Origin of the sequence: Tahibacter soli, from assembly GCF_025717065.2 — a bacterium.
GTDB lineage: Bacteria > Pseudomonadota > Gammaproteobacteria > Xanthomonadales > Rhodanobacteraceae > Tahibacter > Tahibacter soli.
The window spans coordinates 288358-344056 of sequence record NZ_JAOVZO020000014.1 but is presented as its reverse complement, the minus strand read 5'-3'; the positions used below and the strand labels follow the sequence as shown (position 1 = coordinate 344056).

Annotated in this window: 58 protein-coding genes (2 of these 58 running past the window's edge); 14 read left to right on the top strand and 44 right to left on the bottom strand. The window is 69.8% G+C overall.

The genetic code is table 11. The annotated features are described in order from the left end of the window. The 37 genes from flhB to OD750_RS09815 form a co-directional block, all read right to left on the bottom strand. Nucleotides 1-767 carry the 5' portion of a flagellar biosynthesis protein FlhB gene (flhB, locus tag OD750_RS09995; RefSeq protein ID WP_263545292.1) on the bottom strand. The gene continues 385 nt to the left of window position 1, outside the view, so 767 of the gene's 1152 nt are visible here — the first part of the coding sequence; it begins with the start codon at nt 765-767; its stop codon lies off the left edge, out of view. Beyond that, nucleotides 767-1564, bottom strand: coding sequence for a flagellar biosynthetic protein FliR (gene fliR, locus OD750_RS09990; RefSeq protein WP_263545291.1), 798 nt, complete (start codon nt 1562-1564; stop codon nt 767-769). The genes flhB and fliR overlap by 1 nt, the downstream gene beginning before the upstream one ends. After that, the gene (locus tag OD750_RS09985) at nt 1564-1833 is read right to left on the bottom strand and encodes a flagellar biosynthetic protein FliQ (RefSeq protein WP_263545290.1); all 270 of its coding nucleotides are present in this window, start codon (nt 1831-1833) and stop codon (nt 1564-1566) included. Before OD750_RS09985 ends, fliR begins: the two co-directional genes overlap by 1 nt. Then, nucleotides 1830-2522, bottom strand: coding sequence for a flagellar type III secretion system pore protein FliP (gene fliP / locus OD750_RS09980; RefSeq protein WP_263545327.1), 693 nt, complete (start codon nt 2520-2522; stop codon nt 1830-1832). Before fliP ends, OD750_RS09985 begins: the two co-directional genes overlap by 4 nt. Nucleotides 2523-2559: 37 nt before the next feature. Beyond that, nucleotides 2560-2919: a flagellar biosynthetic protein FliO gene (fliO, locus tag OD750_RS09975; protein ID WP_263545289.1), complete on the bottom strand. Its 360-nt coding sequence runs from the start codon at nt 2917-2919 to the stop codon at nt 2560-2562. Then, complete coding sequence (gene fliN, locus OD750_RS09970) at nt 2916-3251, bottom strand: flagellar motor switch protein FliN (protein ID WP_263545288.1); 336 nt, start codon at nt 3249-3251, stop codon at nt 2916-2918. The genes fliO and fliN overlap by 4 nt, the downstream gene beginning before the upstream one ends. After that, a complete protein-coding gene (fliM, locus tag OD750_RS09965; protein WP_263545287.1) occupies nt 3248-4243 on the bottom strand; it encodes a flagellar motor switch protein FliM in 996 nt (331 codons plus the stop codon). The genes fliN and fliM overlap by 4 nt, the downstream gene beginning before the upstream one ends. Then, nucleotides 4240-4767 (bottom strand): flagellar basal body-associated FliL family protein, encoded by a 528-nt coding sequence (locus tag OD750_RS09960; protein WP_263545286.1) that lies wholly within the window; start codon nt 4765-4767, stop codon nt 4240-4242. The genes fliM and OD750_RS09960 overlap by 4 nt, the downstream gene beginning before the upstream one ends. A gap of 75 nt (nt 4768-4842) precedes the next feature. Further along, nucleotides 4843-6183, bottom strand: coding sequence for a flagellar hook-length control protein FliK (locus OD750_RS09955; protein WP_263545285.1), 1341 nt, complete (start codon nt 6181-6183; stop codon nt 4843-4845). Further along, nucleotides 6180-6614 (bottom strand): flagellar export protein FliJ, encoded by a 435-nt coding sequence (fliJ, locus tag OD750_RS09950; RefSeq protein ID WP_263545284.1) that lies wholly within the window; start codon nt 6612-6614, stop codon nt 6180-6182. The genes OD750_RS09955 and fliJ overlap by 4 nt, the downstream gene beginning before the upstream one ends. Continuing rightward, a complete protein-coding gene (locus OD750_RS09945; protein ID WP_263545283.1) occupies nt 6611-7978 on the bottom strand; it encodes a FliI/YscN family ATPase in 1368 nt (455 codons plus the stop codon). Before OD750_RS09945 ends, fliJ begins: the two co-directional genes overlap by 4 nt. Beyond that, nucleotides 7975-8571 (bottom strand): FliH/SctL family protein, encoded by a 597-nt coding sequence (locus tag OD750_RS09940; protein ID WP_263545282.1) that lies wholly within the window; start codon nt 8569-8571, stop codon nt 7975-7977. Before OD750_RS09940 ends, OD750_RS09945 begins: the two co-directional genes overlap by 4 nt. After that, nucleotides 8568-9554, bottom strand: a complete 987-nt coding sequence (gene fliG / locus OD750_RS09935) for a flagellar motor switch protein FliG (RefSeq protein WP_263545326.1) — start codon at nt 9552-9554, stop codon at nt 8568-8570. Before fliG ends, OD750_RS09940 begins: the two co-directional genes overlap by 4 nt. A 10-nt stretch (nt 9555-9564) precedes the next feature. Beyond that, nucleotides 9565-11154: a flagellar basal-body MS-ring/collar protein FliF gene (fliF, locus tag OD750_RS09930; protein WP_263545281.1), complete on the bottom strand. Its 1590-nt coding sequence runs from the start codon at nt 11152-11154 to the stop codon at nt 9565-9567. 42 nt (nt 11155-11196) lie between these two features. Beyond that, complete coding sequence (gene fliE, locus OD750_RS09925; protein WP_263545280.1) at nt 11197-11529, bottom strand: flagellar hook-basal body complex protein FliE; 333 nt, start codon at nt 11527-11529, stop codon at nt 11197-11199. Nucleotides 11530-11586: 57 nt separating this feature from the next. Then, a complete protein-coding gene (locus OD750_RS09920) occupies nt 11587-13011 on the bottom strand; it encodes a sigma-54 dependent transcriptional regulator (RefSeq protein WP_263545279.1) in 1425 nt (474 codons plus the stop codon). Beyond that, the gene (locus OD750_RS09915; RefSeq protein ID WP_263545278.1) at nt 13004-13387 is read right to left on the bottom strand and encodes a response regulator; all 384 of its coding nucleotides are present in this window, start codon (nt 13385-13387) and stop codon (nt 13004-13006) included. The genes OD750_RS09920 and OD750_RS09915 overlap by 8 nt, the downstream gene beginning before the upstream one ends. 14 nt (nt 13388-13401) lie before the next feature. Continuing rightward, complete coding sequence (gene rpoN, locus OD750_RS09910) at nt 13402-14781, bottom strand: RNA polymerase factor sigma-54 (RefSeq protein ID WP_263545277.1); 1380 nt, start codon at nt 14779-14781, stop codon at nt 13402-13404. Between the two features lie 140 nt (nt 14782-14921). Continuing rightward, nucleotides 14922-15551, bottom strand: a complete 630-nt coding sequence (locus OD750_RS09905) for a response regulator (RefSeq protein WP_263545276.1) — start codon at nt 15549-15551, stop codon at nt 14922-14924. Between the two features lie 91 nt (nt 15552-15642). After that, entirely contained in the window at nt 15643-16164 is a 522-nt protein-coding gene (locus OD750_RS09900) for a PilZ domain-containing protein (RefSeq protein ID WP_263545275.1), read from the bottom strand. Further along, nucleotides 16161-16430 carry a hypothetical protein gene (locus tag OD750_RS09895; RefSeq protein WP_263545274.1) on the bottom strand — a complete coding sequence of 90 codons (270 nt, stop codon included), beginning with the start codon at nt 16428-16430 and terminating at the stop codon, nt 16161-16163. The genes OD750_RS09900 and OD750_RS09895 overlap by 4 nt, the downstream gene beginning before the upstream one ends. After that, complete coding sequence (gene fliS, locus OD750_RS09890) at nt 16418-16831, bottom strand: flagellar export chaperone FliS (RefSeq protein ID WP_263545273.1); 414 nt, start codon at nt 16829-16831, stop codon at nt 16418-16420. Before fliS ends, OD750_RS09895 begins: the two co-directional genes overlap by 13 nt. Nucleotides 16832-16844: 13 nt before the next feature. After that, complete coding sequence (gene fliD / locus OD750_RS09885) at nt 16845-18188, bottom strand: flagellar filament capping protein FliD (RefSeq protein WP_263545272.1); 1344 nt, start codon at nt 18186-18188, stop codon at nt 16845-16847. Between the two features lie 157 nt (nt 18189-18345). After that, complete coding sequence (locus OD750_RS09880; RefSeq protein ID WP_263545271.1) at nt 18346-19500, bottom strand: flagellin; 1155 nt, start codon at nt 19498-19500, stop codon at nt 18346-18348. A 144-nt stretch (nt 19501-19644) separates the two neighbouring features. Continuing rightward, nucleotides 19645-20841, bottom strand: coding sequence for a flagellar hook-associated protein FlgL (gene flgL / locus OD750_RS09875; protein WP_263545270.1), 1197 nt, complete (start codon nt 20839-20841; stop codon nt 19645-19647). Then, entirely contained in the window at nt 20838-22724 is a 1887-nt protein-coding gene (gene flgK, locus OD750_RS09870; protein ID WP_263545269.1) for a flagellar hook-associated protein FlgK, read from the bottom strand. Before flgK ends, flgL begins: the two co-directional genes overlap by 4 nt. A 15-nt stretch (nt 22725-22739) precedes the next feature. Next, complete coding sequence (gene flgJ / locus OD750_RS09865; RefSeq protein ID WP_263545268.1) at nt 22740-23795, bottom strand: flagellar assembly peptidoglycan hydrolase FlgJ; 1056 nt, start codon at nt 23793-23795, stop codon at nt 22740-22742. A 12-nt stretch (nt 23796-23807) separates the two neighbouring features. After that, nucleotides 23808-24902 carry a flagellar basal body P-ring protein FlgI gene (locus OD750_RS09860; RefSeq protein WP_263545267.1) on the bottom strand — a complete coding sequence of 365 codons (1095 nt, stop codon included), beginning with the start codon at nt 24900-24902 and terminating at the stop codon, nt 23808-23810. A 10-nt stretch (nt 24903-24912) separates the two neighbouring features. Continuing rightward, nucleotides 24913-25593, bottom strand: a complete 681-nt coding sequence (gene flgH, locus OD750_RS09855) for a flagellar basal body L-ring protein FlgH (protein ID WP_263545266.1) — start codon at nt 25591-25593, stop codon at nt 24913-24915. An 8-nt stretch (nt 25594-25601) separates the two neighbouring features. After that, nucleotides 25602-26387, bottom strand: a complete 786-nt coding sequence (flgG, locus tag OD750_RS09850) for a flagellar basal-body rod protein FlgG (RefSeq protein WP_263545265.1) — start codon at nt 26385-26387, stop codon at nt 25602-25604. Nucleotides 26388-26402: 15 nt separating this feature from the next. After that, nucleotides 26403-27146 carry a flagellar basal body rod protein FlgF gene (locus OD750_RS09845; protein WP_263545264.1) on the bottom strand — a complete coding sequence of 248 codons (744 nt, stop codon included), beginning with the start codon at nt 27144-27146 and terminating at the stop codon, nt 26403-26405. Between the two features lie 34 nt (nt 27147-27180). Beyond that, on the bottom strand, nt 27181-28413 hold the full coding sequence (gene flgE, locus OD750_RS09840; protein ID WP_263545263.1) for a flagellar hook protein FlgE: 1233 nt from the start codon (nt 28411-28413) through the stop codon (nt 27181-27183). A 10-nt stretch (nt 28414-28423) separates the two neighbouring features. Beyond that, nucleotides 28424-29092: a flagellar hook assembly protein FlgD gene (locus OD750_RS09835; RefSeq protein ID WP_263545262.1), complete on the bottom strand. Its 669-nt coding sequence runs from the start codon at nt 29090-29092 to the stop codon at nt 28424-28426. Between the two features lie 23 nt (nt 29093-29115). Beyond that, nucleotides 29116-29523, bottom strand: a complete 408-nt coding sequence (gene flgC, locus OD750_RS09830) for a flagellar basal body rod protein FlgC (RefSeq protein ID WP_263545261.1) — start codon at nt 29521-29523, stop codon at nt 29116-29118. After that, on the bottom strand, nt 29523-29921 hold the full coding sequence (gene flgB / locus OD750_RS09825) for a flagellar basal body rod protein FlgB (RefSeq protein WP_263545260.1): 399 nt from the start codon (nt 29919-29921) through the stop codon (nt 29523-29525). The genes flgC and flgB overlap by 1 nt, the downstream gene beginning before the upstream one ends. Nucleotides 29922-29981: 60 nt before the next feature. Beyond that, nucleotides 29982-30908, bottom strand: coding sequence for a chemotaxis protein (locus OD750_RS09820; RefSeq protein ID WP_263545259.1), 927 nt, complete (start codon nt 30906-30908; stop codon nt 29982-29984). After that, nucleotides 30905-31315: a hypothetical protein gene (locus OD750_RS09815; RefSeq protein WP_263545258.1), complete on the bottom strand. Its 411-nt coding sequence runs from the start codon at nt 31313-31315 to the stop codon at nt 30905-30907. The genes OD750_RS09820 and OD750_RS09815 overlap by 4 nt, the downstream gene beginning before the upstream one ends. Here OD750_RS09815 and flgA point away from each other — a divergent pair. The 5 genes from flgA to OD750_RS09790 all read left to right on the top strand — a co-directional run bounded on the left by flgA (nt 31302) and on the right by OD750_RS09790 (nt 34303). Then, nucleotides 31302-31670, top strand: a complete 369-nt coding sequence (gene flgA / locus OD750_RS09810) for a flagellar basal body P-ring formation chaperone FlgA (RefSeq protein ID WP_263545257.1) — start codon at nt 31302-31304, stop codon at nt 31668-31670. The two genes, OD750_RS09815 and flgA, sit on opposite strands and share 14 nt — an antisense overlap. Before the next feature lie 98 nt (nt 31671-31768). Then, a complete protein-coding gene (flgM, locus tag OD750_RS09805; RefSeq protein WP_263545256.1) occupies nt 31769-32068 on the top strand; it encodes a flagellar biosynthesis anti-sigma factor FlgM in 300 nt (99 codons plus the stop codon). Next, nucleotides 32065-32424, top strand: a complete 360-nt coding sequence (locus OD750_RS09800) for a flagellar protein FlgN (RefSeq protein WP_263545255.1) — start codon at nt 32065-32067, stop codon at nt 32422-32424. The genes flgM and OD750_RS09800 overlap by 4 nt, the downstream gene beginning before the upstream one ends. Before the next feature lie 75 nt (nt 32425-32499). Beyond that, a complete protein-coding gene (locus OD750_RS09795) occupies nt 32500-33753 on the top strand; it encodes an ATP-binding protein (protein WP_263545254.1) in 1254 nt (417 codons plus the stop codon). A 10-nt stretch (nt 33754-33763) separates the two neighbouring features. After that, nucleotides 33764-34303 (top strand): response regulator, encoded by a 540-nt coding sequence (locus OD750_RS09790; protein WP_263545253.1) that lies wholly within the window; start codon nt 33764-33766, stop codon nt 34301-34303. 33 nt (nt 34304-34336) lie between these two features. Here the strand turns inward: OD750_RS09790 and OD750_RS09785 are convergent, their stop codons facing one another. Genes OD750_RS09785 through OD750_RS09775 form a run of 3 tightly spaced genes read right to left on the bottom strand, consistent with a single transcriptional unit; the run spans nt 34337 to nt 41840 of the window. Then, nucleotides 34337-37201 carry an EAL domain-containing protein gene (locus tag OD750_RS09785; RefSeq protein WP_263545252.1) on the bottom strand — a complete coding sequence of 955 codons (2865 nt, stop codon included), beginning with the start codon at nt 37199-37201 and terminating at the stop codon, nt 34337-34339. Nucleotides 37202-37206: 5 nt separating this feature from the next. After that, on the bottom strand, nt 37207-37668 hold the full coding sequence (locus OD750_RS09780; RefSeq protein WP_263545251.1) for a response regulator: 462 nt from the start codon (nt 37666-37668) through the stop codon (nt 37207-37209). Then, nucleotides 37665-41840 carry a PAS domain S-box protein gene (locus OD750_RS09775; RefSeq protein WP_263545250.1) on the bottom strand — a complete coding sequence of 1392 codons (4176 nt, stop codon included), beginning with the start codon at nt 41838-41840 and terminating at the stop codon, nt 37665-37667. The genes OD750_RS09780 and OD750_RS09775 overlap by 4 nt, the downstream gene beginning before the upstream one ends. A gap of 367 nt (nt 41841-42207) precedes the next feature. Between OD750_RS09775 and OD750_RS09770 the strand changes: the two genes are divergently transcribed. The 5 genes from OD750_RS09770 to OD750_RS09750 all read left to right on the top strand — a co-directional run bounded on the left by OD750_RS09770 (nt 42208) and on the right by OD750_RS09750 (nt 48960). Next, entirely contained in the window at nt 42208-43329 is a 1122-nt protein-coding gene (locus OD750_RS09770) for an FIST N-terminal domain-containing protein (protein WP_263545249.1), read from the top strand. Next, nucleotides 43326-44471, top strand: coding sequence for a sensor histidine kinase (locus OD750_RS09765; protein WP_263545248.1), 1146 nt, complete (start codon nt 43326-43328; stop codon nt 44469-44471). Before OD750_RS09770 ends, OD750_RS09765 begins: the two co-directional genes overlap by 4 nt. Continuing rightward, complete coding sequence (locus tag OD750_RS09760) at nt 44462-45538, top strand: response regulator (RefSeq protein WP_263545247.1); 1077 nt, start codon at nt 44462-44464, stop codon at nt 45536-45538. Before OD750_RS09765 ends, OD750_RS09760 begins: the two co-directional genes overlap by 10 nt. Beyond that, the gene (locus OD750_RS09755; RefSeq protein ID WP_263545246.1) at nt 45535-46671 is read left to right on the top strand and encodes a response regulator; all 1137 of its coding nucleotides are present in this window, start codon (nt 45535-45537) and stop codon (nt 46669-46671) included. Before OD750_RS09760 ends, OD750_RS09755 begins: the two co-directional genes overlap by 4 nt. 135 nt (nt 46672-46806) lie before the next feature. Continuing rightward, nucleotides 46807-48960: a methyl-accepting chemotaxis protein gene (locus OD750_RS09750; protein ID WP_272841911.1), complete on the top strand. Its 2154-nt coding sequence runs from the start codon at nt 46807-46809 to the stop codon at nt 48958-48960. Nucleotides 48961-49199: 239 nt separating this feature from the next. On the opposite strand, the gene OD750_RS09745 is transcribed toward OD750_RS09750, so the two are convergent. Continuing rightward, nucleotides 49200-49697 carry a hypothetical protein gene (locus tag OD750_RS09745; protein WP_263545245.1) on the bottom strand — a complete coding sequence of 166 codons (498 nt, stop codon included), beginning with the start codon at nt 49695-49697 and terminating at the stop codon, nt 49200-49202. A gap of 312 nt (nt 49698-50009) precedes the next feature. Here OD750_RS09745 and OD750_RS09740 point away from each other — a divergent pair, with 312 nt between their 5' ends. Both OD750_RS09740 and OD750_RS09735 read left to right on the top strand, forming a co-directional pair. Continuing rightward, nucleotides 50010-51509: a sensor histidine kinase gene (locus OD750_RS09740; RefSeq protein ID WP_263545244.1), complete on the top strand. Its 1500-nt coding sequence runs from the start codon at nt 50010-50012 to the stop codon at nt 51507-51509. After that, nucleotides 51487-51942: a response regulator gene (locus OD750_RS09735; RefSeq protein WP_263545243.1), complete on the top strand. Its 456-nt coding sequence runs from the start codon at nt 51487-51489 to the stop codon at nt 51940-51942. Before OD750_RS09740 ends, OD750_RS09735 begins: the two co-directional genes overlap by 23 nt. 22 nt (nt 51943-51964) lie before the next feature. Here OD750_RS09735 and OD750_RS09730 read toward each other — a convergent pair whose 3' ends face one another. Beyond that, nucleotides 51965-52585: a hypothetical protein gene (locus OD750_RS09730; protein WP_263545242.1), complete on the bottom strand. Its 621-nt coding sequence runs from the start codon at nt 52583-52585 to the stop codon at nt 51965-51967. A 173-nt stretch (nt 52586-52758) separates the two neighbouring features. On the opposite strand from OD750_RS09730, the gene OD750_RS09725 reads away from it, so the two are divergent. After that, complete coding sequence (locus OD750_RS09725; RefSeq protein WP_263545241.1) at nt 52759-53097, top strand: cyclic-phosphate processing receiver domain-containing protein; 339 nt, start codon at nt 52759-52761, stop codon at nt 53095-53097. A 77-nt stretch (nt 53098-53174) separates the two neighbouring features. Here the strand turns inward: OD750_RS09725 and OD750_RS09720 are convergent, their stop codons facing one another. Then, nucleotides 53175-53558, bottom strand: coding sequence for an HU family DNA-binding protein (locus OD750_RS09720; protein WP_263545240.1), 384 nt, complete (start codon nt 53556-53558; stop codon nt 53175-53177). 239 nt (nt 53559-53797) lie between these two features. Between OD750_RS09720 and OD750_RS09715 the strand changes: the two genes are divergently transcribed. Beyond that, nucleotides 53798-54175: a hypothetical protein gene (locus OD750_RS09715; RefSeq protein WP_263545239.1), complete on the top strand. Its 378-nt coding sequence runs from the start codon at nt 53798-53800 to the stop codon at nt 54173-54175. On the opposite strand, the gene OD750_RS09710 is transcribed toward OD750_RS09715, so the two are convergent. Next, nucleotides 54153-55699, bottom strand: partial view of a TonB-dependent receptor gene (locus OD750_RS09710; protein ID WP_263545238.1) — the 3' portion only. The gene runs 517 nt beyond the window's last position; only the last 1547 of its 2064 coding nucleotides appear in the window; its start codon lies beyond the right edge, outside the window; the stop codon is at nt 54153-54155. The genes OD750_RS09715 and OD750_RS09710 overlap by 23 nt on opposite strands.

The following is a 55699-nucleotide window of genomic DNA, read 5'->3' as shown; positions in this document are numbered from 1 at the left end:
AGCATGCGGCGATTCGCCATCTGGTGCTGCAGGCGCCGAATGCGGCCCTTCACCTCGGGGCGTCCCTCGCTCTCCTTCAGCTCGTCGCGGATTTCCTCGCGCGTCATGCGCAGATCGCGCCGGTGCCGCCACAGCTGGTAGGGCACGTCGATCGCGGCGATCCCGACCAGCGCGAGCGTCAGCGCGGCGAGCGCGAACAGCACGAGCGACGCGCCATGAGCGATCGCGAGCGGCACCGGCACGGCCGCGAGCGACAGGAACTCGACGATGCGCGCGCGCAGCGCGAACCACGCCACGGCGCCGACCAGCGCGACGCGCAGCAGCGCCTTGGCGAGTTCGGCGAGCGCGCGCGGCTCGACCAGCCGCCGCAGTCCGGCGACGGGATTCAGGCGCGAGAAATCCGGCGTCATCGCCTTGACGCTGAAGGCGAGGCCGCCCATCGCCAGCGGCGCGACCAGCGCCGCGAACACCGCGGCGGCGACCAGCGGTGCGACGATGAGGAAAAGATCGAGTGCGAGCCGGCCCGCGTGCGCGGCGAGGTCGGGCTCGGCGAGGCCGGCGCGCGTGAACGACAACGCGCCGCGCAGCCAGCTCGCGCAGGCCGCGGCGAGCGAGGGGCCGGTCGATGCCAGCGCCAGCGTGCCGGCACCGAGCGCCGCGGCCGCGCCGAGTTCGCGAGAACGCGCGATCTGGCCGCGCTCGCGCGCCTCGCGCAGGCGCTTGGCGGTCGGTTGTTCGGTGCGGTCTTCGGCGTCGGCGTCGGCCATCACGGCACCGGCGCGGGCAGCATGCCGGCTGCCGCTTCGAACAGCGCGGCGAAGGGCGTCGCCAGCCGCGGCAGCAGGGCGCCCAGAAGGACGAGTCCGGCCAGCAGCGTGGCGGGCAGGCCGATCGCGATCGGGTTGAGCGAGGGTGCGGTGCGGGCGAGCACGCCGAAGCCGAGGTTGACGATGAGCAGGGCGATGACGATGGGCAGCGCAAGGCCCACGCCCGCGACGAGCGCCCGGGCGAGAAACGCCGGCAGCGCGCCGGCGAGCGGCGCGAGTCCCTCGGCGCCCGCGCCGGGCGGCAGCACGCGCCAGCTCTCGGCGACGAGCCGCACCAGCGCGAGATGGCCGTCCAACGCGAAGAACATGAACCCGGCGGCGAGCCAGAACCACTGTCCCATCACGCCGCTGGATGCGCCGCGCAGCGGATCGATCCACTGGGCGAACGACAGCCCCACGCTCTGCGACACGAGTTCGCCGGCGAGCGCCGCCGCCTCGAAGGCGATGCGGTAGAAGAAGCCGAGTGCCACACCGATGGCGAGCTCGCGCCCGATCGCGAGTACGAGACGGCCGTCGATCGCGCCGGACGTTGCCTGCGGCGGTACCGGCAGCACCTGTCCCAGCGAAAGGCACAGCGCGAGGGTCAGCACCAGCCGCACCGTCACCGGCACGGCGCGCGAACCGGTCAGCGGCGCGGCCATGAACATCGCGCCCACGCGCAGGGAAGCGAACCAGGTGCTGCGCAGCTCGCCGAGCCACTGCGTCGCATCGAGCATCGTCGCGGCCGGCGTATCCATCAGCCCACCAGCTGCGGAATGCCCTGGATCAGCGCCGCGGTGAACTGCACGAGGCGCGCGAGCATCCAGGCGCCGGTGCCGGCGAGCACCGCCATCAGCGCGACCAGCTTGGCGACGAAGGCGATGCTCGGCTCGCTCACCTGCGTCGCGGCCTGCAGCAGGCCCACGACCACGCCGACCACGAGCGCGGCGACGAGCATCGGCGCGGCGACGATCAGGGCGACTTGCAGCGCGCCCTGCAATTGGGCCATGGCGGTTTCGGGCGTCATGTCGGGTGGAAGCTTCCGGCCAGCGAGCCCACGACCAGCGTCCAGCCGTCGACCAGCACGAAGAGGAGGATCTTGAACGGCGCCGAGATCAGCATCGGCGACAGCATCATCATGCCCATCGACATGAGCACGCTCGACACCACGAGATCGATGACGACGAACGGCACGAACAGCAGGAAGCCGATCTCGAACGCGGTCTTGAGCTCGCTGGTGACGAAGCTCGCCGACAGCACGGCGAACGGCACGTCGTCGGGCGACGCGTACGGAGCGTTGCCGGCGAGGCCGGCGAAGGTCGCAAGGTCGTTGTCGCGCACCTGCGCCAGCATGAACACGCGCAGCGGCGCGACGGCGGCGCGCAGCGACGGCTCGAACCCGGCCTTGCCGTCGAGATAGGGCGCGATGCCGGCGGTCCAGGCCTGGTCGAACACCGGCGCCATCACGAGCACCGTCAGCGCGAGCGCGAGGCCGATCAGCACCTGGTTGGACGGCGTCTGGCCGGTGCCGAGTGCCTGGCGCAGCAGGCCCAGCACGATGATGATGCGGGTGAAGCCGGTGAGCGCGAGCAGCGCGGCCGGCAGCACCGTCAGCGACGTCATCAGCGCGAGGATCTGCAGCGGCACGCTCACCGTCTGGCCGCCGACGCTGGCCACTGTGACATCCGGTACCGCGGCCGCGAACGCCGGGGGCATCGCCGCCAGCGCCGCGCAGGCCGCGGCGATGCGCAGGCTACGCACGGGACTGCGCTCCGAGCGATCGCAGCAGTTGCTCGGCGAAGGCCGGAGCCGCGGGCTCCGGCGCGACCGGCAGCAGCGGTGCCGCATCGTAGCGGTGTACACAATGCACGCCGTTCGCGCCGATCGCCAGCAGCAGGTGCTCGCCGGCGGCCTCGACCAGCACGAGACGCTCCTTGGCGCCGAGCGGCAGCGTGGCGCGCACGCGCATCGGCGCGTCGCGGCGCACGCCCGCGCGGGCGAGACGGCGCGCGATCCAGGCGAGGCCCACGATCAGCGCGATGACGAAGACGAAGCTGCCGACCGAGCCCGCGAGCGACGGCGCCGCGGCGGCGAGCGGTGCCGCGGCGCTCACCGCAGCCTCCGGATGCGCTCGGCCGGGCTGACCACGTCGGTCAGGCGCACGCCGAAGCGGTCGTTCACCACCACCACCTCGCCGTGCGCGACGAGCATGCCGTTGACGTAGACGTCGAGCGGGTCGCCCGCATCGCGCTCGAGCTCCACCACCGAGCCGGGGTTGAGCTGCAGCAGGTTGCGGATCGGCACGCGCGTGCGGCCGACCTCGAGGGCCACGGTGACGGTGACGTCGAGGATGACGTCGAGATTCATGTCGGCGCCGCCCGACGGTTCGGCCCTGAGCGTGTCGAAGGCGGCCGGGGCGGGTGCGGCGGTATCGGTGATCGTCATGGGGGCATCCGCGGAGAAGAATCGGTGGAGGAAGGCAGCACCTGCGTGATCTTCACGGCGCGCCGGCCGTTCGAGAGGCCGAATTCGCCGCGGAAGACCGGCACGCGCTCGACGCACAGGTCGACGCGCGGCGGCAGGTCGATCGGCAGCACGTCGCCCGCGCGCAGCGACATGAGCCGCCGCAGGTCGATCGTCGCGTGGGCGAGCGTGCTCGAGAGCTCGACGTCGGCATCCTGGATGCGGCCGCGCAGCGCGCCCGCCCAGCGTTCGTCGCGTTCGGCACGATCGCTCTGCACGCCGGCGTCGAGGATCTCGCGCAGCGGTTCGAGCATCGAATAGGGGAACGTCACGTGGATGTCGCCGGCCGCGCCGTCGAAATCGACGTGGAATTTCGAGACGACGACGTACTCGCGCGGCGTCACGATCGTGGCGAAGTGCGGATTCACCTCGGAGCCCACGTACTCGAACTCCACCGGCATGACCGGCGCCCAGGCTTCGACGAGGTCGGCGAACACCTGCGCAAGCAGGAGGCGGATCACGCGCATCTCGGTCGCGGTGAACTCGCGGCCCTCGATCTTCGTGTGAAACCGTCCGTCTCCGCCGAAGAACGTGTCGACCGCCGTGAAGACGAGCATCGGCTCGAACACGATCAGCGCGGTGCCGCGCAGCGACCGGATGCGCACCAGGTTGAGGTTCGTCGGTACCAGCAGCGAATGCGTGTAGGCGCCGAACTTGACCAGCTCGATGCCGCGCACGGAGATCTCCGGCGCGCGGCGCAGCAGGTTGAAGATGCCGATGCGCACGAGCCGCGCGAAACGCTCGTTGATCATCTCGAGCGTCGGCATGCGGCCGCGGACGATGCGATCCTGCGTGGCGAAGTCGTAGTTGCGCGCCTCGCCGCGCGCCGGCGGCGGCGAGGTGTCGACGTCGCCGGAGCCGACGCCGTGCAGCAGCGCGTCGATTTCGTCCTGGGAGAGAAGGTCGTTGCTCATTGCATCACGAAGCTCGTGAAGTACAGCGCCTCGACCATCGGCTTGCCGGTCTCGGTCTCGAGCACCTTGCGCACCTCGGCGAGGGCGTCGGCCTGCAGCTTTTCGCGGCCGCCGCGCTCGCGCAGGCCGGCGCTGGTCTGCTGCGCGAAGAGCAGCAGCAGGTTGTTGCGGATCTGCGGCGCATGCTGCTTCACCGCGTCGGCCGAGCCGCCGCGCAGGAGCAGCTGGATGTCGGTCTGCAGATAGCGTTCGGCGTCGCCGTCGGCGAGGTTCACCACGAACGCGGGTTCGAGCGAGACGTACTCCGCCGAGCCCTTCGCGCGCTTGGGCGCGTCGTGGCCCTCTTCTTCGTGCGCCGGCGCTTCTTCGGCGCCGGCGTGCGCGGCGGCGTTGCGGGAGAGGAAGTACCAGCCTCCGGCACCGCCGCCGGCGCCCAGCAGCAGGCACACGAGGACGAGCAGGAACGGAAATCCGCGGCGCGGCGCGGGCGCGGGCATGCCGGGTTTTTCGACGGGCTTGGCCATGCGACCTCCAGGATGGATGCTTCCCGGCTGCAAGGCGTGTACCGCGCACGGCGGCGGAAAATTGGCGGCGGGCGGTCAGGCCCAGGCGTCAAAAAGTCCGCGTGCCGCGATCGTGCGCACGGCGGCCGCCGCCTGCGGCGCGTCTGCGGCGTCGGTATCGGCAGCGGCGTCGGTGTGCGCCGGCGGCGCGGCGCGCGACTGCTGCGGCGCCTGGCCCAGGCTGCCGCCGACCCCGGCGCCGGAGAGCTCGAGCCCCTGCGTGCCCAGGAGTTCGCGCAGGCGGGGCAGGTGCGTTTCGATCGCCGCCCGCACCTCGGCGTGCGCACTGCCGAATTCGGCATGCACGCGATCGCCCTCGAAGCGCAGGCGGATGTCGATCGGACCAAGGTCGTCGGGCGACACGCGGATCTGCGCCTCGCCGACGCGCTGTTCGGCGAGCCAGGTGACGTGGCCGCCGAACGCGTCGCCGAACTGCGGCGAGTGCACCACCGGTGGCGGCAGCTGCGGCGGTTCGCGGACGGGCGGCGCTGCCGCCGGCGCGCGCGCCTCGGGCAGCGGCGCGGCAGCGGCCGGTGTGAAGTCGACGTGCGGCGGCGCATCCGGGGCAGGCACGACGGCGACTTGCGCCGCCGTATCGGGAGACGGTGCGGGTGCGGCGGTACCGGCGTCCGCGGTCGGTGCCGGCGCGGCCGCGGCAGCCAAGGTGTCGGCGGCCGAAACCTCCGGCACGGGGGCGTGCCGGTGCGTTCCGCGAGTCGGCGGCTGCGGCGAGGCGGTCGCTTCGGGCGCAGGCGACGCCGGCGCGGCTGCGACAAGGCTCTCCGGCAGGGCGCAGTTCCGTGCCGGCAGTGTGGAAAAGTCCGGAAATACAGGTTCGGCCGGGACGATCGCCGGCGACGCCGTTGCGGGCGACGGCGACGGCGACGTTTGCCCGGACGCTTCCGCCGTCGGGCTCCGCCGGGCGGGAACCGGCGCAGCCGCCGGCATCGACGCTGCGAGCGATCGCGACGCATCGAGCAGCGCCATGGTGGTCGCCGCCGCGGAAGGCGGTTCGGACGCCGGCGCGGGCGCCGGTGCCGTTGGCGCAGCGGCGGACGGCGGCGACGCGCAAGGCGGTGCCGACGCGCGTGGCGGCGCCGCGGGTTTCACGTCGGATGCGGCGATCATCGGCGCGGGCGGCGCATACAGCCAGGCAGCCACCGGCAGCGGCGCGGAGCCGCCGTCGCCGGCAGCCGCCTCGTCTCCCCCGTCGCTGCCTTCTTTCTGCAGTGGCGCGCCCGCGTCCGCGGAAATACCGGCAGGCGCCGCGGTGCCCAGCAACAGGGCAAAAGCCGCGTCGAGGCTTCCGGCGGCGGCCCTTGCCGATGGCGCGGCGGCGGGGGACGTTACGACGGCCGGCTTCACGGCGACGCTCATCGGCGCTGGTCGGTCGGGGTGCGCGGGTGCTGACCGTGCTCGTCGAGCTCTCCTTGCGCGCGGCTTTCGGCCTCGGCGCGTTCGCGCGCGGCGAGCGTGTCGGAGAGGCGCTCGTAGACCGCGGCGCCGCGACGGGCTTCCACCAGGCGTCCGCGCTCCGCCTCGCAGGCGAGCGCGGCATTCGCCACCTGGCGGCGCTGCTGTTCGCGCGCCTCGCCGAGCTGCGCCACGAACGCCAGGTGATTGGCGAGCAACGCGGGCGCCAGGGTCCCGAGTCTCGCGCCCTCGTATTCGGCGATGTAGCGCTCGATGTCGTCCAGCCGGCGGGCCTGCGCCTCGGCGACGCGCTGCTCGGCGGCGTAGCGCCGCGCCTGCTCGCGCTCGCGCAGGTCCGCCAGTTGCCGGATCGTCTTGAGTCGTCGGGAATTCATGCGGCACCTTCGTCGTCGATGAGGCGGGCGAGGGCGGCCCGGCTGCCGGCCACGTCCGCGGCTTCCTCGACGTCCTGCTCGAGGAAGGCGGTCAGCGCCGGCCAGCGCCGCAGCGCCTCGTCGACGCGCGGATCGGCGCCGCGCTGATAGGCGCCGATGGCAATCAGGTCGCGATTGGAGGAATAGGCCGACATGAGCCGGCGCACGCGGCGGATGCGGTCGCGCCAGGCGGGGTCGGTGAGTTCGGACGCGAGGCGGCTGATCGACGCCTCGACGTCGATCGCCGGATAGCGGCCGCTCTCGGCGACGGCGCGCGAGAGCACGATGTGGCCGTCGAGGATCGCGCGGGCCGCATCGGAAATGGGCTCGTGCGGGTCGTCGCCTTCGGTCAGCACGGTGTAGAACGCGGTGATCGAGCCTTCGCCCGCGTTGCCGTTGCCGGCGCGCTCGACGAGCTGCGGCAGCCGCGCGAACACCGACGGCGGATAGCCGCGCGTGGTGGGGGGCTCGCCGACCGACAGGCCGATCTCGCGCTGCGCCTGGGCGAAGCGCGTCAGCGAATCCATCAGGAGGAGCACGTTGTTGCCGCGGCTGCGGAACCACTCGGCGATGGCGGTCGCGCGCCAGGCGCCGTGCAGGCGCGCGAGCGGCGGCCGGTCGGCCGGCGTCGCCACGACCACGGCGCGGCTGAGCCCCATCTGGCCCAGCGTGCGCTCGACGAAGTCGCGCACTTCGCGTCCGCGTTCGCCGATCAGTCCCACCACGATGACGTCGGCGGTGGTATGGCGCGTCATCATGCCGAGCAGCGTCGACTTGCCGACGCCGGATCCGGCGAACAGCCCGACGCGTTGTCCGCGGCCGATCGGCAGCAGCGCGTTGATCGCGCGCACACCCACGTCCAGCGGCGCGCTGATCGGCTCGCGCTGGAGCGGATTGATCGACGGTCCCTGCAGCGGTACGGCACCCGTCAGGTGCGGCTCGCCGCGACCGTCGAGCGGCACGCCCTCGCCGTCGATCACCCGACCGAGCAGCGCCTCGCCGACGCCCACGAGCCCGTCGCCGGGCGAAGGCACGACGCGCGCGTTCGGGATCAGCCCGTGCAGCTCGCCGCTCGGCATGAGGAAGGTGCGGTCGCCGGAGAAACCGACCACCTCGGCTTCGATCCACGATCCGTCGGCGGTCTCGACGCGGCATTGCGCACCCAGCGGCACCTCGCAGCCGGCCGCTTCCACGGTCAGGCCGACCACGCGCTTGAGGACGCCCTCGCGCACGAATTCGCGCGCCGGCGGCCGCGTTGAAATCAAAGACAGCCGTTCGACGATGCGGGCGTCGCGCCGGTCCTGCCATTCGGTGCGCAGGTTCATGGCGCGCTCCGTGCGAGACCGGCGACGACGGCGTCCAGCCGCGTGGCCAGGCGGGCGTCGAGACGCAGGTTGTCGGCATGCACGCGCACGTCGCCGCGGGCGAGGGTGGCGTCGGCGGCGAGCCTGGCGAGCGGATCGGCGGCGACGAGCGGCAGCACGGCGGCGAGATCGTCCGGGTGCAGGCGTACCTCGACCTTGCGGTCGCGGTCGCCGACGGCCGCCAGGGCTTCGGCGACCAGCGCCGCGAGCAGCGCGGGTTCGGCCACGTACTCGCGGCGCAGCAGCGCGCCGGCGATCTGCGCCGCGGCGGCGCCGAGCACGTTCTGCACGTCGTGCCCGAGTTCGCCGAGCGGACGGGCGAACGCGTCGATCACGCCGGCGAGTTGCGCGGCGAGGCGGCGCTGTTCGCCGAGCGACTGCGCGAGACCTTCCTCGTGGCCGCGTGCGTAGCCCTCGGCCCGTGCCGCGGCCGCGATGCCTTCCAGTTCGGCCACGCTCGGCGGCGCCGGCGCGGGCGGCGGCGGGTCGAGCGACGGCGCACGCCACGGACGGGCGGCGACGCCGGCATCGGTGCTGCCGTCGGCGAGGCTCATACGAACGACTCGCCCTTGCCGCCGAGCTGGATCGTGCCGGCGTCGGCCAGCCTGCGCACGGTGGCGAGGATTTCGCGTTGCGCCGCCTCGACGTCCGACAGCCGCACCGGACCGCGCGCTTCCATGTCCTCGGCGAGGATGGTGGCGGCGCGCTCGGACATGTTGCGCAGGACCTTGTCCTTCACGCGCGGATCGGCGCCGCGCAGCGCGACGCCGAGCTTGTCGCCGGGTACGTCGCGCAGCAGCGTCTGGATCGTGGGATCGTCGAGCTCGGCCAGGTTGTCGAAGACGAACATCAGCTCCTGGATGCGGTTGCCGAGCTCGCCGTCGAGATCGCGGATCGATCCCAGGATCTGCTGCTCGTTCGTCGAATCCATGAAGTTCAAGATGTTCGCCGCCACCTTGACGCCGCCGACATTCGCCGCGCCGCGGTTCTGAGCGCCGGTGAACTGGCGCTCCATGATCTCGTTGAGTTCGTTGAGCGCCGACGGCGGGATGCCGTCGAGCGTGGCGATGCGCAGCAGCACGTCGGTGCGCACGCGCACCGGCAGCTGCTTGATCACCTCGGCCGCCTGGTCGCTGTCGAGATAGGCGAGCACGATGGCCATGATCTGCGGGTGCTCGTTGCGGATCAGATCCGCGACCGCGCGCGGCTCCATCCACTTGAGGGTTTCGAGGCCCTTGGTGTTGCGGCCCACGAGGATGCGGTCGATCAGGCCGCCCGCCTTGTCCTCGCCCAGCGCCTGGACGAGCACCTTGCGCACGTAGTCGTCCGCGCCCATGCCGAGCGAGGTCTCGCTGTCGAAGGCGTCGGAGAACGACGACATGACGTCGTCGAGCTGCTCGCGCGAGACGCTCTTGATGGTCGCCATCGCGCTGCCGAGCTTCTGCACTTCCTTCGCGCCGAGCTGGCGCAGCACTTCGGCCGCCTCCTGCTCGCCCAGCGCCATCAGGAACACGGCCGCGCGCTGCGTGCCGCTCAGGGTTTCGATCTCAGGCATCGTTGGCCACCCAATTCTTGACGACCTGCGCCACCTTCTTCGGATCCTGGCCGACCGCGGCCTTCGCCAGGCGCAGGCGGTCCTCCCATCCGTTCGCCGTCGCCGGCGGCAGCGCCGGGGAGGAATCGATCACGTCGGCGTCGACGATCACGGGCTCGTCCGCGGCGGGGGAGCGAGCCGGTCCCACCAGGGCGCGCAGGGTCGGGCGCAGCACGGTGAAGACGAGGAGCAGCACGATCGCCGCACCCACGCCCAGCCGCGCGACGTCGCGCAGCACCGGCTGGCGCCACCAGGGAGTGGCTTCGTCGGCGCCGACGTCCGCGACGCGCGCGAACGAGGCGTTGACCACCGAAACGCCGTCGCCGCGCTTCTCGTCGAAACCCACGGCCTGGCGCACCAGCGCCTCGACCTGCTTGAGCTGGTCCGCGGTCAACGCCTGCTCGACGGTCTTGCCCGGCTTGCCGTCGGCGCCGGCTTCAACGGTAGGAACCGTGTCGACGATCACCGCGACGTTGACGCGGCGAACCCGGCCCGGCGGCTGCCGCGTATGGCTCACCGAGCGGTCGAGCTCGAAGTTGCGGGTCGCGCTCTTGGTCGAGTTCGGCGCGACCGCACCGGCGGCGATCGACGACGCGGGCGTCGCGCCCGTGCCGGGCGGCGTGTTGCTGGTCGCGCCCGGCACGCCCTGCGGCGGCGCGTTGGCGGCGCCGGTGGCTTCGGCGACCTGCTCGCTGCGCACCTTGGCGGGGTCGGGCGTGAACGATTCCTTCGCTTCCTCGACGACGGTGAAGTCCATGTCCACCGCCACCTGCGCGCTGACGCGGCCGCGGCCGACGAGCGGCTCGAGCAGTTCCTGCACGCGCTGCACGTAGGCGGCCTCGAGCCGGCGCTGCTGCGCGAACTGCGCGGCGGCGACGGCGTTGTCGCTGTCCGGATCCGCGTCGGTCAGCAGCCGGCCGGTCTGGTCGACGACCGAGACGCGTTCCGGCGCGAGATCGGGAATGCTCGACGCGACGAGATGCACGACGGCGGCGACCTGCTCGCTCTCGAGCGGACGGCCGGGCTGCAGCTCGACCAGCACCGAGGCGCTGGCGGCGTCGCGGCCGCGCGCGAACGCGCTGGGCTTGGGCACCGCCAGGTGCACGCGCGCGTCGCGTACCGGCTTGAGCTGCGCGATGGTGCGCGCGAGCTCGTTTTCGAGCGCGTGCTGGTAGCGGGCGTTCTCGACGAACTGGCTGACGCCGAAGCCCTGGTCCTTCTCGATGAATTCCAGGCCCAGGCGAGACTGTTCCGGCAGGCCCTGCGCCGCGAGCTTCATGCGCGCCTCGTGCAGCGCAGGCTCGACCACCGAGATGGCGCCGCTCGCCGCGTCGATGCGGAAGTCGACCCCCGCGGCGCGCAGCGCGTCGACGACGTTGGCGGCGTCCTTGTCGGCCAGGCCGCTGTAGAGCGGCAGGTACTCCGGTTTCTGCGCCCAGAAGTACGCGCCGACGCCCACGGCGACGGCGGCGGCGAGCGCGACGAGCATCGCGAGCTGGCGCAGGCCGGGAATGTCCTGCAGGCGTTCGAGCGCAGAGGCCATGGGGCTTTGTCCGGAAGTTCGGTAGTGGTTTAGGGAAATTCTTTACAGCGGCATGTTCATGACGTCCTGGTACGCCCGCACCAGCCGGTTGCGCACCTCGATCGCCGCCTTGAAGCCCACCTGCGCCTCCTGCTGCGCGATCATCACGCGCGCCAGGCTCACGTTGCGGTCGCCGAGTTCGAACGACCGGGCAAGATCGGACGCCTGGTGCTGCGCATCGCTCACGCGGGTCGCGGCGCGGGCGAGCGTATCGGCGAAGCTCGTGCCTCCGGCGGGCGCCGCGCCGGTTTGCGCGGCGGTGCCGACGCCGCCTGCCGCATCGCCCTTGAGCGCGCGGATCTGCGCCAGTATCGCGTTGATGCCGATATCGCTCATGGTTGCCCCCGTGTCGTCCGTTTGACGGCCTTCTGCAAGGCGCGTACCGCGGCAGCGTCAGGTTTCCGCCAGCGCCGCATCGAGCTCCCTCGCCATACCGTACTTGCGCAGCTTCTCCACCAGCGTGGTGCGGCGAAGGCCGAGCAGCTGGGCGGCGTGCGCGACGACGCCGTCCGCGCGGTCCAGCGCGGCGCGGATCAGCGACGTCTCGACCGCGGCGAGGTGTTCCTTGAGGTCGATGCCTTCCTCCGGCAGCAGCGCCGGCGACGCGTCACGACCGGCGGCGACGGCGGCCGGCTTCGACGGGCAGGGCAGGTCGGCGATGTCGACGCCCGCGCGGTACCGGGCCGGCAGGTCGGCCGTACGCACCGTGCCGCGCGGATGCAGCACGCACAGCCGCTCGATCAGGTTGGACAGCTCCCGCACGTTGCCGGGCCACTCGTAGCAGGCCAGCGTCGCGAGCGCGTCGTCCGAGACGCAGACGCTGCCGCGGCCCGCCTGTTCGAGCTGCCGCGTGATCGCGGCGACGAGCTCGGGCAGGTCCTCGCGGCGCTCGCGCAGCGCGGGCATGTCGATCGGAAACACGTTGAGGCGGTAGTACAGGTCGGCGCGGAACGTGCCCGCGGCGATGGCGTTTTCGAGATTGCGGTGCGTCGCGGCGATCACCCGCACGTTGCACTTGATCGTCGTGTCGCCGCCGACGCGCTCGAAGCTGCGCTCCTGCAGCACGCGCAGCAGCTTGACCTGCATCGGCAGGCTCATGTCGCCGATCTCGTCGAGAAACAGGGTGCCGCCCTCGGCCAGCTCGAAGCGGCCCTTGCGGGCGGTGATCGCGCCGGTGAAGGCGCCCTTTTCGTGCCCGAACAGTTCGCTCTCGAGCAGTTCGGACGGTATGGCGCCGCAATTGACCGCGACGAACGGACCGCTGCGCCGCGACGAACGCTCGTAGATGGCGCGCGCGACCACTTCCTTGCCGGTGCCGGACTCGCCGAGGATCAGCACGGTGGTGTCGAAGCCCGCGACCTGGTCGATCATCTGGCGCAGCTCGCGCACGGCGGTGCTCGAGCCGGTCGGGCCGCCCGGCGGCCGGTCGGCGCGCGCCGCGTCGTCCAGCCGCTTGATGCTCGCACGGCGAAGCAGTTCTGCCACCTGCGGCATGCGCACGGCCTCGTCGAGCAGCCAGCAGCTGGCCGGACCGAGGCCGAACTTCGCCGGCGCGTCGAGGTGGTGCTCGGGCAGCGCGAACAGCGGCGGGTGCAGCGGGTCGCGCTTGAGCCAGGCCAGGAAGGACGACCAGGCCGCCTCGTCGTCGATCCGGCCGACCACGACGGCGATCCAGTCTTGCGGCTGCCGCCGGGCGGTGGCGACGTCGCCGGCGCACAGCGCGAGCGTCGGCGTCAGGTCCATGAATTCGAACAGCGCGCAAAGGCGGCGCGCGCGCGCCTCGTCGGCATCGATGACCAGGATGCGCGATTCAGACATGGCGGGGCTCCGCGGCGACGCGTTCGAGGATCGGCATGACTTCCTGGACGTAGTTGAGCTTGCTGACGAATGCGTCGGCGCCCGCGCGGGCTGCATGTTCGCGGTGTTCCGCGTCGTCGAAGTGGCTGGCGATGACGACGTAGGGCGGCGCCGTCTGGGCCTTGATCAGGCGCGTCGCCTGCAAGCCGCCCATTTCCGGCATCGCGAGGTCCATCAGCACGACGGCGGGCCGCAGCGACTCGGTGCGCTCGATGGCCTGCAGGCCGTCGTAGGCGCGGCCGACGATGTCGAGCCACGACACCTGGCGGAAGTGGCGCATCGCGGCGTTGAGGAAACCCTCGTGATCGTCCACCAGCAGTACGGACAGCCTGTTCATGGAAGCAGCCCTCTTCAGCAAGCGACCATGCGCGCCGGCGGCGCGAAGCCCCCGTGGCGCAGCTTGGCCGGCGCGATGTTCATGAGATCGCGATACTTCGCGACGGTGCGTCGCGCCACCGAAACGCCCTGGCGCGCCAGGAGCGACACGATCGCGTCGTCGTGCAGGGGCGCGACCGGGCTTTCGCCGTCGATGAGCCGGCGGACCATGGCGCGAACGGCCGCACCCGACACCGCGGCGCCGTCGAGGCGCACGGCGAAGAACGCCTTCAGCTCGAACGTGCCCCGCGGCGTGGCGATGTACTTGCCGGTGGTGATGCGCGAGACGGTCGACTCGTGCATGCCGATCGCGTCGGCGACTTCGCGCAGGGTCAGCGGCACGAGGCCCTCCTCGCCGCGTTCGAGAAACGCGACCTGGCGCTCGACCAGCGCCTGGGCGGTGCGCAGCAGCGTGTCGCACCGCATCGCGACCGCGCGCGCCATCCAGCGGGCTTCGCCGGCGAGGTTGCGCAGGCGCTGCGTGCCGGGCGTGTCGCCGGCGCCGGCGAGCAGGTTCTCGTAGCCGGCGTTGACGCGCAGGCGCGGCGCGGTGTGCGGGTTCAGCGCCACCTGCCAGCCGCCGTTGCCGCGCACCGCGACCACCTCGGGAATCATCGCGACCGACCTGTCGCCGCCCGGCAGCTCGCCCGGCTTCGGATCCAGCGAACGGATCAGGCGGGCCGCATGGCCGAACTCGGCCTCGTTCGCGCCGAGCCGGTACGCGAGGCTGGCGTCGTCGCCCTGCGCGAAATCTGCCAGGCAGGATCCGACGATGCGGCGCGCCAGGGCGAGACCCCGGGCGTCCGGAGCGACGTCGTCGAGCTGCGCGGCCAGGCACTCGGCGAGGTCGCGCGCCGCGTAGCCGGCGATCTCGCCGCACACGATGCGACGGCGCAGCGACTCGACATGGCGGGTCGTCGTCTCGAACGCCCGCGCGCCGGCGGCGAGCAGTTCGTCGTGCGGCACCTCGAGGTAGCCGGCGTCGCCGACGTGATCGAGGATCCACGCGGCGATGGCGAGGTCGGCTTCGTCCAGGTTCGGCGACAGCGCATCGAGCACTTGCACTCGGCGGTCGGTGGAGGCGGGCTGCGCCACGGCGGCCAGCGGATCGGTGTCGCCGTGGCCGGCGCCGCGGAAGTCGTACATCTGGGCGGCGCCGTAGGCGCTGCCGGCGAGGCTGGCGTCGATCGTCGGCGTCGTTTCGTCGACGCGTTCGAGCATCGGGTTCTCGTCGAGCGCCCGTGCGATCTCGGCATCCAGCGTCGCCGCATCCACCTGCAGCAGTCGTATCGATTGCAGCAGCTGCGGCGTCAGCCCGATCTGCTGCGACATGTGTGCGCGTAGCGTCGTTTTCATGGCGTGCCCCCTGTCTGTCCGTGGCAGCCATTGTGGATAGCACGCGTCAACGCAGGAATCGGGGCTTTGCCGGCCGGTGTGGGGAAAATCCAGAATGCGCTGTAGGGAATTTCCCGACAATGCCGGTTTTTCGACGGGCGTCAGCCGCCCAGCGACGATTGCACGGCGAGGCGCAGCAGCTCGGCGCTGCGGCGCACGCCGAGGATCTCCATCATGCGGGCCCGATGGGTTTCCACCGTCTTCGCGCTGATGCCGAGGTCGGCGGCGATCTCCTTGGTGGCGCGGCCGCGGGCCATGAGCGCGAGGATCTCGCGCTGCCGCGGCGAGAGCGCGTCGAGCCCGCTCGCGCGGCCGCGGCGCACGTAGGTGTCGAGCATCCGCGACGACACCTTCGGGCTGAGGAACGTCTGGCCGGCGCACGCGGCGCGCAGGGCGAGCTCGAGCTCGGCGGGTGCCGCCTCCTTGACGACGAAGCCGGCGGCGCCGTTGTCGAGCGCGGTGCGCACGTAGCTGACGTCGGCGTGCATCGACATGATGACGACCACGGTCTCGGGAAAGCGCCGGCGCAGCTCGGCCGCCACTTCCAGGCCGTTCTTGCCGGGCATGGACAGGTCGATCAGCGCGACGTCGGGATGCTTCAGCGCGACGAGGTCCGACACCGCGTTGCCGTTGTCGGCTTCCGCGACCACCTCGATGTCTTCGACCGATTCGAGCAGCCGGCGGATGCCCGCGCGTACCAGCGTGTGGTCGTCAGCCAAGAGGACGCGCATGCGGTCTCCTCCAGACGTATGCGTACACCGAAGCTAACCGATGTCAGGAATGGAAGAAAGGACAAATTCGCCCGCTGCGCGCACGGAGGGCTCAGCGCTGCCGGCGGGCCTGCGCGACCGCGCGGCGGTGGGCGCGGAACACGCGCCGCGCCAGCGCGGATTCGAACGCCTCGTCGGCGTGCGCGTAGCGGATGCCGGCGCGGCCGGCGTCGCAGCGCACGACGTTGCCCGGCAGTTCGAGCGCCAGCGGCAGGCCGGGCATGAGCGCGATGCGCACGACGCCCGCGGTGCCGGGCGCCACGGGCCCATCGAGCGGCAGCTCTACGCCCTGCGACGACCAGCGCAGCAGGACGTCGGGCAGCGCCTCGCGGGCGGCAAGGGTACCGAGCATCTCGAGCGCGAGGCCCAGCTTGGCTTCGATCCGGGCCAGGCGCGGGTCTTCGTCCTCGTCGACCGGTTCCTCCTCGAGCAGCGCGTCGACGGCGAGCAGCCGCACGGCGCGCTGAACCAGGCGCTCGCCCGCCGCGGCGTCGAGCGCGCGCGGCACGAAGGCGGCCGGCAGGTATTCCTCGCCGACGAGCCCTTCGCCGAAGACGGGGTCCGGCGCGGTCACGCGCGTGCGCCGTCGAGGTAGCGGCGGGCGACGGCGATGCCGCGGCTTTCGCCGGCGCGGCCTTCCGCCAGCGAGTCGCGCCGCGCCACCAGGCGTTCGAGGCAGGCGGAGTAGGCCGCGGCCAGGTCGCGCAGGGCGGCGATCTCGGCGGGAACCTCGTCGCGTACGCGGCGTTCGACGTCGCTGAAGCCGGCGACGGCCTCTTCCACGCGGCCCGCATCGAGCAGCGCCGAGGCATCGGCGAGATCGTCGATCAGCCGGCGCATGCGGACGCCCTCGCGGTCGCGGCCGGACGGATGGCCTGCCAGCCCGATTCCACGCTTTCGATCAGCGCGTCGACCTCGGCCAGCTTGGCGTCGTCGTTGCCGGAGTTCGCCTCGACGAGCCGCCGCACGGCGTAGTCGTACAGCGCGTCCAGCTGCGCGGCGATCGCACCGCCGGCGGCATGATCGAGGCTCATGCGCAGTCCGTCGACGATGGAGCAGGCGGATTCCACGGCGGCCAGCTTGCGCGGCACGTCGCCGCGCTGCAGGGCGGCGCGCGCGGTGCGGATGCGTTCGCGCGCGCCGCGATAGAGCAGGGCGATGAGCGCGTGCGGGTCGGCGTCGGCGACGGCACCGGCGACGCCGGCGGAGCGGTACATGTCGAGATAGCGTTGGGCGTGCACGGGAAGGCGTCCTTCAGCCGGCGCCGGGGAGCGCGGCAAGTTGTTGCGTCAGGAAGCTCGACGTGGTGCGCATCTGGCCGATGAGCGCGTCGAGAGCGGCGAATTGCGTGCGGTAGCGCGATTCCATGGCGTTCATGCGCGCGTCGAGCGCGGTGCGCTGGCGGTCGACGTCCGTCAGCCGGCGGCTGATCGCGTCGGTGCGGTCGGCGAGGATGCCGCCGTCGTCCGCGTAGCGCCCCACCGCCGCGGCGACCGCGGCCGCCGGTCCGCCCGGCGCGAACAGCCGCGCCACGCCGTCGCCGTTCGACGCGGCGGCCGCGTCGAACCGGGCGCCGTCGAGGGCGAGCGTGCCGTCGGCCTGCGTCGTCACGCCCGCCTCGGCGAGCGACGGCGCGCCGTGGCCCGCGGCGGTGCCGAGGGCCGAGCGCAGCGCCGCCGACAGCCCGCCGACCAGCGCATCGCCGGTCAGCACCGACGCCTTGCGGGTGGAAGCGTCGTAGCGAGTCGCCGCGTTGATCACGTTGACGAGCGCGTTGTACGACTGCACGAATTTTTCAACGGCCCGTCGCGGCGCCGTGGCGTCGCGCGAGACGGCGAGGTCGAAGCTCGAATCCGGCTGCGCGGCAACGAGGTTGAGCGAAACGCCGTCGATCGCGTCGGCGACGACGTTCGACGCGCTCGTACGCGTGCGGCCGTCGATGCGCAGCACGGCGTCCTGCGGCGGTACCACGTCGCTCATGGCGCCGAGCGCGGCGAGGCCGCCGTCGCCCCCGGTCGCGGTGACGGAGATCGCCTGGGCCGCGCCGGTACGGCGCGAGGTGAGGGTGAGGCGTGCGCCGTCGTCGGTGCGCACGATGGCGGCATCGACGTCGGCATTGCCCGCGGCGGCGTTGATCGCCGAGCGAATGCCCGCCAACGTGGCGTCGCCGCTGCCGATCGCCACGTCGAAGGCGTGGTCGCCGACCGCGACGTGCAGCGTGCCGGTGCCGACCCGCGTATCGGCGGAAGCGAAGGCGCCGGTCGACACCTTGTGCGCGGTGGCGAGCTGGCGCACCTCGATCGCGTAGCGGCCGACGGCCGCGCCGGGCGACGCGGTGGCGCCGAACACCTCGGGCTTGGCCGACGCGGCCACGCGCGTTTCGAAGGCGGAATCGTCGCCGGTCAGCGCGGCGAGCGCCGTGGAAACGCCGCCGAGCGCCGCCTTGAGCGAACCGAACGCGCTCAGCTGGGCCTTCGCTGCCGTCGAGACGGCGTTGAGGCGGTTGTCCGAGGGCGTGCGTTCCGCGGTGACCAGCTGCGAGACCAGGCTGCCGATGTCCAGTCCCGAGCCGAGCCCTGTGCTGGTGGTGATCGTCATGGCGGTCGTGGTGTCGCGTCAGGATCCGTTGCGGGAGTGCCGCCCGTGCCGGCAGTTCGCGACACCCCCGGGGAGTGGGCGCCGCGCCCTGCCTTGCCGGCACGGGCGGGGGAGGAGACGCGCGGCGCCTTGTTCGCCGCACGCCCCCGCGGACGCGTCAGCCGCGCAGGAGGGAGAGCACGCCCTGCGGGGCCTGGTTGGCCTGGGCCAGCATCGCGGTGCCGGCCTGCTGCAGGATCTGCGTGCGGGTCAGCTCGGCGGTCTCCTTGGCGAAGTCCGTATCCTGGATGCGGCTGCGCGAGGCGGACAGGTTTTCGGAGCTCGTGTTGAGGTTGGCGACGACCGAGCTGAAGCGGTTCTGGATCGCGCCGAGCGACGCGCGTGCCGAGTTCACCTGCGACAGGGCGCTGTCGACCTGCTGGATCGCGAGCGTCGCGCCCGCGAACGAGGCGACGCTGAGCGAGGTCAGGCCGGTCGTCGAGGTCGCGGTGGCCGAGCCGTCGCCGCCGCCCACGTCGAAACCGGTGGCCGTGCCGTCGTCGGTGCCCGTGACGGCGATGTTGGCGCCGGACGAGAGCACGATGCGGCCCGTGGTCGAGTCGAACGCGGCGTTCACGCCGGTCGTGGTCGAGTAGTTGTTGATCGCGTCGACCACCTGCGAGACGCGCTGCTGGCTCGAACCGGCCGCGCCGATCGAGGCGCCGACGTCGGTGCCGTTGATCACGAGCGCGCCCGCGCCGACCGCACCCAGGCTCGAGATGCCCGTGACGGAGCTCGACTGGCCGCTGGCCGAAGTGACGTTGCCGAGCGCCGCGATGTTGGCGTCGACGAAGGACGGCACGGTGATCGTTTCGTTGGCATTCGCGCCGACCTGGAAGACGGCCGAGGTGAAGCTGCCGTCGATCAGCTTGACGCCGTTGAACTGCGTCTGGTTCGCCACGCGGTCGATTTCGGCGAGCAGCTGGCTCGCCTCGGTCTGCAGCGCCGCGCGGTCGGTGGACGAATTGGTCGCGTTGGCCGACTGCACCGCCAGTTCGCGGATGCGCTGCAGGTTGTTGCCGATCTCGCCGATCGCGCCTTCGGCCGTCTGCGCCAGCGAGATGCCGTCGTTGGCGTTGCGGCTGGCCTGGTCCATGCCGCGGATCTGCGAGGTGAAGCGTTCGGAAATGGCGAGGCCCGCGGCGTCGTCCTTCGCGCTGTTGATGCGCAGGCCGGACGACAGGCGCTGGAGCGACGTGGAAAGGGCCGACTGCGACGACGACAGGTTGCGCTGCGCGTTGAGCGAGGCCACGTTGGTGTTGATGACTTGCATGACGATCTCCTCGGAAGGACGGTAACCGGGTACGGCGACGCGCCGCTCCGGGAATCCGCAGGGCCGTTCGGGCGTCCGAGACGTTTGCCGCTGCTGTTGAAGTTATCGGTCGCGTCGCGAAAACCTTTAGCCCGGCCGTTCGGCTCAGCGCAGGAAGTCGAACAACGAGGCGTTCTGTACTTTGACGAACGTCTGCTGCGCCGCCTGTAGCCCCACCAGTTGCTGCGAGAGCCGCGACGCGGCCTCGGCGTAATCGGTTTCGCGCAGTTGCGAGAGCGTCCCGGACAGTGCCAGCGCGTTCGCGCTTCGCTCGTCGGCGGCGGCATCGAGCGCGGCGAGGCGGCCGCCGATCGAGGCTCGCGCCGAGGTGACGTGCTGCTGCGCCTGCTCGAGATCTTCGAGCCCGGCGAACACCGCGTTGCGCCCGGCGGCGCTCAGAACGGCGCCGCCGCTCGCATCTATGGCGTCGGCCAGGCTCTTCACGGTGGCGAACGCGTCCTGCGGCGGAGCCGCGCGCACGCTGAACTCGTCGCCCGTGCCGGGCTGCCCGTTGATCGTTACTTGCACGCCTTTGAACGCCATCGCGGCGCCGGGCGTGTAGCTGCCCGAGGCGACCGTCGCGCCGGCGCCGTCGAGTACGGCGTAGCCGCCGGCGCCGTCGAAGCGCAGCCGGTAGCTGCCGCCGTCCCAGCTGCCGGTGGACGAGGTGCCGGTGGACGCCAGCGTCGCGCTGCCGGTGTTGCCCGCGGCGGCGCGCACGGCGAAGGTGCCGTTGCCCGTAGGGATGCGCTGGAACACGTCGCTGCCCGGCGGCACGTCCGCCAGCGCGGTGTCCGGCCCGACGTCGACGCTGCGGCGAAGATCGTCGCCGGCATAGGTCACGGCCACGCCGCGCACGAACGGCGGATCCGCGTCCTGGCCTCCCCCGAACAGATAGCGCCCGGTGCCGTCGCCGCTGTTGGCCAGCGCGACGAGCGCGTCGTACTGGTCGCGCAGCTGGCCGGCGATGACCTGCCGGTCGGCGGGCGAGAGCGTGTCGTTCGACGCGCGCAGCGCGAGTTCGCGAACCTGGGTGAGACGCGAGGTGAAGCCGGACAGCGCGTTCTCGGCCATGCCGAGGCGCTGCTCGAGCGCCTGCGCGTTCTCGCCGAACTGCGCGAGCCGTGCCTGCGCGCGATCGAGGGAGACGGCGAGGCCGGCGGCGAGCGGGTCGTCGCCGGCGCGACCGATGCGCGAGCCGCCGGTGAGTTCGGACTGCGTGCGCGCGATCTCGGCCTGCCGCCGCAGCATGGCGGCGACGCCCTGGTCGTACAGCGTGGAAGTCGCGATCCTGAGGTTCATCGATGCACCGCTCCGAGCAGCGTCTGGAAATTCTCGTTGGCGATCGAGATCACCTGCGCCGCGGCCTGGTAGGCTTGCTGGTAGCGCACGAGGTTGGCCGCTTCCTCGTCGAGATTGACGCCGGACACGGCGGCGCGCTCGTCGGCGATCTGCGTGTCGATCGCCTGCTGCGCGTCGAGCGCGAGGTCGGCCTGGCGCGCGGCGCTGCCGATCGTCGAGGTAAGTTGCGCGGTCGCCTGCGTCAGCGATTGCATGCCTTGCCCGAACAGGCCGGCCTCGCCCAGTCCCGCGAGGGCGCGCGCATTACCGTTGTCGCCGGAGCGCGGATCGTTCGGCCCGACCGCGAAGCTGTCGCCGGCGGCCGGCGTGCCCGAGAGATCGAACCGCCAGCCGTTCGCCGCGATCGGCGACCCCGGGGTATACGTGTAGCTGCCGCTGCCGTTGATCGAATACGTGTTCGGGCCGGTGAACGCGACGGTGACCGGATCGCGCAGGCGCGGATCCGACGGGTCGGCGATCGTTACGCTGCCCGCGACACCGCTGCCGGTGTTGCCGGTTGCCGCCGACGCGCGCAGGGCGGAGGCCGCCGCGATGCGGGCCGGGTCGGTCGTCGCGACGCCGATCTGCGAAGCGGCGCTCGCGGTCGGCCGTACCAGGAACGTGTCGCCGGCGACCGCGCCGCCGGACGTCGTGAGCGCCAGGCCGCCGACGCGAAACGGATCGGCCGCGGTGCCGCTGCCGGTCATCGCCAGCGTGGCACCGGTGCCCGCGTCGCGCGCGCGCCAGGCCGAGCCGTCGAAGGCCATCACGATGTCTGCGCCGTCCAGCGCGGCGGGATCGGCGATGGACGCCGCGACCGCGCCGCTGCCGGCGTTGGTCGACGCGGCGAGTACGGACGGTGCGACGCCGGTGAAGAAATCCGAGCCCGGCTGTCCGTACTGGTCGACGCCGAGGCGATGCTGCGCGTTGAACGTTTGCGCGAGTCCCGCCGCGAGCCGGCCGAGCTGCTGCCGGGCAGGATCGATCACATCGCGGCGGAAGGCCATCAGGCCGCCGAGCTCGCCGCCGAGCATCGCATCGGGCAGCGGGGCGGAGTCGCCCGCCAGCATCACGTGGCTGCGGGTCGGCTGGTACGCATCGGCGACGAGCGAGAGGCGTTGCGACTGCCTGCCCGCGACGAGCGCCTGGCCGCCCTGCGTGGTGACGTTGAGCGAGCCGTCGTCCTGCATCGCCGTGGTCACGCCGATCTTGCCGGCCAGCGTGCGCACGAGTTCGTCGCGGCGGTCCAACAGGTCGTTCGGCGGATTGCCGTTTGCCGCGCCGGTCTGTCGCGCGATCGCATCGTTCATTTGTGCAATCTGCGCGGAGAGCCGGTTGACGTCTTCCACGCCGGCGGCGAGGCGCTGCTCGTTCTCGCGGTCGAGCGACTGGGCCTGCGTATCGAGCGAACGGAAGCGCGTGGCGAGCGCCTGCGCGTTGGCGATGAGGCCCTGGCGTGCGGCCGGCGACGAGGGGTTGGCCGACACCGACTGCGCGGCGTCGAAGAAATTCGACAGCGGCGCGGCGATGCCGGTGGCGCTGGAAGTGAAGGCGGCATCGAGCCGCTGCGCCGAGGCGGCGAGCTGCGACAGACGCCCGAGCTCGCCCGCGCTCGCGAGCGTGCGCGAGGCGGCGAGGTCGTCGATCACCCGGCGCACCGACTGCGCCTGCACGCCGCCGCCCACGAAGCCGAAGCCGTAGTGCTGGCCCGGCCGTGCGGCCAGCTCCACGCGCTGGCGCGTATAGCCGGGCGTGTTGGCGTTCGCGACGTTGTGGCTGATCGTCGACAGCGCGCGCTGGAAGGCGAGCAGTGCCGACGAGCCGGTGGAGAGAATGTCCGGCATGAGCGTCTCCTTCGGCTATCTCGCAGCCACTAGCGGCTCGTCGTCGGCATTCTTGAGCGCGCGTTCGAGCGCCGGGCCGTTGGCGATGCCGACGAGCTTGGCCGCGTAGGCCGGGTCGGTGGCGTAGCCCGCGCGCTGCAGGGCGTGGGCGAAGTTCGCCTCGTCCGTGCCCGCGGCGAGCGCGCCGGCGTAGCGCCGGCTCGATTTGAGCAGGCGCGCGTAGTCGTCGAAGCTCGCGCCGACGTCGCCGTAGGCGCGGAACTGCGCCGTCGTGCGCTTCATCGCGCCGTCGGCGTATTCCTGCGTCGTGGTGGTGGTGCGTTCGCCGTTCCAGCTCGCGCCGGCCTTGATGCCGAACAGGTTGTGGCTGCCGCTGCCGTCGTCGGCGCGGGGCACGTGCCGGCCCCAGCCGGTTTCGAGCGCGGCCTGTGCCACCAGGATGCGCGGGCTGACGCCGAGTTCGGCGGCGGTGCGCACCGCATGCGGCCAGACGGCCGCGACGAATTCGTCCGGCGAGTCGTAACGGGCAGTGCCCGCGGAAGGAGAAAGCCGGCCCGGCGAGGCGTCGTCCGCGAACGGGGTATTCGCGCTGGACGACGCGCTGGACGCCGGACCGGTGGGGGAAATCGGTGGTTCGGTCGTATCGGGTTTATCGGCCGGTCGCGGCATTTCCTGAGCCGGCATCGCGCGCTGCGGCGGCAGCGTGCGGGCGTACGCGGCGAGCGAGTAGGCGCGCCCCGCGGCGGTGCGCGCCGGGACGCCGTCCGCGGCCGGTGCCGCCGAGCCGCCGAGGCTGCGCTCGACCACGCCGGCAAGTCCGAGGCCGCGGCCCTGCGCCAGCTTTTGCGCAATCTGGCGATCGTACATTTCCTGGTACAGCGGATTCTGAGCCGGAAACAGGCTGTTGCCGCCGCTGGCGCTGCGCATGCTCTTGACCAGGTGCTCGGCGAACACGCTTTCGAGCTGGCGTGCCGTCGCGGCCGCGGCGCGCGGATCGCGCGAGGCTGCGGCCGCCTTGAGCGACGACAGGCTCGTCTGCATCGCATCGACGGGAACGAGGCGCGTATCCATCGTCGTGCGCGGTCAGATGACGTCGAGCTCGGCGCGCAACGCGCCGGCTTCCTTGAGCGCTTCGAGTATCGCGACGAGATCGCCCGGCGCGGCACCCACCTGGTTCACCGCGCGCACGATCTCGTCCAGCGAAACGCCGCCGGCGAACAGGAACATGCGGCTGCCTTCCTGCGACACCTCGACGGTGGAACGCGGTACGGCGACGGTTTCGCCCTGCGAAAGCGGCGCCGGCTGCGACACCGCCGCGCGCTCGGCGATCGACACCACGAGCGAGCCGTGCGAGACGGCCGCGGGTGTGACCCGCACGCGCGCGCCGATCACGACGGTGCCGGTGCGCGAGTTGACGATGACCCTGGCCGGCGCATCGGCACCGACGAGTTCGAGGTTTTCCAGCCGCGCGATGAAGCCGATGCGTTCGGACGGGTCGGCCGGGGCGCGTACGGCGGCGGTGACCGCGTCGACGGCGTGCGCCGCGCCGGGGCCGGCGTCGCGGTTGATGGCGTCCACCATGCGCTGCATGGTCGTGAAGTCGGGGGAGTTGAGGTTGAGCGTGACGTCGCCGCCGGCGTCGAGCGCGCCCGGCACCGCGCGCTCCACCGTCGCGCCGTTCGGAATGCGGCCGGCGCTGGGAACGTTCACGGCAACGCGCGAACCGTCCTTGCCGGAGACGCCGAAGCCGCCGACCACGAGGTTGCCCTGCGCGATGGCGTAGGTCTCGCCGTCGGCGCCGCGCAGCGGCGTCATCAGCAGCAGGCCGCCGCGCAGGCTGCCGGCGTTGCCGATCGACGCCACCGTGACGTCGATCGGCTGGCCGGGCTTGGCGAATGCCGGCAGGGTGGCGTGCACCGCCACCGCCGCGACGTTCTTCAGCTGCGGATTGACGTTCGGCGGCATCGTCACGCCCAGTTGCGTGAGCATGTTCTTGAGGCTCTGAACGGTGAAGGGCGCCTGGCTGGTCTGGTCGCCGGTGCCGTCGAGCCCGACCACGAGGCCGTAGCCGACCAGCGGGTTGCCGCGCACGCCGCCGACCTGCGCGAGGTCCTTGATGCGTTCGGCCGGCGCGGCCGCAGCGTAGGCGATCAACAGCAACAGAACGAGCGCGCGCATGCCGGATGCCTCAATAGGGAGAAACGGAAGATTGGAAAAAGCGCGTCAGCCAGCCCATCGCGTTGGATTTCGCGATCGGCCCGCGGCCGCCGTAGACGATCTGCGCGTCGGCCACGCGGTTCGACGGGACGGTGTTGTCCGGCGCGATGTCGGCGCCGCGCACGATGCCCTGCACCTGCACGTATTCGTCGCCCTGGTTCAGCCGCAGGCGCTTCTGGCCGCGCACCACCAGGTTGCCGTTGGCCAGGCGCTGCGCGACCGTCACGGTCACGCTGCCGTCGAGACGGTTGCCCTGGGTCGAGTCGCCGGAACCCTCGAAGCTGTTGGCGCCGGAGAGCGAGTTGTCGAGCAGCGCGCGGCCGCCGAGCGTGACGGCGCCGCCGAACAGCGAGGACACGGCCGTGTCGGTCTTGGTGTTCTTCGAGGTCTTCGTCTTCGCGCTCGTCGTCGCATTGGTACGCTCGACCAGCAGTATCGTGATGAGGTCGCCCGGGTTGCGCGCCTTCTGGTCCTGGAACAATGCGATGTCGCCGCCGGCCCGGTAGATCGCGCCCGGCGTCGCCGGCGGCGGAGCCAGGGCCACGGGCTGCGTCGGCGTCATGTCGGCGAGCGGCAGCGGCTGCGGTCCGGCGGCGCACCCGGCGAGGGCGGCGAGGGCGGCGAACGTGGCGAAGCGGAGAAGGCGGTTCATGGTCGCGCTCACAGGTTGTTGGTCAGGTGGCCGAGCATCTGGTCGGTGGTCGAGATCGCTTTGGCGTTCATCTCGTACGCTCGCTGCGTCTCGATCATGTTGACCAGTTCTTCGACCACGTTGACGTTCGAGCTTTCGAGCGAGCCTTGCTGCAACGTACCGAGGCCCTGCACGCCGGGCGCCGCCGATTGCGCGGGCCCGCTCGCGGCGGTCTCGACGTAGAAGTTTTCGCCCTTCGCCTGCAGGCCGGCCGGATTGATGAAATCGGCCAGCGTGAGCGCGCCCACCTGCACCGGCTGCGCCTGTCCCGCCACCTGCACGCTGACCGTGCCGTCGGCGCCGACGGTGACGCTTTGCGCGCCTTCGGGAATCTGGATGCCGGGCTCCACCGCGTAGCCCGACGAGGTGACCAGCGCGCCCTGCGAATTGACCTGGAAGCTGCCGTCGCGCGTATAGCCCGAACTGCCGTCGGGCATGCGCACCTCGAAGAAGCCGCGGCCCTGCACGGCGAGGTCGAGGGCGTTGCCGGTCTGCAGCAGGTTGCCCTGCGCGAACGACTTTTCCGTCGAGACCACCCGCACGCCGGTGCCGAGGCTCACGCCCGAGGGCAGCTGCGTATCCTGCGAGGTCGCGCCGCCGGGCTGGCGCACGTTCTGATAGAGCAGGTCCTCGAAGCTCGCGCGACCGCGCTTGAAGCCGGTCGTGTTCACGTTGGCGAGATTGTTCGACACGACGCTCATGCGCGTCTGCTGCGCGTCGAGTCCGGTCTTGGCGACCCATAGTGCCTGGTTCACGATTCGTATCCTCCGTCAGCTCGGACGCAGCAGCGAATTGGCCGACCGCGCGTTCTCGTCGGATGTCTGCAAGACCCGGACCTGCATTTCGAACTGGCGCGACAGCGCGATCATGGTGACGAGCGACTGCGCGGCGCCGACGTTCGAGCCCTCGATGGCGCCCGAGGTCAGCACTTTGCCGGCGGCCGGCTCGAGCGTGGTGCCGGCGGGGGCGCGCATCAGTCCGTCCTCGCCGCGCTCGAGCGCTACGGCACTCGCGTCGACCACGCGCAGGCGGCCGATCACCGCCTGTGCATCGGGCGCCTCGCCCTGCGGCACGATCGAGACGGTGCCGTCGGCGCCGACGCTGACCGACGCATGCGGCGGCAGCGTGAGCGGGCCCGACGCGCCGAGCACGGGCCGGCCGGACGCGGTCGTCAGGATTCCGTTGGGCGTCAGCGTCAAATCGCCGGCGCGCGTGTACGCCTCGTTGCCGGCGGAATCCTGCACCGCGAGCCAGCGGTCGGGCGCGAGCGCGACGTCGAGCGCGCCGCCGGTCTGAATCAGCGGACCGGAAGACGTGTCGACGCCGCCGATCGCCGATGTCGCGTCGACGCGGCTGGCGGCGCCCGGCGTCGGGTCGACATAGTACGGATCGGTGCGCACGAGCATCGCCTTGAAGCCGGCGGTGTCGATGTTGGCGAGGTTGTGCGAGACCGCCGTCTGCGCCTTGAGCGTGGCGGCGGCACCGGTCATCGCGACATAAATGCCTTTGTCCACGATGGGATTCCTTTACGCTGCGGCGTCGCCGGGGTCAGCGGATGTTGATGATGGTCTGGGTGACCTGGTCGGCCGTCGAGATCATCTGCGCGTTCGCCTGGAAGTCGCGCTGCGCGGTGATCATGTTGACCAGTTGCTCGGTCAGGTCGACGTTGGACGCCTCCAGCGCGCCGGACTGCACCTTTCCGAACGCCGACGTGCCGGCGGCGCCGAGCAAGGGCTGGCCGGAGTCGTAGGTTTCGGCCCAGATGGTGTCGCCGAGCTGCTGCAGGCCTTGCGGGTTGGCGAAGCCGGTGAGCGCCACCTGGCCCAGCGGGACGGCCTGGCCGTTCGTGTAGCGCGCCGTGACGACGCCCTCGTCGCTCACGTCCACGCCGGAAAGCTGGCCGGCGGCGTAGCCGTCCTGCGTCAGCTTGTTGACGGCGAACGACGAGCCGAATTGCGTCGAGGTCGACAGGTCGAGCGTGACGTTCATCGGCGCGGCGCCGTTGGTCGGCGCGTACGCCGGCAGCGCGAGCGTGCCGCCCGCCGGCGCGATGAGCGCGCCGCTGGTGTCGTATTGCAGCGTGTTGGCGCCGCCGACCGCCGTGCCGTCGACCGTCGAATACATCTGCCACTCGTTCGGATTGGCGGTCTTGACGTAGTAGAACGTCGCGGTGTGCTCGACGCCGAGCGAATCGTAAAACGACATCGACGTCGACTGATTGTAGCTTTGTGCATTCGTCGCGCTGAACGGCGTCACCGTCGGCGCCGTCGCGTTGGCCGGCAGATTGGTGCCGACGGTGGCGTTCTGCGTCGCCGAGGGCGGCGCATCGGCGACCGACAGGTGCAGGTCGCCGAGCGCGCCGGTGTTGAATGTCGGCGCCGCGCCCGGCAGTCCCGGCACCGCGGGAAAGGCCTGCAGGCGATCGCCGGTGTTGTTGACCACGTAGCCGTTGCGGTCGACGCTGAAGTTGCCGGCCCGCGAATAGACGTGCGCGCCGTTGCGGGACAGCGTGAAAAAGCCTTCGCCGGAAATCGCCATGTCGAGGCTGTTGTCGGTGAAGTCGATGTTGCCCTGCGCGAACTGCTGCGAGATCCGCGACACCTTCACGCCCGCACCGATCTCGTTCTTGGCGAGGCCGTAGGGCGACACCGCGAAGAGGTCGGAGAACTCCGCGCGCGAGCGCTTGAAGCCCGGCGTGTTGACGTTCGCGATGTTGTTGGCGGTGACGTTGAGGTCGGCGGTCGCGGCGTTGAGGCCGCTCAGTGCGATGCGAAAAGTCATACGGTTTTCCTCACGCGATGCGGGTGATGCGATCGAAGGTCACGGCGCCCTGGCCGTGGACGTTGAGAACCATGCCTTGCGGGGTGAACGAGACGCTGTCGATGCGGGCGGCGAACTGCAGCGCCGCATCCGTGCCTCCCGATGTGGCGGAGAACTTGTATTCGCCGGCCGGCAGCGCCGTGCCGTCGTCGCCCTTGCCGTCCCAGGAGAAGTCGACGTCGCCGGCGCCTGTCGCCTCCACGGTCAGCGTGCGTACCACCTGGCCGGCCGCGTTCTTGATGGTCACCACGACCGGCCCGGCCGCGCCGGCCGTCGCGACGCCGCGGATCTCGCGCGGCGCGTTCGCGACGGGCGCATCGAGCGTGACGTGATCGGTGGAGAGATAGGCGTCGCGTCCCACCATCGAGGCGGCCTGCAGCGCCTGGCTTTCGCCGAGCATCGCGCCGACGCCCAGCAGCGAGTCGTTGACGCCCTGGATGCCCTTGACGGTCGAGAACTGGGCGAGCTGGGCCAGGAAGCCGGTGCTGTCGAGCGGCTTGGTCGGATCCTGATTTCTCATCTGCTCGGCCATGAGGCGCAGGAAATCGTCCTGGCCGAGCTCGGTCCTGCGCGGCGTCGTGACGATGCCCTGCTGCGCGATGCCGAGCTGCGCGTAGGGATTGGTCGAGGTTACGGTCATGTCGTTGTCCGTGGAGGCGGCCGTCAGCGGCCGAGATTGAGGGTCGACAGCGCGAGTTCCTTCGCGGTGTTCACCATCTCGACGTCGGCCTGGTAGGCGCGCGATGCCGAGATCATGTTGACCAGCTGCGCCACCGGGTCGATGTCCGGCGCGTACACGTAGCCTTGCGCATCGGCCGCGGGGTTGCCCGGCTCGTAGCGCTTGAGCGGCGGCGATCGGCTTTCGTCGACGCGCGTGACCTGCACGCCGGCGAGCGAAGGGTCGTCGCCGACCTGAAAGGCGGCGAACACCGGCTCGCGCGCGCGGTAGACCTTGGCCGGGTCGCCGCTCGTGCTGTCGACGTTGGCGAGATTGCTCGCGACGGTGTTGAGCCGCACCGACTGCGCGGCGAGCGCCGAGCCGGCGACGTCGAAGATCGGCAGGCCGGACATCATTCGCCTCCGATCGCGGCGAGCAGCGTGCGCACGCGGCCCTCTACGAACGACAGGCTCGCGCGGTACTCCAGCGCGGCCCGCGCGAAGGCGGCGTTCTCGAAATCGGTGTCGACGGTGTTGCCGTCGAGGCTCGCCTGCATCGGCACGCGGTAGACCTGGGCGGCGCCGGGATTTCCGGCGGAGTCCGCGACCTTGTAGTGCGCGGCGCTCGTGGCATCGAGCCCGCCGGCCTCTCCCCCGGCGCGGCGCAGGGCGGCGTCGAAGTCGAGGTCGCGCGCCCGGTAGTTCGGGGTGTCGGCGTTCGCGATGTTCGATGCGATCAGCGACAGGCGCTCCTCGCGCAGGGCGAGCGCGGCCCCGTGGATGCCGAACATGCTGTCGATGCTGCCTGCCATGAGCGACTCTCCGTCGTTTGACGGAACGATCAGGCAAGCCGCGTGCCGCGGCGGTGGAGGTCAGGCGATACCGAGGGAGGCGAAGCGGGACAGCACGCACTCGGCCAGCTCGTCGGGGCTGTACTTGGGAACGAACGCGTTGGCGCCAACTCGCTCGACCATCGCATTGTTGAAAACGCCGGAAAGCGACGTGTGCAGAAGTACCCAGCAGCCGGCGAGCGCGGGATCGCGTCGGATTTCCGTCGTCAGCGTGTAGCCGTCCATCTCCGGCATCTCGATGTCCGACACGACGAGCGCGTAGTACTCGGACGGAACGATGCCCCGTTGCGCGAGTTCCTTGAGGTGCGCCAGCGCCTGGCGGCCGTCGGGCAGCAGCACGCATTCGGCGCCCAGCTGCTGGAGCATCGTGCGGATCTGCGCGCGGGCGACGCGCGAGTCGTCGACCACCAGCACCCGGGCCGCGCCTGGCCGCACGGCCCGCTCGACCAGAACGGACGATATCTCGATCGAAACGCCGGCCACGTCGGCCAGCACCTTCTCGACGTCGATCAGCTGGACCAGCTCGCCGCCGACGCGGGTGACGGCGGTGAGCAGCGGCGGACCGCCGTAGTCCGGCGGCGAGCGCAATTCCTCCACCGGCACGTTGACGATGCGATCCACGGCGGCCACGAGGAAGCCCTGCACCGAACGGTTGAACTCCGCGACGACGAGAAATTCGCAAGCGGCGGCGTCGGCTTCCGGATGCGCGATGGCGCTGCCGAGGTCGAGCACGGGAATCGACCGGCCGCGCACGTCGGCGACGCCGAGCAGCGGACCGGCCGAGCCCGGCAGCGGGTACACCGGGGGACGGCGCAGCACTTCCTGCACCTTGAACACGTTCACGCCAAAAAGTTGGCGACCGCCGAGGCGAAACAGGAGCAGGGCGAGCCGGTTGTGGCCCGCGAGCCGGGTGCGCTGGTCGATGCGGTCGATGAGTTGCGAGGTCATGACGAAACGCATCGGCGCCGGGGGCGAAAACTTGAGCGGCGCCGCGGCACGAGGCTTGCCTCGGTGCATCGTGCCCGTAACGGAGTTTCGCCATGCGCCGCATCGCCGCCACGCTGACCGCTTTTATCGCGACCGCCACGTTCGCGCAGGATGCCTGGCAGCCGGCCGACGGCATTCGCGCCGCCGCCATTTCGGTAGTCGCGCCGGATGCCGGCGAAGATCCCAACCTGCGGGCCGTCGCGACACTCGACGGCGCGCTGCGCCTGCCGCGCTGCGAGGCGGAACTCTCTGCACGCGTAGTCGTCGCGCGGCGTCGCACTGGTCGAATGCACGGCGCCGTCGCCGTGGCGGGTATACGTGCCGGTGAGGACGACGCGCCTGGCACAGGTACTGGTGACGACGCGCACCGTCGCCGCGGGCGAAACCGTTTCCGCCGATGCGATCGTCGTCGAAACCCGCAACATCGCCGGCGCCGCGGGCGCGACGCTGGCCGATCCGGCTGCCGCGGTCGGGCGCGCGGCAGCCCGCACGCTGGTCGCGGGCAGCCTGGTCGCGCCGCCCGATCTCGTCGCGCCGCGCGCGATCCGTCGCGGCGACCTGATCGTCCTCGTCGCGCGCGCCGGATCCCTCGAGGTGCGCGCATCCGGCCGGGCCCTGTCGGACGCCGGCGTGGACGAGCGCGTCAGCGTCGAGAACACGACGACCCGGCGCGTGCTGCAAGGCGTCGTGGCCGCATCCGGCGAAGTGCTCGTCGCCCTTTGACGCCATCGGCACGCCGCCCTGAAGGTCGCGAACCGCACGACTAAAGTTTCCGTCGCGGCGGTCGATAGTCTCGTCAGAACATTGACGGATCTGTGGCCATGACCTCGAAGATCGACAGCCTTACCGCCGCCGGCATGCGCCAGCCGGACCCCACGCCCACGCGCGTCGCCTCCGCCCGTACTGCCGACACGCCGGCCGTCGCCTCCCCCGACCGCGTGGCACTCACCGTGGACGCGCAGAACCTCGCCGTCACGCGGTACAGCGCGGCCGCCCAGCCGGCGCCGTTCGACCACGCGAAGGTCGCCAGCCTGCGTTCGGCGATCGAGAGCGGCACCTACAAGGTCGACCCCCAGGCGATCGCCTCCCGCCTCATCGACATCGACAAGGCACTGCCGTGAATCCCCGCGCGACGGCGGCGCTGGCCGAACTCGAGGCGGCGCTCCTGGACGAACGCAACGCGCTCGTGTCGCGCGACACCGAGGCCCTCGGCGCCGCGGGCACGGCCAAGCTGGCGGCCTTGCGCGCCGCGGTCGGCACCTGCAGCGGCGACGACGACCCCGCGATGCGCGAGCGCATTCGCGCACTCGACGAGCTCAACCGGGCGAACGGCGCCTTGCTGGCCCGGCGCCGCAGCGAAGTCGCCTGGACCTTGCGCGCGCTCGGCCTCGAGAACGCCGCGGGCGGTTACGACGCGCGCGGCGCCCTCGACGGCGCCAGCGCCCTTCGTCACGGACGTGTGAAGGCGGAGGCCTGACATGCCATGATCGCGTACGGTACTGAACATGTGGACCTGTCCGAACGGACGCAGGTCCAAAAGCCCAGAGGCGCGATGCGATTCGTCAACGGCTCCCGAAGCGAAGGCGCGGATTTGCTCGATTCTCTCGCCGACGCTCTTCACGATCCGATGCTGGTCTTCGACGCCGGCCTGCGCGTGCTGTACGCGAACGATGCGGCGTTCCAGCTCGTGGCTCGCCTGCACGGCGCGACGCCTGCGCCGCTCGACGTGGTCGGCGCGTGGCACCCCGACCTCGTATCGCCGGCGGCGCTCGCGGTGGCGGCGACCGAAGGCGAATGGGTGGGGGAGGTCTCGCTGCCCGCCATGAGCGAGGCGCATCCGATCGCGCTGCGCGTGCAACTGGTGGCGCTGCGGTCGGCCGGCGAAGCGCGCTACGGGTTCGTCGCGCGCGACGTCTCGGCCGATCATGCCCGTCGCGACGAGCTCAGCAACCGCAACGCCGAACTCAAAGAGGCTTATCGCAAGCTCAAGGGCGCGCAGGAGCAGCTGATCCAGTCGGAAAAGCTCGCCTCCATCGGCCAGCTCGCCGCGGGCGTGGCGCACGAGATCAACAATCCGATCGGCTACGTGCATTCGAATCTCGGCACGCTGGCCGACTATTCGCGCCACCTCCTGACCCTGATCGGCACCTACGAGGAGGCGCTGCGTTCGCCCGGACCCGCCGCGACCGCCGAGATCGCCGAGCTGCGCCGCCGCTTCGACATCGACTTCGTCGTGGACGACCTGCCGGCGCTCCTGTCCGAATCGCGCGAAGGCATCGAGCGCGTACGCAAGATCGTGCAGGACCTCAAGGACTTTTCCCGCAGCGACCGCGGCGACGGCTGGGTGGTCGCCGACATCCACCGCGGCCTCGATTCGACGCTCAACATCGTCTGGAACGAGATCAAGTACAAGGGCCAGATCGTCAAGTCGTTCGGCGACCTTCCCGCCATCGAATGCCTGCCGTCGGAACTCAACCAGGTGTTCATGAACATCCTCATGAACGCCGCCCAGGCCATCAGCGATCAGGGCATCATCACCATCAGCACGGGCAGCGACGGCGGCCACGTCTGGGTCGCGATCGGCGACGACGGCGAGGGCATCCCCGAGACGAACCTGTTGCGCATCTTCGATCCGTTCTTCACCACCAAGCCGGTCGGCAAGGGCACCGGACTCGGACTTGCGATCTCCTACGGCATCGTCGCCAAGCACAACGGGCGCATCGACGTGACCAGCACGCCGGGCCAGGGCTCGATGTTCCGCATCGTCCTGCCGGTCAAACAACCGGCCGCACCCGCGGCCGAGTAAGGGGAGTGCCATGTTCCGGATACTTCTCGTCGACGACGAACCCAACGTGATCAACGCATTGAAGCGTTCGCTCGCGCGCATTCCGCTCGAAGACCTGGACGGCGAACCGCTCGACATCGTCGGCTACAGCTCGCCGCTCGATGCGCTGGCCACCGCGACGTGCCGCCGCTACGACCTCGTCATCTGCGACTACCGCATGCCGTTCCTCACGGGCATCGAGTTTCTCAGCCGCTTCATCGAGAAGCAGCCGGACGTCGCCCGCATGATCCTGTCGGGCTGCGCCGATCGCACTATCGTGGTGGAGGCGCTCAACGGCACGCAGATCTCGCGCTTCATCGACAAGCCGTGGGGCGAACACAACCTGCGCCAGAGCGTCGTGGCGCTGCTGCACCAGCAGGCCCGTCGCAACGGAACGAGCGCCGGCGACGACAGCGCCGCGCCGGGCTCGGATCGGCTGGAGCTCGACGAACTCGAGTTCGACTGTCCCGGAATCACCCACGTCGAGCGCGACGAACACGGCGCCATCCTGCTGTCGTTCGACGAGGAATGAACCGAACGATTCGCGGCGCGCGCGCGCCGGGGTCTAGGCGTACCCGGCGCGCGTCGTCGTCCGCGTCTCGTAGGTGCGGAACGCCTCGCCGATCTGCTTGCGCAGATCGTCGTCGTCCCAGGGCTTGGTGAGAAACTTGTAGATCGCGCCGCGATTGATCGCGTCGGTCACCGTCGCCACGTCGGTATGGCCCGACAGCACCATGCGCACCGTGTCCGGGTACATCTCCTTCACCTTGCTCAGGAAGTCGGTGCCGTTCATGCCGGGCATGCGCTGGTCCGACAGGATCACCTGTATCGAATTGCGCGCCAGGATGTCGAAACCCTGCTCGGCACTCGACGCCGGATAGATGCGGTAGCCGTCGCGGCGCAGCGTGCGCCCGAGCGCGCGCAGCACGTTCTCTTCGTCGTCGACGAGCAGCAGTCCGCGCTCGACGACGTGATGGCTGGCGAGATCCGGGCCGAGGAACCGGCGCTTGAGCAGCGTCACCGCGCGCGCCGCAGGGACCGGTTCGCCGAACACGTAGCCCTGGAACTCGTCGCAGTGGTTGCGCTTGAGATAGCCGATCTGCGCCGCGGTCTCGACGCCCTCGGCCATCACCTTGAGCTGCAGCTCGTGGCCCATCGCGGTGATCGCGCGCACGATCGCCGCTTCGCCGCTCTCCTGCGCGACGTCGCGCACGAAGCTCTGGTCGATCTTGAGCTTGTCGATGGGAAAGCGGCGCAGGTGCGCCAGGCTCGAATAGCCGATGCCGAAGTCGTCGAGGGCGAGGTGCACGCCGAGCTCGCGCAAGGCGTTCATGATCTCGGTCGCGCGCTCGACGTTCTCCATGATCGCGCTCTCGGTGATCTCGAGTTCGAGCAGGTCGGCGGGCAGGCCGGACGATTCCAGCGCGTCGCAGACCTCGTCGATGAACGAGAGCCGCTGCAGCTGCAGCGCGGAGACGTTCACCGCCACGCGCACGTCGTTGCAGCCGAAGTCGTGCCAGGTGCGCGCCTCGCGGCATGCCGCGCGCAGCACCCATCGGCCGAGTTCGACGATGATGCCGAGTTCCTCGGCGACGCCGATGAAGCGCCGCGGCGGCAGGAGGCCCATGTCCTTGGTATCCCAGCGCACCAGTGCTTCCATGCCGATGATGCGGCTGTCGTAGCTCGACACCTGCGGCTGGTAGTACAGCACGAGTTCGTCGTTGCGCACCGCGTCGCGCAGCCGGCTGCCGATCGAGAGCCGCTCGCGCAGTTCTTCCGCCTGTTCGTTGCCGAAGTGGTGGACCGAATTGCGGCCGTTGCGCTTGGCCCGCATCATCGCCGCCTCGGCGTAGTTGAAGAGATCTTCGGGCAGCGACGTGTTGTGGGGGTAGCTCGCGATGCCGATGGTCGCGCTGACGAAGATCTGGTACGTCGACAGTACGAACGGCAGCTCCAGCGCTTCGCGCAGGCTGTCGGCGAACGTCCGCGGGTCGAGCTGCCCGGGCAGGTAGCGCACCGCCGCGACGAACTCGTCGCCGGACACGCGCCAGAGCAGCCCGTGCTCGGCGATCGCCATCTGCAGCCGCTGGGCGAGCAGATGCAGCATCTCGTCGCCGGCGCGATAGCCCATGGTTTCGTTGATCGAATGGAACCGGTCGACGTCGAGGTAGAACACGCTGACGTGCTCGCCGCGCGTGCGCGCGTCGCGCAGTAGCGGTTCGAACGAATCGGCCGCGTCGACGAAGCGGGGCAGGGCGGTCACCACGTCGTGCCGCGCGAGATAGGCGAGCTCCGCCTCGTAGCGCCGCCGCTCGGTGAGATCGGTGCTGACACCGATGTAGTGCGTGGCCCGCCCGTCGGCATCGTGCACGGGCGCGAGCGTGAGCTGGTGCCAGAACACTCCGCCGTCCTTGCGGTAGTTGCGCAGCACCACGTTGCATTCGGTGCGCCGCGCTATCGCTTCGCGGATGATGTCGATCTCCGGCTGGCGGGTGTCGGTGCCCTGGAGGAAGCGGCAGTTGCGCCCGAGGATTTCCTCGGCGTCGTAGCCGGTGAGACGCTGGAAAGCGGCGTTGACGTAGATCGACGGCATGTCGGGCTGGCCGAGGTCGGCGATCAGCATGCCGCTCTGGCTCGACTCGAAAGCGCGTGCGAGGAGTCGCGAGCGCTCCTCGGTCGCCAGGCGCTCCGTGACGTCGTTGATGAGCACCAACCGGGCGGGCCGGCCGTCGAATTCGATGTCGTCGGCAAACACTTCCACATTGATGATGCTGCCGTCCTGGCGGCGGTGCAGGCTGGCGATCCCCCGAGTTGCCGCGCCGTTCGCGCTGGACCGACGCGGCGCGCTGCGCCACTCGGCCATGCGGATGTCGCCCAGCCGCATCGACAGGAATTCGTCGCGCCGGTAGCCGTAGTGCTCGATCGCCGCGTCGTTCACGGCGAGAAATTGCCGCGTGACGGCGTCGAACACCCACATCGGCATCGGGCTGCGTTCGAACATCAGGCGGTGGCGTCTTTCGCTCGCGGCGATCGTCACGAGATAGCGGGCCCGGTCGAGCGCGTAGCGGATGCTGCGTCCCAGCTGGCTGGCGTCGATCTGCCCCTTGACCAGGTAGTCGGCGGCGCCCGCCGTCATGGCGGCGAGGTCGATCTCGTGGCTACCGCGGCCGGTGAGCAGGATGATGGGACGCGTCACGCCGCGCCGCTGCGCTTCGGCGAGCCAGGCGAGGCCGCTTTCCGGGCCGATCCGGTAGTCGATGAGATAGACGTCGTGGCCGCCCTGCTCGGCGCGCGCGAGCCCCTCGTCGTATCGCGGCGTCCAATCGACCGTCGCGTCGAAGTCCTCGATCTCGGAGAACATCGCGCGAGCCAGGATGAAGTCTTCTTCGTCGTCGTCGACGATCAGCACCGAAAGCGCGGTCTTCGGCATGCCGTTCATCGCGGTTGCTCTGGCAAGTCGACCACGGAGAACCAGTAGCGGCCCAGCGTCGAGGCGATCTCCACCAGCGCGCCGAAACTGCCGGGTTTCTGGATGAACGAATTGCAGCCGGCCTGATAGGCGCGCGCGACGTCTACTTCCGCCGACGATGTCGTCAGCACGACGACCGGAATGTGCTTGAGCGTGGGATCGGACTTGATCTGCGCCAGCGCCTCGCGCCCGTCGACGCGCGGCATGTTGAGGTCGAGCAGGATCAGTCCCGGCAGCGGCGGTGCCGTCGCGGCGTAGCGGTCGCGGCCCTTGAGGTAGTCGAGGAGTACCTCGCCGTCTTCGACGAACTGCATGGGATTGTCGATCCGGGCCGCGCGGAACGCCTCCATCGTCAGACGGCAGTCGTCCGGATCGTCGTCGGCGAGCAGCACGGAAATCGAGCTATCCAGCCGTGGCATTGAGGTCATGCATGTCTCCCTTCCGTCGCCGGATTCGAAGTCCGCGGCTGCGTCTGCCGCATCGGCATCTCGATCGTGAAGCGCGCCCCCAGACCGGGCTGTCCGTGTGCCGCGAGCAGGCCGCCGTGGCGCTCGACGATACGGCGCACGATCGCGAGCCCGATGCCGGACCCTTCGTATTCGTTGCGGCCGTGCAGGCGCTGGAACGGCGCGAAGATGCGTTCGCCGTAGCGATTGTCGAACCCGATGCCGTTGTCCTCGATCTCGATGCGCAGCCAGTCGGCAATCGTGCTGCCGGGCTGGGCGATCGGCCTCGCGCGCACCTCGACGCGCACGGCGCGCGCGGGATCGCGGAACTTGAGCGCGTTGGCGATGAGATTCTGCAGCAATTGCCGCATTTGCGTGGCGTCGGCCTCGATCGGGGGCAGGGTGTCGAAGGCGACCGTCGCACCGCTCTCGGCGACGCGCGCGTCAAGGTCGACCAGCACCTCGCGCAGCACCTGGTCGAGGTCGACGCGGCTGACGCTGCGGCTGCTCGTCGAGACGCGCGAATAGGCGAGCAGGTCGTCGATCAGCCGTTGCATGCGCTCGGCCGCCGCCCGCATGCGCTCGATGTAGTCGACGGCCTGCGCGTCGAGCGTGTCTCCGGCATGGGTGCGCAGGCGGTCTCCGAACGCGCGCACCTTGCGCAGCGGCTCCTGCAGGTCGTGCGAGGCCACGAAAGCGAACTCCTCGAGTTCGCGGTTGTTCGCCGCCGTGGTCCGCAGCGCCGTCTCGAGTTCGACGCGTGCCTGGGTGTGCCGCGTCACGTCCCGCGCGATCACGTAGATGCCTGCCGTCTCGCCGTCGACGACGATCGGCAGCGTCGTGGTCGCGGCGTTGTAGCGCGAGCCGTCGGGTCTGACGCCTTCGTGGTCGAAGCGGCAGACTTCGCCGGCGAGCGCGCGGCTCATGCAGGATGCCGCCTCGTCGCGGCTCTCCGGCGCGACGAAGTCGGCAAAGTTGCGACCGAGGATCCGCTCGCGCGCATGGCCGCTCATTTCCAGCGCGGCGTGGTTGCAGTCGACGATGCGGCCGTCGGCGCCGATCGCGTAGACGGCCTCCGGCACGTAGGCGAACAGCGAGCGCAGGCGCTGCTCGCGGTCGGCGATGCGCGCCCGCGCGCGCTCGGCGTCGAGCGCGATCGCGGCAATGGCGACCACCGACGCGATCTTTTCGAGTTCGGCCGCCACCGGTTCGCGCGGCTGGCGGTAGTACACCGCGAACGTCGCGACGACGTTTCCGTCCTTGTCCGGCACCGGCGTCGACCAGCATGCGCGCAACCCGAAGCGCAGCGCCGCGTCGCGCCAGGGCGCCCACAGCGGGTCGTGCTCGACATCGGAGACGATCACCTGCTCGCGCCGCCACGCCGCCGTGCCGCAGCTTCCCGCGGCCGGCCCGATCTCGATGCCGTCGATCAGACGGGAATACTCCTCCGGAAGCTTCGGTGCGGCGGCGGTATGCAGGCGCCCGTCCTCGAGCAGCAGAATCGAGCAGGCGGCGTCGGGAAACCGACGCTCGTACAACTCGGCGATGGCGACCAGCGTCTGCGACAGCGGAGCGCCGCTGGCGATCGCGCGCAGCACCTCGGCGCGTGCGATCGCCTGCTGCTCGGCCGACTTGCGCTCGGTCACGTCCTGGCTCGTTCCGACGATGCGAGCGGGCGCTTCGTCGGTGCCGGCGTCCACGCGGGCCTCGGAATGGATCCAGCGCTGTATGCCGTCCAACGGCACGATGCGGTAGTCGAGCGCGAACGGCTCGCCGTGTTCGAACGCGCGGGCGACCGCGGCGTTGAGCTTGTCGCTGTCTTGCGCGTTGACGAGCGGCCAGATCGCGTCGGCATTGGGCGGATCCGCACCCGGTTCCAGCCCGAACAGGCGGAACATCTGTTCCGACCAGGTGCGCCGGCGCTCGCCGCCGGGCAGCAGTTCGACCTCCCAGCTGCCGAGTTGCGCGACGCGTTCGGCCTCCGCGAGCAACGCCCGGCTGCGGGCCAGCACGCCGAGTTGCGTGCGCAGGTCGGCCTGGGTGGCGAAGAGTTCGTCGATCAGCTTCGACCAGCCGATCGAGATGGAGAACGTCTGCGCGAACTGCAGCAGGATGAGCTCGTCTTCCGCCGTGAAATCGCCCTCGGTGCGATCGGAAAGCTGCAGGACCCCGATCACGCCGCCACGGCGGTCGCGCAGCGGCACGGACAGCAAACCGCGCAGCGGCAACTGACCGGGTTCGCGGGCACCGCGCGCCGCAAGCGCCGCTTCCGACAGCCGCAGCGCGCCGCGCCTGTCGTCGCCGTGCACGCCGATCGCGGTTTCCGCGTCCCGCCACTGCGCGTACTTGTCCGAAAGCGAGACGATGGTAGCGGCCGATGCGCCGCACGTGGCGTCCAGCGTGGCGCTGCCGATGTGCGCGCCGATCGCTTCGCGCACTTCCTCGACCAGCACGTTGGGGAGGTCGGGATCGCCGAGCTTGCTCGATGCGATCAGCGAGACGTGACGCAGCGCGCGCAACTGCATGGCCTGGCGTTCCGCGCGCTGCAGCGTGGCGGCGAGCGCGAGCGCGGCCTCCTTCTCGGCACTGACGTCTCGCAGGTACAGCGCGATCCCGTCCGGCTGCGCGAAGGCGCGCACGGCGATGACGCGCGAGGCGTGGGCGACGATCTCGAAGTCGGCCGTGCGGCGTTCCAGAAGCGTGGCGGACAGCTGTTCGTGATACCGCGCCAGCAGGGCCGACGTTTCGAACGGCTGGCCGACGGCCGCGACCGGATCGAGCGCCAGCATCTGCGCCGCGCTGGCATTGACGAAGGTGAGGCGCCGGTCGCGATCGATCGTCACGAAGCCGTCGCTGATCGTCGCAAGCACCGAATCGGTGCGATCGCGCAAGGTCTGCAGCACGGCGTCGGTGCGGCGGTGCGCGTCGATCTCGTCCCGCAGGCCCACGTTCGCACGTTCCGCGCGGCGTGCGCTCTCGTCGGCCTGCGACGCCAGCCGCAGCGACAGAACCAGCAGCGCGGCCACGCCGAAGCCCCCGAGCAGCACGAGGTCGGGCTGGTGCGACGACACCAGCCCCAGTGCCACGGTCTGCGGCGCGACGGCCAGCGTCAAGGTTTCGTCGCCGGCTCGCAACGACGCCCGGTGCGTCCATCGGAGGTCGGGCGAGCCGAGCGCGAACCAGCGCCGGTCGCCGCTGCGCAGTTCGGCGGCGTAGCGGCCGTCGATCGGTTCGAGCACACGGCGCATGAACGGGTCGAGGAACATCGACGCCGCGAGCGTTCCCCCGCCATTGCGCCACATGAACTCGATCACCGTCCGACCGCCCGCCTCGGCGATGCGCGTGCCCTGCGTGATCGTATGCAGATGCGCGGCGGCATCCGCTGCCGCGGCGCCGTCGCGCGCCAAGCTCCAGGCCCCGGCGCGGTGGCGCCATTCGAGCGAGGCAACGTCCGGATAGTCGCGCAGGTAGATGGTGGCTTCGCGGCGGAAAGCGTTCTCGTCGCCCTGCGCGGCCAGGCGATCGGCAAGACGCGTCATGGCGTCGTCGATCAGGTCCAGTTCGCGGCCCACCTGATGCCTGGCGAAGCCGAGCACGGTCTGCGTCGATGCGCCGACGCGCACTTCTTCCTGCGCGATCAGCACCAGCCACACGGTGACGCCGGCCGCGATCGTCAGCACGCCGATGGAAATCGGCAGCCAGTTGCGCCGACGGTCGGTCGCGGGCAGCAAGGCCAGCATCCCGACGCCGAACGAGCCGTAGCCGAGCGCAGCCAGCCATGAGGTCAGGGCGTCGGACGAACTGCGTATCGATTCGATGTCGAAAACGCGACCGCACAGCGCGGTGATGGCGATCAGCACGGTCATGACGCCGCACGTCCAGGTGATGGCGCTGCGCACTCGCGATTCGCGCCTGCTCGGCCAGACGGCAACGCCGATACCGCCCAACGACAGCGCGAGGGCCGAGTTCGGCAGCGAGACGAGCCGGTTTTCGGTCCAGGCATTGGCCGGTACGACCAGTTCGGCGGCGAGCACGGCGACGGCATACAGGCAGACCGGCAGTGCCAGCAGGCGTCCGAGGCGCTCGCGGCCCGTCGCGACGCAATACAAAGCGGTGGCGAGGAAGGCGAGGGCCACCGACGTCAACGGGCGCATGGTCGCGCCCGGAAGATACGTTTCGACGAAACCGCCGGACAGCCATTGGACGAGGCCGGCGGCCGCAATCAGGCCGACCGCCGCCGTCGCAAACCTGCCGGCGCCCGTTTGCGGCGATCGGAATTTGGTTACTTCGAGCGCTTGTCGACTAAACCCCATTCGCAAATATTCCCTTCCGCACGACAACGTCAGGGTCGTCTGATCTTAACCCCATGCGAACGCGAATGGCCGCCTTCCCGAAACGGCCCTTGCCTGCCGCATGCAAGCGCGATACCGGGGCGACGGCCATCGCCGCGCCTGTCCCGCAAGACATCGCTCAAGATTGCGCCGCCGCGGCCGACATCGATCCCATGTCCCGAGGTCACCCATGTCCGATCCCATCGTCTTCGCCTTCAGTACGGATCCCGACCCGGTCGCTGCCGTCGCCGAGCTCGCCGCTCGGTTTTCGCCGTGCGTGCCGGACCTGATCCTGTTCTTCTGCTCGCCCGGCTACGATCTCGACGCGCTCGGCGACGCGCTCGCCGGCACGTTCGCCGGCACCGTCGTCGGCTGCACCAGTGCCGGGCAGATCGGCCCCGACGGCTTCGCGCCCGGCGGCATCTGCGCGATGGCCCTGTGCGGCGGCGCGGTGCGCGCCACCGCGCATCTGGTGCAGCCGCTGTCGGAATGCCACCTGCAGGCGGTGCAGATCGCCGGCCGCGTGCACCGGCAGGCCGAGCTCGGCGACAAGAACGTGCGCCGTTTCGGGCTGCTTCTGTGCGACGGGCTGTCGATGTGCGAGGAACGGCTCGCCGCGGCGCTGTACCAGGCGCTCGGCGCGATACCCGTCGTGGGTGGCTCGGCCGGCGACGACATGGCCTACGTGCGCACCGGCGTGTACTGCGGCGGGCGCTTCCTCAGCGACGCGGCGGTCTTTCTCGCCTGCGACACCACCATGCCGTTCGTGGCCTTCAAGCTGCAGCACTTCGTTCCCACCGCGACCAAGCTCGTGGTGACGCAGACGAGCCTCGGCGACCGCACCATCCGCGAGCTCAACGGCATGCCGGCGGCCGAAGCCTACGCGGCGGCGGTCGGCGTGGACTGCGAGGCGCTCGACGCGCACCTGTTCGCGCGCCGGCCGCTGCTGTTGCGGTTCGGCGACGACTACTTCGTTCGCGCGATCCGCAAGGTGAACCCCGACGCCTCCTTCACCTGCTTCGGCGCGGTCGAGACCGGCGCCGTGGTCACGCTCGGCGAGGCGATCGATCCGATCGCGACGGTGGAGCAGGCATTCGAGCGGATCCGTGCCGACATCGGCGAGCCGCAGGCGATCCTGGCATTCGATTCGGTCCTGCGACGGCTGGAACTCGAGGCCGGCGGCCTGCTCGCACGCATGAACGCGTTGTTCGGTGCGCATCGCGTGCTCGGCTTCTCCACCTACGGCGAACAGTTCAACGGCCAGCACGTGAACCAGACGCTCTGCGGCCTCGCCCTGGGACAACCGGCATGAAGATCGACGACCGTGAAACGACATACGCCACGGCAACGGTCGAAGACGGCTCCGGCAGCTGCCTCGGCCGCCGCATCGCGACGCTGACGCGCATGCTGGCCGCGCGCGACCGCACGATCGAGGTGCTCATACAGCGCATCGAATCGCGCAGCGCGCGCGAAGGCTCGGCGTACGCGGTGCTCGAGCAGAACATCGCGCTCGAGCAGGTGGTATCGCGCAAGACCCGCGAGCTCGAGTGCGAGCGCGAGCAGCTCAAGACGGCCGTCGACGAACTGCGCAGCACCCAGGTGCGCCTGCTGCAGGCGCAGAAGATGGAATCGATCGGCCAGCTCGCGGCGGGCGTCGCGCACGAAATCAACACGCCCACCCAGTACGTGTCGGACAACATCGCTTTCCTGCGCAACGCGTTCGACCGCACGTTCGAGGCGCTCGACACGGCGTTCGCCACGCTCGATGCGCTGCGCGAAGTCCGGATCGGCCCCGACGGCATTGGGGCCGCCCTGGGCAGGATCGACCGCCGCAAACTCGACTTCGTGCGCGAGAACGCCGCCGCCGCTTTCAGCGAATCGCAGGACGGGCTGAACCGCGTGGCGACGATCGTCGCGGCGATGAAGCAGTTCTCGCATCCCTCCGCCGGCGAAAAGGAACTCGTGGACCTCGCCGAGATCGTGCGTACGACGGTGACCGTCGCGCGCAACGAGTGGAAATACGTCGCTGCACTGGATATGCAGTTCGACCCGCAGCTGCCCGAAGTGCGCTGCCTGCGCGACGAGGTGAGCCAGGTCATCCTCAATCTCGTCGTCAACGCGGCGCATGCGATCGCCGACGTCGTCGCGGGCGACCGCGAGGCGCGCGGCCGCATCGTCATCAGCACGCACCTCGACGGCGACGTCGCGGAACTGCGCGTGAGCGACACGGGCACCGGCATTCCAGAGAAGATCCGCGCCCGCGTCTTCGATCCGTTCTTCACCACCAAGGGTGTGGGGCAGGGCACGGGGCAGGGGCTTGCCATGGCCTACTCGACCATCGTCGACAAGCACGGCGGACAGATCTACCTCGAAAGCGAAGTCGGCACCGGCACCACGTTCTTTGTGCGGCTGCCGATCGTACCGCCCTGCGCCGAGCACGTGTCATGCGGGTGATGTTCGTCGACGACGAGCAGCGCGTGCTCGACGGCATCGCCCGCATGCTGTTCGCGTTCGATTGCGACTGGGACGTGAGCTACGCCCTGGGCGGCCCCGAAGCGCTCGCGGCGATCGAGGCCGAAGCGGTCGACATCGTCGTGACCGACATGCGCATGCCGGTCATGGATGGGGCGGAGCTGCTGCAACGCGTGCGGCAGGTCGCACCCGCGACGCTGCGCATGATCCTTTCGGGTCACACCGACGCCGACGCCGCGCTGCGCGCGCTCGACGTCGCCCACCAGTTCCTTTCCAAGCCGTGCGAGCCGGCCGTGCTGATCGCGGCGATCGAACGGCTGGCGACGCTGCAACGGCTGCTCGACGATCCGCAGCTGCGCGAACGCGTCGGCAGGATAGGCCAGTTGCCGCCGGCTCCGCGCGTATACGCCGAGCTCAACCGGCTGCTCGCCGACCCGAACGGCGATGCCAAGGGTGCCGCCGATATCCTCGCCGGCGATCCGGCGCTCGGTGCCAAGGTGCTGCATCTGGCGAATTCCGCCTTCTTCGGAACCAAACGCTCGATCAGCGACGTGCGCACGGCCGTTACCCGCGTGGGGCTGTCGATGCTCCGCACGCTGGTGCTCGCAAGCGAGGTGTTCGCCGGCACGCAGAATCAGGCCGCGATCGCCGCGTTGCAGGCGCGCGCCCTCAGGGCTTCGGTGCTCGCAGCCCGGATCGCCCACGGCATGGCCGATTGCGACGGCGTCGAGACGGCCGCGCTGCTCGCCGACGTCGGACTGCTGCCTTGCCTGGCCGACGCGACCGGCGCCGGCGGCCACGCGGAAGTCGGCGCCTACCTGCTCGGCTTGTGGGGCCTGCCGGTGCCGATCGTGGAGGCCGTGGCGTTCCATCACCGGCCCGGCGAGGTCGAAACGAAACGGCTGGGCATGGTCGGCGTCGTACACATTGCCGCGGCACTGGCCGGCGACGCGGAGCCCGACATGGAGTTCGTGGGGCGCTTCGGCCGCGAAAATAAAGTGCACGAGTGGAAAAAAATGGCCGACTCGCTGAAGGGGGACAGCCCATGACCGCCACGCAGCCGCGCATCCTTTGCGTCGACGACGAACCGAACCTGCTGTCGGCGCTGTACCGCACGCTGTGCGAGGACTACGACGTGACCACGGCGCATGGCGGTGCCGAAGCGCTGGCGATCCTCGCTCGCGAAGCGCCGTTCGAGGTGGTGGTGTCCGACATGCGCATGCCGCAGATGGACGGCGCCGCGTTCCTCGCCCGCGTCAAGGAGGGATGGCCGGATGCCGTCCGCGTGCTGCTGACCGGCCAGACGGACATGACGCAGGCCATCTCGGCCATCAACGAGGGCGCGATCTTCCGCTACCTTGCCAAGCCGTGTCCCCAGGAAGAACTGCGTCGAACCCTCGAATCGGCCGTGGCCAAGTACCGGTGCGATCAGAACGAGCGGCATCTCCTGGAGAGTACGCTCACCGCGCTGGTGAAGACCTTGACCGAAATCCTCGCGCTGGCGACGCCGTGGGCCTTTCACCGCTCGTCGATCGCCGTGGCTTGCGTGCGGCACGCGCTGCCGCGGCTGCGTTGGCGCAATCCGTGGATCTACGAGGTAGCGGCATCGCTCAGCCAGATCGGATGCATCGGGATTCCGCGCGACGTGCTGATCCGCGATGCGGCACGTCGCCCGCTGACGGCGCCCGAGTCGAAGCTGATCGCCGAGCATCCCGACGCTGCGTCCAAACTGCTGGCTGCGATTCCGCGCCTCGAGAAAGTGGCGCAGATCGTCCGCTACCAGGGCGCGCCGCCACCGCGCGGTACCGATCCGGAGGTGCAGCGTGGCGCCGAACTGCTGAGGGCGGTGCTGACCCTGGAGCGCAATGCCTCGCTCGGCCAGGGAGGCAGGGTGCGGCAACAGCTCGAGGCGATCTATCCGGCGCTGCCCGACGAGGTTGTCGGCGCGCTGGCGGACTTCCGCGGCGCGGTCAGCGAAATGCGCATCGCCTTCGTGGCCGAGCTTCGCCCCGGCTGGGTGCTTGAACAGGACGTCTACACGACTACGGGAATGCTGCTGCTGTCGAAGGGGCACGAACTCACCGACACCGCCATCCTCGCGCTGCGGCGCCAACTGGCCTGCAACGCACTCGCCGAACCCATCCATGTGCGCTGCCACGCGCCCGCTCGCGCCGAGGCATGACGCGCACGCGAGGGAAACGCGACATCACGGGTTCAAGAACCTTCCGCCGACGCCGATAGATGAGCTCGCCGACCGGCCGAATGCCGCACGGCGCGAGCACGATCCACCCCTTCCACGCGGAGGCCGAGGCCAGCCATGCGCTTTCTCAAACTCGATTTTCTGCGCCGCAGGCGCATCGGAACCAATATCAACCTGCTTCTCGCGGCTTGTGCACTGCTGGTCGTGGCGCTGTGCGCGGCCGGACTTGCGAACCAGCGCAGCACGCTGTTGCGCGACCAACTGCGCTTGACGCGCCACGAAGTCGAAACCGCGTTGAGTATTGTCACACATTTTCACAACATGGCATCGGCGGGAAAACTCGCCGACGTCGAGGCGCGCGACGCTGCCATGTCGGCGCTGCGCGAGCTGCGCTACGGCGACAACGACTATTTCTGGATCCAGGACGCCGAGCCCCGCATGCTGATGCATCCGATCAAGACCGAGCTCGTCGGCCGCGACGTCGGCGACATGGTCGACCCGGACGGCGTCAGGATCTTCAAGGAGTTCGCCCGGATCGCGCAAACCGAGGGTTCGGGTTTCCTGCACTACGAATGGTCCCGGCCCGGCGGCGGTGCCGACGAGCCGAAGATCGCGTTCGTCGGCACCTTCAAGCCATGGGGCTGGATCGTCGGCACGGGCATCTACGTCGGCGACGTCGACAAAGAAATCTGGAGCCTCGCCACGGGCTACGCCGCGGCCACCCTCGGCGTGCTGCTGCTCCTGTTCGCGCTGGTGCGGATCGTAGCGAGATCCATCACCGACCCGATCGAGGACGCCGTGGCACAGGCGCGCCGACTCTCGCAAGGGTGCCTCGACGCCGTCGCCGACGATCGCCGGGCGAACAACGAGGTGGGCAACCTGCAACGCTCGCTCGACGCCATCCGCGACACCCTCGCCGGCTTCATAGAGGAGCAGGAAACGCTGGCGCGCCAGCATGAGGACGGATTTATTTCGGCGGTGATTCCGGCGGAGCGCTTCGAGGGCGCGTTTCGCAAGGTCGCCGAACAGCTCAACGAGCTCGTGAGGTCGCACATCGCAGTGAAGATGCGGCTCGTCGAGGTGGCCGGACGCTATGCCGTCGGCGATTTCTCGATCGACATGGACCGGCTGCCGGAAGAAAAAGCGGTGCTCACCCATACCATGGACCGCGCCAAGGCGAACCTGCAGGCCATGAACGGCGAGATCCTCGCCATCGTCGGCGCGGCAAGCCGAGGGGACCTTCGGCGGCGCGGCGACGAGTCGCGTTTCGAATACGGCTATCGCGACATGATCGCGGGCATAAACCATACGCTCGATGCGATCGTCGGCCCCGTCACGGACGTCTCTCGCGTGCTGTCCGCCGTATCCCTGGGCGATCTCACCGAGCGCATCGGCGCATCCTACGCCGGCGCCTTCGAGCAACTGGCGCAGGATACGAACGAGTCCGTCGCACAACTCGCCGGCATCGTCCAGGGCATCAAGTCGGCGGTCGATTCGATCACGGCCGCTGCGGGAGAAATCGCAGCCGGCAACCTGGACCTCTCGAACCGTACCGAGCAGCAGGTGGCGAGTCTGGAAGAAACCGCGTCCTCGATGGAGGAACTCACCTCGACCGTCAAACAGAACGCGGACAACGCGAAGCAGGCCAACGACCTCGCGTTGGGCGCCGCGCAGATCGCCGAAGAGGGCGGCAAGATGGTCGAGCGCGTCGTCGCGACGATGGCGCAGATCGCGGGCTCGTCCGAGAAGATCGTGGACATCATCGGCGTCATCGACGGCATCGCATTTCAGACCAACATCCTCGCCCTCAATGCGGCCGTAGAGGCGGCGCGTGCCGGCGAACAGGGTCGCGGATTCGCGGTCGTCGCGGCCGAAGTGCGGAATCTGGCACAGCGATCGGCCGGCGCGGCGAAGGAAATCAAGACGCTGATCGACGAATCCGTCGGACGCGTCGAGGCCGGCTCGGCGCTCGTCGGCCAGGCGGGAAAGACCATGGCTGCCATCGTGACCTCGGTGCAGCGGGTCGTTCAGATCATCGGCGAGATCTCCGTTGCCTCGAAGGAGCAACATACGGGCATCGAACAGGTCAACGCCACGATTACCCAGATGGACGAGGCGACGCAACAGAACGCCGCCCTGGTGGAGGAGGCGACGGCTACGGCGCGCTCACTGGAGGACCAGGCGCGTGCGCTGGTCGCGGCGGTCGCGCGATTCAAGCTCGATTCCCGGCGCCAGACGCCGAAGGCCAAGATCGCCGTGGTCGCGGCCTGAGCAAAGATCCCTGCCGGCTGGCCGCACCCGTCGGCGGCCAAGCCGGCCGAGGCATCCGGCAGCGCAGAATCGGCAGCCTTCGGCGCTGGGCATCGCCACGCACGGAACCGCGAGGATGCCGAGCGCGCGCCTTTCGGGGCGAGCTGCCGGCATCGGCCGGCAGCGTGATCGCGGCGCTCCCGGATTGGCGTTCCTGCTTGCGCGTCAATCTCTCGACGCGCGCGACGGCATCGCGACGCCTAGGCGCTCAAATCGAGCTCAAGACCCAGGTCGGACAAGGCGTTGCGGAACACGCCGTAGGCGCATTCGAGATCGGCTTCCGAATAGCCGACCTGCGCGTCGGAGAGCCATGCCATCCGTGCTGCCGGGTCGTAGCCCCAGGTCCAGCTCATGTAGCCGTCGCCGGCGGCAAGCCGGTCCAGCGCGGATTCGACCGACAGCGGATGACGGCTGGTTTCGGGGCGGCCTATCGGCAGTTCCGCGTAATACGGCAGCGCCGACGGATCGCCGCCATGCGCGGCCAGCTTGCGCATCCGCCGGGCATCGTTGGGGCTCAGGCCGACTTCGCAACCGAGGTCGGCGAGCCGGTCAAACAGCCATTCGGCGTCGGCGGCGCAGGCCTGCGCGCGCAGGTACTCGCGCTCGGCGCGCAGGAGGTCGGCGGCGCGAGTCGCGCACGACGCAAGCTCGGCGCGCAACTGGTCGAGACGCGAGGCGAGGATGGCGCGGTCGAACATGACGGTCTCCGCTAGAACCCGGGGGTTGTACGCCCGGGAGCAAGCGGCATGCCGAAGGCCGGATGCCGGCTGCATGGCGCCGACAAGATGGGCCAGATATATCTTCTTTGAAATCAGCGCGCTTGGAGATATTCCTCAAGTAATTTGACGCCTCGGGCCCGCCACGGCCGGCGCAAATGTCGCAATTGTTTTAACGCCGGCTTTCCGGCAGCCGGCGCGCCGAACCCGGCTTGCCTTTTATCAGAAGAGCGGGTAAAGAAATCGGGAGATGTATACGGCAGGAATTGTGGCCGCTGCCAAAGGGGGACGAGATTGGGCATCCGCGACTTGCTCGATCCGGCGGTCGACCTCGCCGCCATCATCGACGTCGTTCCGAACGCCATCGTGATGGTGGATCGCGAGGGGCGCATCGTGCTGGTCAATTCGCAGGCGGAAAGCCTGTTCGGTTACGCGCGCAACGAGCTTCTCGGCGAGCCGGTCGAGATGCTCGTGCCGTTCGCGTTGCGCGGCGCGCATCCGCATCATCGCGCCGCGTTCGAGCGGTCGCCGAAGTCGCGTCCGATGGGCGCCGGCCGCGATCTCTACGGCCTGCGCAAGGACGGCAGCGCGATCCCGCTCGAAATCGGGCTGAGTCCGATCCGCACCGAATCGGGCATCTATTTCGTCAGCGCCATCGTTGACCTCACCGAGCGCAAGCGCCTCGAAGCGCGCTTTCGCGCGACCGTCGAATCCGCGCCCACGGCAATGGTGATGATCGACCAGGCCGGAACCATCGTGCTCGCCAACGCGGAGCTGACGGCGCTTTTCGGGTACACGCGCGACGAGCTTCTCGGACGCAAGATCGAGATCCTCGTGCCGAACCGCTTCCGACACGCGCACCCGGGACTGCGCACGCAGTATTTCGGCGAACGCGTGGCGCGGCGCATGGGCGAGGGGCGCGACCTGTTCGGCATACGCAAGGACGGCACCGAGTTTCCCGTCGAGATCGGCCTGAACCCCATCGGCACCGACGAAGGCATGTTCGTGCTCGGCGCCATCGTCGACCTCACCGAGCGCACGCACCAGGCGCAGGCGCTGCGCGCGGCCAACGAGGCGCTGGAGCACAGCAATATCGAATTGCAGCGCTTTGCCTACGTTGCCTCGCACGACCTGCAAAGCCCGATGCGCACGATCGCGGGTTTCGTCGAGCTGCTCGGCTCGCGCTACGGCGAACAGCTCGACGCGCAGGCGCGCGACTGGATCCAGCGTGCCGTACATGCGACCAAGCATTTGCAGGCGATGGTGCGCGACCTCCTCGAATATTCGCGCGTCGATGCGAACCCGCGTCCGTTCGTGCGGGTCGCGCTTGACGAGGTGTTCGACGAAACGGTTGCGATGCTGCGCGCGGCCATCGACGAATCGCGTGCGACGGTCGTGCGCGAAGGCAATCTGCCCGTCGTGGAAGGCGACCGCTCGCAGCTGGCGCAATTGCTCCTGAACCTCGTCGGCAACGCCATCAAGTATCACGGCGAAGAACCGCCACGGGTGTCGATGTCGGGCGGCAAGGTCGACGGAGAGTGGCGCTTCGCGGTCGCCGACAATGGCATCGGCATCGATCCGCGCAGCCACGAAAAGATCTTCGAGATCTTCCGGCGACTGCACACGAAGGAATACCCTGGCACGGGCATCGGCCTCGCCGCCGCGCGCCGCATCGTGCAATGCCATGGCGGCCGCATCTGGGTGGAGTCCGCCCCGGGCCGGGGCAGCACGTTCTATTTCACGCTGAAGTCCGATCCGGAGGGAGGGCAGCTTGGACACGGCATCCACGCGTAAATTCGTCGGTCAGATCCTGCACGTCGAGGACGACGACGACGACGCCGAGCTCACGACGATCGGCCTTGCGCAAGCCGCGGTGCCCTTGCGCGTGCATCGCGTCAAGGACGGCATCGAGTGCCTTGCGTTTCTCAAGCACGAAGGCGATTTCGCAGGCTCGCCGCGACCGGACATCATCCTCCTCGATCTCAATCTGCCGCGCATGGACGGCCGCGAGGTGCTGGACGCGATCACGCAAGACCCCACGCTGTGCAAGCTGCCTGTGGTCGTGTTCACGACCTCGGCCGCCGAGCGCGACGTATCGTGGTCGTACCAGCGTCGTTGCAGCAGCTACGTGGTGAAGCCGGTCGGATTCGAGGATTTCCAGAAGGCGCTTCGCGTGGTGACCGATTTCTGGTTCGATGTCGCGACGTTGCCGGTGGCGAACGACTGACAATCCCGGGTTTGGCGATACATCAGGGCGGGCCTTCAAAGCCATTGGCGTAGATGCCGTCGAGCGGGTGGTTGAACGTGAAGACGAAACTGTCCATCCGCGTCTCGCTGCCGTTCGCCGAGAAAACCACTTCGCATCGGGCGGAGAATTCGTTGGCGTTCGTGACATGCGATCCCTGCATGCCGTTCCAGCTCCCCGAGCCGAAGTAGTACAGCGGCAGGTAGGAGAAATTGCCGGTGGGCTGCGTGCAGCCGGCATCGGCATACGCTCTGCAAAACAGATCGAACTCGCCGCCGGCGAGGCCGATATTCGCCCATGCATCGAAGCTCACGTCGTACACGGTTTGCGGTTGGACCGAAAAGCACGACGACGTGATGATCGAAGCGCCCGACCCCGGAACATCGATGGCGCCGATGCTGCCGTTCGAACCCTGGGCGATCCAGGTGCACGCGCCGTTGCACGTCCAGCCGTCCAGCGAGGTGGCGAAATCGCCATTGGGTATGAGGTTGCCGAGACCCGCAGAGGGCGCGTCGTTCCGATCGGCACCCGGTACGTCGCCGATCCATGCGGCGAAAGCAAGCGCAGGCAGAACGCCCGCTGCTCGCAACGTGGTGGAACGGGCAGTGCGTGAACGTCGGAGCATGGCCTTCTTGTCGGGAGCAGTCGCCGGATGGGCTTGCCGACTCGAACGACGTTCCGGGGAGATTCGCGCCACGGCGCGGAAAACGCCTGGCGGAGGTCGCGGCCTGCAATCGAAGGCATAACGTCAGCTTGCCCGCAGTTGCCGGCACATCGGCCGTCGCGCATGCTCATGCCATGCGCAAGCTCGTGACACCTGCCGAAGACGCCACTGGAATGCGCGTTTACCTCGACGACGAACGCCCCACGCCTTCCGGCTGGACGCGCGTCTACTGGCCTGACGAAGCCATTGCGCTGATGCGGCAAGGCGGCGTAGCCGAGCTCAGTCTCGATCACGACCTCGGCGACGATGCGCGCGGCACAGGCTATGACGTCGTTGCCTGGATCGAGGAAGCGGTGGCCATGCACGGTTTCGTCCCGCCGCGGATCCACGTGCATTCGGCCAACCCCGCCGCGCGCGAGCGTATGCTCGCCGCCATCGCCGCGATAGAACGGCTTGCCCGCTCACGCGGGTGACTCGGCGACATCGAGCTGGCACACGCAGGTATCCATTGGAAGCCACGACTCGGATTCCTGCGTGTGCCGGGTTTACATCAAAGGGCGGCGTCCTTGAGCTTCTTCAGCGGGCGCACCTTGACCTTGACGGTGGCCGGCTTCGCGGCGAACACCTGTTCTTCGCCCGTGAACGGATTCTTGCCCTTGCGCTTCGGCTTGGCCGGCACCTTGACGGCGTTGATCTTGAACAGGCCGGGGACGGTGAAGGTGCCCGCGCCATTCTTGTGCACGGAGCCGAGCACGGTGTGCTCGAGTGCGGCCAGTACGGCCTTGACCTGCTTCGGCTCGACCCCGGCACGCTCGGCGAGATGCGCAATCAAAGCGGACTTGCCGAGGGCGTCCTTGATCGGCTTGATCGCGCCCGCCGGCTTGGCGGCAGCTTTCGTCTTGGTGGATTTCTTGGCAGTGGATTTGGTGGCCATGGTTCTCTTGGTCTCTGTATGCACCGCTCGTTATCGAGCGACGGCCATTGGGCACCGTAAATCTAAGGGTTTCTGGCCTCCAGAGCCATCTTTGGCGATAGTCGAAATCGCGACAATGCGCTTCGCGACAGCCCGATCGACCGGCATCGTCGTGCCTACTGGCCCCTGCGCCGTCCGCGGGACTGGATCTCGGCACGCTGCTGTTCCCGCCAGTCGCGGCATTCCAGGGGGAAGGGCACATGAAATTTCTCTTGTCTTTGCTGCCGCTACTGGCATCGCCGCCGGCCGGGGCCGCGCAGGGTGGGCGGCTGCCCTCCTTGTACATGAGCCACCTGGTCGCGTCGCCCGCCACCTTCAACAGCCCGCGCGTGAATCTGCAGCTGCGGGATAGCTGGTCGAGCGGCGCTACGCCCGTTTTTTCCAACTCGCCGGCTTCCGTGATCGTGGCCGATGTGACCGGTCCGTTTACGCTGAACCCCGGCACGCCTGCGACCATCGATGAGACGCTGGCCGCCGCTCGTCGGAGTTGGAGCCCATTCGCCGCGGCGGTCGTTGATGACGTGGTCACCGACAATGACCTTGAGGGCAGCGGCGTCAGAACCTTCCATGCAGGGTGATTCGAAACTGACGTTGTTCGACGGGATGGAAGTGGAAGTCCGACACCGGGCTCGACTCTCCGGCGAGCTGCGAGTCGTAGAAGTAGGTGATGTCGTTCTGGCGGCTGTCGAGCGCGTTCAATACCTCGACGGAGAGCTTGAAACGATCGTCGAGTCGATACCCGATTTCCGCATTCACGATGGTCGTCGAGCGTGCGCGCGCGCTGTTGTCCTCGATCAGCGGCGCGGGGCCCAGGAAGCGATAGCGCAGTCCGCCGGACCATCGGTCGGGACCGCTGAACTCGGCGCCGACCGAGGCGACGCGTTCGACCGCATTGGGAATACGGTTGCCGGCGGGATTGGCGTTGCTGAAGCGTGCCCGCGAGCGCGCATAGTCGGCGTCGATCAGGAGCCACGGCAGCGGCCGGTAGTACGCCGACAACTCGATGCCGGTGCGCGTCGACGGATAGCTCGGCTCCGTGGTCCCGCCGTCGCCGGCGAACACCAGCTCCGAGCCGATCTTCAGATGCCACAGCGAGCCGGTCACGGTAAGGGTTTCCGTCGGGTTGGTGCGAATGCCGATTTCCTGGCCCGTCGTCGGCACGAGCAGTTCCTGCGACGCCGCGGCCTGGCCCGGATCGTTCGGATCGACGCGCAGGGTGCCGCCGCGCGCATCGTTGGAATGAAAGCCGCGGCCGACGTTGGCGAACACTTCGGTGTTTCGCCACGGGCCGAGGATCAGGCTCAGCTTCGGGCTCGCGCGCCGGTCGGTCGCCGTGCCGGAATTCGCGGCGATGTTGCTGTCGACGGTCGCATGGTAGTAGTCGTAGCGGGCGCCGATCACCGTGCGGAGCCGGTTCGTCCAGCGCGCCGAGTAGCTGACGAAGCCCGCGACCGATCCCTCTTTCACCGAATCCTCGCGCACGGTGCCGGTGCGCCGTAGCGCCTGCGTGTGGTAGAGGCCGACGGTGACGATGTCGTCGAACCGCGTTTCGACGCCCGCCGCGAACTCTTGTGGAATACCGCCTGAATTCCATTGTTGGACATATTTTACCGTGCCGCCGTAGTAGTTCCGGTCGTCGCGCTGCTCGAACTCGTCGCCGTTTGCCGGATCGTCGAGGAAGTAGGTGAAATTCGAATACAGGCCGAACGCGTAGTGGACGGCATAGGCGTTGACGAGCAGGCGTCCCTCGCCGATCGGCGCGTGGTATTCGCCGGAAGCGGTGTAGCGGGAGGTCGATCCGCCGAGAAAGGGGTCGATCTGGCCGTCGCTGTCGATGATCCCCGCCTCGACGGCGCGCAGCGGGACCTGGTCGCTCGAATCCCAGCCGTTGCGGTAGACCGTCAGGTTGACTTGATAGCCCTCCGACGCGTCGCCGCCGGGGTACCGGCCGAGCATCGATACCTTGCGTTCGTTGCCTTCCTTGGCCCAGGGGCCGTCGTAGACCGCGACGTCGGCCGCCGCGAGCCAGTGGCCCGCGCTCGCCTCGCCGGATGCGCCGCCGACGACCCGGCCGTAGCCGTGCTCTCCGGCCGTGAGCTGGT

Excerpts from the sequence above, each read along its gene's own strand:
- fliR (WP_263545291.1), bottom strand. The coding sequence starts at position 1,564 with ATGGATACGCCGGCCGCGACGATGCTCGATGCGACGCAGTGGCTCGGC.
- OD750_RS09985 (WP_263545290.1), bottom strand. The coding sequence starts at position 1,833 with ATGACGCCCGAAACCGCCATGGCCCAATTGCAGGGCGCGCTGCAAGTC.
- fliP (WP_263545327.1), bottom strand. The coding sequence starts at position 2,522 with ATGCCCCCGGCGTTCGCGGCCGCGGTACCGGATGTCACAGTGGCCAGC.
- fliN (WP_263545288.1), bottom strand. The coding sequence starts at position 3,251 with ATGACGATCACCGATACCGCCGCACCCGCCCCGGCCGCCTTCGACACG.
- fliM (WP_263545287.1), bottom strand. The coding sequence starts at position 4,243 with ATGAGCAACGACCTTCTCTCCCAGGACGAAATCGACGCGCTGCTGCAC.
- OD750_RS09960 (WP_263545286.1), bottom strand. The coding sequence starts at position 4,767 with ATGGCCAAGCCCGTCGAAAAACCCGGCATGCCCGCGCCCGCGCCGCGC.
- OD750_RS09955 (WP_263545285.1), bottom strand. The coding sequence starts at position 6,183 with ATGAGCGTCGCCGTGAAGCCGGCCGTCGTAACGTCCCCCGCCGCCGCG.
- fliJ (WP_263545284.1), bottom strand. The coding sequence starts at position 6,614 with ATGAATTCCCGACGACTCAAGACGATCCGGCAACTGGCGGACCTGCGC.
- OD750_RS09945 (WP_263545283.1), bottom strand. The coding sequence starts at position 7,978 with ATGAACCTGCGCACCGAATGGCAGGACCGGCGCGACGCCCGCATCGTC.
- OD750_RS09940 (WP_263545282.1), bottom strand. The coding sequence starts at position 8,571 with ATGAGCCTCGCCGACGGCAGCACCGATGCCGGCGTCGCCGCCCGTCCG.
- fliF (WP_263545281.1), bottom strand. The coding sequence starts at position 11,154 with ATGGCCTCTGCGCTCGAACGCCTGCAGGACATTCCCGGCCTGCGCCAG.
- fliE (WP_263545280.1), bottom strand. The coding sequence starts at position 11,529 with ATGAGCGATATCGGCATCAACGCGATACTGGCGCAGATCCGCGCGCTC.
- OD750_RS09920 (WP_263545279.1), bottom strand. The coding sequence starts at position 13,011 with ATGTCTGAATCGCGCATCCTGGTCATCGATGCCGACGAGGCGCGCGCG.
- OD750_RS09915 (WP_263545278.1), bottom strand. The coding sequence starts at position 13,387 with ATGAACAGGCTGTCCGTACTGCTGGTGGACGATCACGAGGGTTTCCTC.
- rpoN (WP_263545277.1), bottom strand. The coding sequence starts at position 14,781 with ATGAAAACGACGCTACGCGCACACATGTCGCAGCAGATCGGGCTGACG.
- OD750_RS09905 (WP_263545276.1), bottom strand. The coding sequence starts at position 15,551 with ATGCGCGTCCTCTTGGCTGACGACCACACGCTGGTACGCGCGGGCATC.
- OD750_RS09895 (WP_263545274.1), bottom strand. The coding sequence starts at position 16,430 with ATGCGCCGGCTGATCGACGATCTCGCCGATGCCTCGGCGCTGCTCGAT.
- fliD (WP_263545272.1), bottom strand. The coding sequence starts at position 18,188 with ATGACGATCACCACCAGCACAGGGCTCGGCTCGGGACTGGACATCGGC.
- OD750_RS09880 (WP_263545271.1), bottom strand. The coding sequence starts at position 19,500 with ATGCAAGTCATCAACACCAACGTGGCCTCGCTCAACGCGCAGCGCAAC.
- flgL (WP_263545270.1), bottom strand. The coding sequence starts at position 20,841 with ATGAACCTCAGGATCGCGACTTCCACGCTGTACGACCAGGGCGTCGCC.
- flgK (WP_263545269.1), bottom strand. The coding sequence starts at position 22,724 with ATGCCGGACATTCTCTCCACCGGCTCGTCGGCACTGCTCGCCTTCCAG.
- flgJ (WP_263545268.1), bottom strand. The coding sequence starts at position 23,795 with ATGGATACGCGCCTCGTTCCCGTCGATGCGATGCAGACGAGCCTGTCG.
- OD750_RS09860 (WP_263545267.1), bottom strand. The coding sequence starts at position 24,902 with ATGCGCGCGCTCGTTCTGTTGCTGTTGATCGCCTACGCTGCGGCCGCG.
- flgH (WP_263545266.1), bottom strand. The coding sequence starts at position 25,593 with ATGAACCGCCTTCTCCGCTTCGCCACGTTCGCCGCCCTCGCCGCCCTC.
- flgE (WP_263545263.1), bottom strand. The coding sequence starts at position 28,413 with ATGACTTTTCGCATCGCACTGAGCGGCCTCAACGCCGCGACCGCCGAC.
- OD750_RS09835 (WP_263545262.1), bottom strand. The coding sequence starts at position 29,092 with ATGACCGTAACCTCGACCAATCCCTACGCGCAGCTCGGCATCGCGCAG.
- flgC (WP_263545261.1), bottom strand. The coding sequence starts at position 29,523 with ATGTCCGGCCTGCCGATCTTCGACGTCGCCGGCTCGGCGCTCGCCGCG.
- flgB (WP_263545260.1), bottom strand. The coding sequence starts at position 29,921 with ATGGCAGGCAGCATCGACAGCATGTTCGGCATCCACGGGGCCGCGCTC.
- OD750_RS09820 (WP_263545259.1), bottom strand. The coding sequence starts at position 30,908 with ATGACCTCGCAACTCATCGACCGCATCGACCAGCGCACCCGGCTCGCG.
- flgM (WP_263545256.1), top strand. The coding sequence starts at position 31,769 with ATGACCTCGAAGATCGACAGCCTTACCGCCGCCGGCATGCGCCAGCCG.
- OD750_RS09795 (WP_263545254.1), top strand. The coding sequence starts at position 32,500 with ATGCGATTCGTCAACGGCTCCCGAAGCGAAGGCGCGGATTTGCTCGAT.
- OD750_RS09790 (WP_263545253.1), top strand. The coding sequence starts at position 33,764 with ATGTTCCGGATACTTCTCGTCGACGACGAACCCAACGTGATCAACGCA.
- OD750_RS09785 (WP_263545252.1), bottom strand. The coding sequence starts at position 37,201 with ATGCCGAAGACCGCGCTTTCGGTGCTGATCGTCGACGACGACGAAGAA.
- OD750_RS09780 (WP_263545251.1), bottom strand. The coding sequence starts at position 37,668 with ATGACCTCAATGCCACGGCTGGATAGCTCGATTTCCGTGCTGCTCGCC.
- OD750_RS09775 (WP_263545250.1), bottom strand. The coding sequence starts at position 41,840 with ATGCGCCCGTTGACGTCGGTGGCCCTCGCCTTCCTCGCCACCGCTTTG.
- OD750_RS09770 (WP_263545249.1), top strand. The coding sequence starts at position 42,208 with ATGTCCGATCCCATCGTCTTCGCCTTCAGTACGGATCCCGACCCGGTC.
- OD750_RS09765 (WP_263545248.1), top strand. The coding sequence starts at position 43,326 with ATGAAGATCGACGACCGTGAAACGACATACGCCACGGCAACGGTCGAA.
- OD750_RS09760 (WP_263545247.1), top strand. The coding sequence starts at position 44,462 with ATGCGGGTGATGTTCGTCGACGACGAGCAGCGCGTGCTCGACGGCATC.
- OD750_RS09755 (WP_263545246.1), top strand. The coding sequence starts at position 45,535 with ATGACCGCCACGCAGCCGCGCATCCTTTGCGTCGACGACGAACCGAAC.
- OD750_RS09750 (WP_272841911.1), top strand. The coding sequence starts at position 46,807 with ATGCGCTTTCTCAAACTCGATTTTCTGCGCCGCAGGCGCATCGGAACC.
- OD750_RS09745 (WP_263545245.1), bottom strand. The coding sequence starts at position 49,697 with ATGTTCGACCGCGCCATCCTCGCCTCGCGTCTCGACCAGTTGCGCGCC.
- OD750_RS09730 (WP_263545242.1), bottom strand. The coding sequence starts at position 52,585 with ATGCTCCGACGTTCACGCACTGCCCGTTCCACCACGTTGCGAGCAGCG.
- OD750_RS09725 (WP_263545241.1), top strand. The coding sequence starts at position 52,759 with ATGCGCAAGCTCGTGACACCTGCCGAAGACGCCACTGGAATGCGCGTT.
- OD750_RS09720 (WP_263545240.1), bottom strand. The coding sequence starts at position 53,558 with ATGGCCACCAAATCCACTGCCAAGAAATCCACCAAGACGAAAGCTGCC.
- OD750_RS09715 (WP_263545239.1), top strand. The coding sequence starts at position 53,798 with ATGAAATTTCTCTTGTCTTTGCTGCCGCTACTGGCATCGCCGCCGGCC.